Genomic DNA, 57,671 nt, shown 5'->3' on the forward strand with positions numbered 1-57,671 from the left:
TGGAATTTTAGGAATCGTATCTTAATGATTTCTAAGGTATTTGTAAGTGAATATAAAAAACGCATTAAACAACAAAATAACGTTGCTTAATGCGTTATCGTCTCACCAACCGACGTTGACAAAGAACCAAAGTTTAAAGAGGTAGCAAACAAGACAAGCCACAGAAATGTGACTTGTCTTGTTCATGATGTTAAGCTTATTCTTTTTCGTACACGATGATATCAGAGTTTTTCATAAATGCGCCAATGATGTAACCAATAATCATTGTAATGACAGCGATTGGGAACCACTCTAATGAATGTTCGTGTAATGGCAATTGATTGATAAAACCAATTTTCGCCCAACCATTTGCATTGATGACACTAAGAATGGATTCAATCGTTACAACTGCAACAGTCATTTGTTGCGTAATCGGACGTGTCGGTACAAGGCGTGCGATTAAAATTAACATTACTGTTGTAATAGCGATTGGATAAACGATCAATAATACTGGAATTGAAAGTTTAATCACTGCGTTTAAACCTAAGTTCGATAAAATAAAGCTAATGATTGTAAAGATAAAGACATAAACTTTATATGAAATTTTCGGTAAGATGCTGTTGAAATATTCACTTACTGACACGATCAAACCACACGCTGTCGTTAAACAAGCTAGTGCTACGATAATACCGAGTAAATATTTACCAAATGAACCAAAGCCTGTATCTGCCATCGTAATGAGCAAGTAAGCACCAATGTTTTGGTCATTTTCAACTAATTTTTTCATTGTTTCTTCAGGGATGATTATGTGGTTACCAATGAAGCCCAAAGAAATGTAAATGACTGCTAAAGCGATGGCAGCAATGATACCTGCCATTGCAGTTTGTTTGAAAATATCATTTGCGTGTTTAATGCCTGTCGCTTTAATTGCATTTACAACAATCATTGAAAACGCAATTGCCGCAATCGCATCCATCGTTAAATAGCCTTCAGTGAAACCTTTAGAAAAGCCACCTAACGCAGAAGTGTATACTTCAGGGTTTGCAGTGTTTTGTGTGCTACCTCCAAAATCTACAAAACCTTTAATAATCATCGCAATAATCGTGATTAAAAGCAGTGGTGTTAAAATGGCACCGATACGGTCAACGATTTTGCCAGGGTTCAAACATAAGTACAACACGATTAAGAAATAGATCACTGAGAAGACAAATAACCAAACGGGACTACTCGAATGAATGATCGGTGTCACTGTCATCTCGAAAGACGTTGATGCTGTACGTGGAATGGCAAATAAGGGTCCAATCGTTAAATAAATCGAAACTAAAAATACAACTGAGAAAACGGGATGTATTTTGTTGATCGAACCAATGTAACCTTGTTTATCTAAAGCACCTACCATCACGCCCATTAATGGTAAACCAATACCCGTAATGACAAAAGCTAAAATTGACGGCCAAAAGAATTGTCCACTTTCTAGTCCTAAATTTGGTGGGAAAATCAAGTTCCCTGCGCCAAAGAAGATGGCAAATAACATAAACCCAATAAATAAAGTGTTTTTATTCATAATGCTACTCCTTAAAATTCCTAAATAAATATGATTCATTCTATCACAAGAACCCGTAGCCGTCTATAAAATTTCTGAAAATTTGAAAATTGTTGTTACATAATAGGCAAAAAAAAGACTAAAATGACTTCAATAATAACTTTTTCAGTAATGGTGAAAGTAAGCTTGGCAAATGTTCGACACCTTCAACAAAGATGGCATATTGTCCATAAATGTTATGGATCGTTTGTTCGATTGATTCAGTAATGGATTCTTGGCTTAAAAAGACATTGAACACTTCGATGCCGAGTTTACGTGAGTTTTCAACAGCCTCATACGTATCTAAAATGCCGTCTTGACTATAGTTAAACGCAGAAGGTTCACCATCCGAAAAGACAATAAGAAAACGCTGTTGTTCTGAACGAGACAATAAACGATCACTTGCCACCCGAATTGCGACCCCATCACGATTATCGTCTTGAGGTGTGAGTGACATAATTCTCGGTGCTTCGGTATTGAAAGTTGACTGATGGTAATTAATAATCTCGTCAATGATATTCGGTTGATATTGTGCATCTGCATCAAAAGCATCTTCATTAAAAGCAAGTATTTCATGCTTTACATTGAGTGCTTTCAATGTTTCATGAAACAATACAACGCCTTTAATGGTTTCATCCATTTTGTCGTGCATACTCGCTGATGCGTCGATTAATAACGTAAAAGTAGCGTCAAAAGTTCGGCTTTGGTCAGCTTTTTTATAAAATAATTTATACTGATCATCTATAAACCAATTGACCAAATTACGCTGCAAACGCCCTTTCGTTAAATTCGCACGCACGTCTTGATATTCACGATCGATTGTCTTTTTAATAATTTGAATAAGGTCTTTGATTTCAAATTGGACCGATGTTTGAACTTGATGATAACTTTCAATATATTCTGGCAAAATATCTGGTACATGCCACTTAATATCTACATATTGGTTAATCCCTTTAAGGCTCAGTAATGCGTTTGAAGGCCCTTGTTCGCCACCTTCTTGATCATCTAACGTATCATTTGAACCTTTCCCCTTTTTACTCATCATGTCTGTCATGTCGTCAGTGCTGTCACCTTCACGTGCACTATCATCACCTAGCACATCACTGTTTTCACCTTCATGAAGTTCCATTTCGAGATAAGCACCACCGGCAGATTTACTATCGATATTTTTAGATTCTATTTTTTCAGTTTCGACATCGTCCTCTTTCTCTCCGTTATGCTGATCCGTATTTGCGGTATCGACACGTTTCAAATCTTCAAGTGTAAACTGGCATAATGCTTCATAGACGTGACGCGGGATATGATAATACTCGTTTAACATATCTTCGTCTAACCAGTCATCCACTTGATACATAATCCGTTGCGTTAAATACATTGTTTCTTCGCTTGACTGTAATTGAAACGCATCCGGCAAATATTGATAAATGAATTCGAGTGTCGGCTGAAAATCAGGATGAATATGCGGGATGGTATAAAAATCATCTCGTAAAAATGAATATTCTAAATTTAAAAAGAACAAATCTGTAAATAATGTTTTCGTTTGATACACGTTCATTTGTGATGCACTGTATTGCTGACGTGTTTGCTTACGAAGTTGGATCAATTTTTGTGTACGTGGCCGTTCGCGTTCAATTAAATTTAAAATACGCATCTCTTCCATCATCTTAAAAAGTTGACGATAGAGTTTCGGATGATTGAATCCCTCCTCATTCGACACGACTTTATTGACAATTTGTGGATCCATATGAAAATAGCTATAAGTCGCCAGTAAAACGTCTGTCTTCAGTCCGGTATGTTCAACATATTCAGGTCGATGGGCCCAAAAAGAACTACAAATAACCTCATCATTGATGGCATCATAATATGGAAATTTATGGACTTTGACTTGTGTATTCGGATTTTTCAACAATAGGCGTGCTAAATCTTGTAACATCATCATTTTCATGGCATCGAGTTGTTCGTCGTTAAACATGATAAAGCGATCGCTCATAATATCACCTTCTAAAAGTTAAGTTCTACCGCATTCATTATCGCTTGTTGTTCGCGTTCATCTTCTAATTTATCAATGATACTACGTTGAATCGCGCGTTCAATCGGCATCACAGTCGCTAAATCGCTCATATCGATTAATGCACGAATACTTGCTGCTTCTTCAGACAATTGACCTTGTTGTGTCATCGTACGTAAATCAGCATTAAATTTAATAATTTGATCAATTAGTGAATCGTCTTGCAATAAACTTTGTGCTTTGATGACATCATGTAAAGTTTGGCCATCAATATAATTTACATTAATCACGACGAAACGGTTTTTTAACGCCTCATTCATCGGTAGCGTCCCGACATAGCCTTCATTAATGGCTGCTATGACTTTAAAACCAGGCGCCGCTTTGATAACTTCACCCGTAAATGGGTTGGTCAATTGACGACGATAGTCCAACACACCATTTAAAATTGGTAACGTTTCCGGTTTCGCCATATTGATTTCGTCGATGTATAAAATATGACCTTCACGCATCGCACGAATCACTGGACCATCGATAAAAACAATCTCTTGATGGCCTTCATCTGATGTTTTAATCGTTTTAAAGCCGAGTAAACTTTCTGCATCTAAATCAACAGAACAGTTAATTTGATGCATCGGTAATTCAGTCATTTCGCTTAACGTTTCAGCTAATCTCGTTTTCCCTGACCCAGTTGGCCCTTTTAGTAAAATATTTTTATTCAATTCGAATAACTTGATTGCATCTCCTAGAACAGTCTCATCGGAGTTGATATAACCAGTAAATTCCTTAACCATTGTCATTTTCCTTTCTATTTAAGTGCATGAAAAAAGACGTGAGTACCGAGATACCCCCGCTTTTTTAAATTCTAAATCGCTATAACGCAAGAAATACTTATACTTCTTCAAAATAAGTTTTGTAATAACCGCCAACGTGACCTGAGTTATCAATAATTTGATAGTATTCTTCAGTTTCGTTAACGACATCATATGTTTCACCAACAGTTAACATATCGCTGACAGTAAATTTCTTTGCATCTGTATGAACGACTTTCACCTTTTTTAGTGGTGTACGCGTTTTCCAAGTTTCATGTAACATAGTTTAACTTCCTTTCGTTGCATGCGCTAATGTTAAAATCAATGCCAAACCACTCATATCATTGACGCGAATCGAACGCGTCTCATGTTGATCATTTTTAAGTTGTTGAAAAGGGATATCGTGATGTGTCAGTTGATTCAACGCATTATTAAATTCGGCTTCGTGTTGTGCTGTGAATTCGAGTTGGTCAACGATGCCATAAGGTGGAATTTGTATAGTGTCTGATTGATAAATATGAACTTCAGCACCTAATCCACCGCCTTCACCTTCCATAACTACGACAGATTGATTTGCTTGAGGTGAAGTGTATTCAGCAATAGGTTTAAAGCCAAACAAATTACTTAATAACGTCATCGTCACAGCAGGTTCTTGTGTACGCAACATCACTGGACCGAGTCCTTGTACTTGATGTAGCGGACTCACAGAACTCTCTTCACTAGGCCTTCCCAATCCAACACCGACATTCGCTTCGTCTGAAAAAATGTTGAAATGTTGGTCATTGGCATCAGAAAATTGTAGCCTTTGATGACCATTCAACTGTGCAGGTCCTTCAAAAGCATATTGGTGTTCTTGTAAAATGGCCATATATTCGTCAATACCATGGTTACTCGGTGTACGCAATGCCACACTTTCAAAATGTTGATGCTTCGGTTTAATCGATTCTGCTATTTCAACAAATTGAAGGCGCGTACCAGGGCTAAGTTGTGCATCTCCAAATTGAACACGATTGCCCTTTCTATCGTAGGCCATACCTAACATATTATGGAATAAATCAATCGTTTTGTCTATACTTTTAGTGCCCAATGTCACACTGCGAAATTGCGCCATTTCATCTCACTCCTCTTCACATTCATTATAACTTAAATGAACTATCGAATCAGAGTTTATGCCTTTATAATTTTATTAGCACTCCCGAAGTGATCAATGCTAAACCCAAAATCAAATATATCGATTTAGAGTGATTGAACTTCAAATGATCTATCGCAAATAGCACTAATAAAGAGGTACCAAGCAACTGAAAAATCGGATAATAATGCATAAAACCAAACAGACTTGCGATAATGAAACCGAATTGCGCGATGATGTTCGCAATACCAATCACAATTAAAATATATATGAGCGCATGATTCATCCGTAACACTCCTTTCGATGGGTTAATATTTTGTTATATATTAATATAAATGCTCCCAAATGGCATGAGGTGTTATAAAATTTAGATGATTTCTACATTTTTAGTTCACTCAAAAAGCATAGCCCAATTTAATCAATTGACTAGAGATTATAAAAAAGAGAGAAACCTATTACAGATTTCTCTCTAAACCCGAAACGATTAAGACTCTAATAATAAATCTTCAGGGTTTTCAATTAACTCTTTAATCATCTTCAAGAAACTTACTGCTTCTTTTCCGTCGATAATTCTATGGTCATAACTTAATGCGATGTACATCATTGGGCGGTTTTCAATCGTATCTTGATCAATCGCAACCGGTCTCGTAATAATAGAGTGCATACCTAAAATTGCAGCTTGACTACCATTGATAATCGGTGTTGACATCATTGAACCGAAAATACCACCATTTGTAATTGTGAATGAGCCGTTCATCATGTCATCCAGTGTCAATTTGTTATCACGTGCTTTTGACGCTAAGTTGGCAATTTCTTGCTCAATTTCAGCAAAGTTCTTCTTATCGCAATCTCTAACGTTTGGTACGAGTAAACCGCCTGGTGTAGACACGGCAATACCGATATCGTAGTATTGTTTTGTAACCATGTAGTCGCCATCGATTTCAGCGTTCACTTCAGGGTAACGCTTCAATGCGGCAACCGCTGCTTTTGTGAAGAATGACATGAAGCCAAGTTTCGTGCCGTCATGATCTTCCATGAATTTGTCTTTTTTACGTTTTCGGAGCGCCATCACGTTCGTCATGTCTACTTCATTGAATGTCGTTAACATTGCAGTGTTATTGCTTACTTCTAATAATTTTTTAGCTGCAGTTTGTTTTCTACGACTCATTTTTTCACGAATTACTGGTTTTGATGGTGTTTTAGGTGCTTGTGGTGTAGCAGCTTCTTTTTCTTTAGATTGAGCAGCACCTGTTGATTTTTGTTGTGAGCCACGTTCAACATCTTCTTTACGAACGACATCATTTGCTTTGCCACTCACTTCGCTTAAGCTAATGCCTTTTTCACGTGCCGCGCGACGTGCTGAAGGTGTTGCATTAATGCGTTCGTTTGAAGGACTGCTTTGGCTTTCTTTGTCAGAAGATGATTTTTCTTCTTTCTGCTCTTGTTTGTCTGACGCTTTTTGTTCTGATTTATTTGACGCGTTTTTTGAGTCAGTTTTTGAATCATCACTTGAAGATGTAGCAGCGCCACCTTCACCCACTATTGCAATGGCTTGGCCGACTTCTACTGTGTCGCCTTCTTCAGCAAGTAACTCTTGAATTGTACCTTCTTCTTCAGAAACGACTTCGACATTCACTTTGTCTGTTTCTAATTCAAGGATGGCTTCACCTTTTTCAACAGTGTCACCTACTTGTTTTAACCATTCTGCAATGGTACCTTCTGTAATCGATTCTGCTAATTCTGGAACTTTTACCTCTGCCATTTTTCCTATGCCCCCTAAATATTTAAGCTATTTTCAATGATATTATTTTGAACAAGTTTATGAATTTCACCATCACCCTCGGCAGGTGCAGCTCTATGTTTTCTACCGTGATAAGTCAATTCGTATTGATCACCAATGATGTCTCTCAACATTGGATAAGCATAATGCCATGCCCCTTGGTTTTGCGGCTCTTCTTGAACCCATGCGACTGTTTTAAGGTTTGGAAGTGTTTCAAGAACTGATCGAATTTCTTCTTCTGGGAAAGGATAGAGTCGTTCAACAGCTATAAGTAAAATCGCTTCGTTTGGTGAATTGGCTAATTTTTCTTTCAAGTCGATAAACATTTTGCCTGATGCGAGAATGACTTTTTTAATCTTTTTAGCGTCGTGTGCTACTGGGAGTATTGGTTCAAAACCACCAGATGTAAATGCACTGATCGGTTGTGCGACTGTTTTATTACGTAATAAACCTTTTGGAGACATGACAACTAATGGTCTCATTGCGTCAGTTCCTAGGCTTGCCGCTTGGGCACGCAATAAGTGGAAGTAGTTGGCTGAGCTTGATAAGTTACAAATAGTCATGTTGTTTTCAGCTGCCAATTGTAAGAAACGCTCTAAACGTGCTGATGAATGTTCAGGTCCTTGTCCTTCAAATGAATGTGGCAATAAAAACGTTAAACCTGATGATTCGCCCCATTTTGCATTACCAGAGAAAATGAAGTTGTCAAAATACATTTGCGCCATATTCGCAAAGTCACCAAACTGTGCTTCCCAAATGTTAAATGATGACGGATTTTGAACATTATAACCATATTCAAAGCCTACAACTGCAGCTTCTGATAATGGAGAGTTATGAATGTCGAACGTCGCTTTTTGATCGGGTACATGTTGTAATGGCGTAAATGTGTCGCCATTTTCTTGGTCATGTAACACTGCATGACGATGGCTAAATGTACCACGTTCAGAATCTTGACCTGTCATACGAATTGGCGTCCCTTCTTGCATGACTGTCGCAAATGCTAGCTGTTCGGCATGTGCCCAATCCACTAAACCTTCTTCACTTTCAAATGGTTGCTTACGTTGTTCAAGAATACGATTTAATTTTTTGAAAACATTGAAACCTTCTGGATAGTTAAACATTGCATCGTTAATTTCTTTTAAGCGATCATATGACAGTTCAGACTCATTACTTTTTAAAGGTTGTGCGATACTATCAGGAATGCTCATATCCGTATTGTCATTTTTATCGTTTTTATCGATTTTGTCATGCGCTGATCGCATTTCTTTTTGAACGTTTTCCATCACTTCGTCCATTTCATCTTGGCTCATAATGCCTTCGTCTATAAGTTGTTTACCATAAATCACTTCAGACGTATCATGTTTTTGAATTTGTTTATATGGTAATGGGTTGGTTAATGTAGGCTCGTCCATTTCATTATGACCGAAACGACGGTAACCAACTAAGTCAATCACGACATCTTTATTGAATGCTTTTCTAAATTCCATTGCAATATCAATCGCTTCAATAGTTGCTTCAACATTGTCAGCATTCACATGCATAATCGGTACATCATACCCTTTAGCCACATCTGTCGCATACGTTGTTGAACGTCCGTCTTCTGGATCTGTTGTGAATCCGATACGGTTATTCGTAATAATGTGCAATGTACCACCTGTTGAGAACCCATCTAAATTACCAAGGTTCATTGTTTCAAAGTTCACACCTTGACCAGGGTATGCAGCATCACCATGAACGATAATCGGCATTGCATTTGAAAAATCAGTTTGCACTTTACCCGAATAGTCCGTTTGGTCTTGTGCCGCTCTCGTACGGCCTGTCACTACTGGCGCAACGACTTCAAGATGACTTGGGTTATTTGCTAACGTGATTTTTTGTTCAATACCATGGTTATTGATCGTTTTAACGCCACCTAAGTGATATTTAACGTCACCTGTCCAACCTGAAGTGATAGATAAGCTACCATCTTCTGGTAAAAATTTCATTGGATCTGTATGCATAAATTCTGAAAGCATCATCTCATATGGCTTTTGTAGCACGTGCGTTAAAACATTTAAACGTCCACGGTGTGCCATACCGATTTGAATGTTTGAAATTTCTTCTTCAGCAGCACGTTTAATTGTTTGAGTGATCATAGGTACGAGGGTATTGACGCCTTGGATTGAAAATCTTTTTGCACCTACAAAGTTCTTGTGAAGGTATTTCTCAAAGCCTTCAACGTGTGCCAGAAGTTTGAAAAGATTGATTTTTTCTTCTTTATTAAGGCTTGCTTTATATGGTGTTTCAATACGACGTTTTAGCCATATACGTTCTTTATTATTATTAATATGTGTATATTCGAAAGCAATTGGCCCCTTATAACGTTCTTCCATACGTTCAATAGCTTCATAGGCATTATCGTAAATGTCTTTAAAATGATCAGAGACGATTTCAGCTGAAATGTTTTCTAAAGTTGCTTGATCTAAGTTAAAGTCTTCTGGCTTTAATTTAGGAATATTTGTACGCTCTGGTGCATTCACTGGATAAATATCAGCTTCTAAATGACCGTATTGTCTAATATTATCGATTAAACGCATCACACGCTTGATCGTACTATCTCCTGAGCTTGATTCGGTTGTTGATGATGTTGTCGCTTCACCATCTTTAATTGTACTAAAGAGAACTTGTAAATCTTCAGTCACTGAACTAGGATCTTCTAAAAATTGATCATATAATTCTAAAATGAGTCCTAAATTTGTGCCGAAGTTTACAGGTGCCTCTGTCACCTGTTTATCGTTCTTCATAATCCACCCTCCACAGAAAAAAATAAAAACGCTTACAGGTCAATAATAGCATTAAAATGTGAACATTTAAAGGCAAAAAGCCAGATAATTGTACTCATCCGCACGAATCAAAACTGATAGTAAATGTTGTAAAATACCCGACTTCGCTCTCGACTGAAATTCGGCCATGATATAACGTCACCATTTTATGGGCAATAGAGAGTCCTAAACCGTTTCCGCCTTGCTGACGGGAGCGTGATTTGTCTACACGATAGAAGCGGTCAAAGATGTGTTCTTGATCTGCTTGAGGGATACCTAAGCCACGGTCTGTAATTTTAATCACGACTTGATTGCTGATGAGTTTCGTTTCAATAGAAATATGCTTATTTTGTGTATCATATTTAATCGCGTTATCAAGAAAAATAAGCAAAATTTGTTCTAAGTGAAATGAGTTAATCTCTAAGTATATAAAGTCTTGACTCGTATGAAAGTCGAGTTGATAATCTGGATGAATTTGTTGTAGTGCATGAAGACGACTTCTAATTTCATTATTCACATCGACTTTTTCAGTTTGATTTTCAGTTGACCTTGTATCATCTTTAGTGAGTAGCAGTAATTCTTCAACGAGTTTCGTAATCCGATTCATTTCCTCGATGGAGATATTCAGAGACTCTTCTAAAATGTCAGGATCCTTTTTACCCCAGCGCTGAATTAAATTTAAGTGTCCTTGGATAATTTGAAGTGGTGTACGTAATTCGTGTGAAGCATCTTCTACAAATTGACGTTGTTGGTTAAATGAACTCTCCAGTTTCATCATCATACTGTTAAAAGTATCGATAAGGGCATCTGTTTCTTCATAATTGGTTGGGACTTCAAGTTTTTCTTGGAAACCATTACGCCGAATTTGTGTCATCTTTTCAGTAATAATATTAATCGGTTGAGTAATTTGAGATGAAAAGAAATAACTGAGTGATGCGGTTACAAATAATGCAATGAGTCCAAATGTTAGGGCGAGATACGTTATGAAGTTTAATAAATCATCGTACTCTTTTAATGAATGGACAATGGTTGCGTGTCCTTTAAAATAAGGCGTATTAATCGGTGTCGATACGATGATGAATGAGCCTTTATCTGTGCGCAAAATTTTAATATTACGTGTATCATAAGCTTGAAACGGTGGTGTGAATTTCACATTCGTTGTACTGACATTTTCAAATATTTTTTTGCCGCTCTTATTGTATAAAATTACTTTTTGATAGTTATCAAGTACGGAGCTGAATTCTAATGCAGTAATATTCTTCATCGGTTTCGTTTCAAGTAAATTGTATAGATCATCAGCGCTTCTTTCTGCTTTATCAAATTCATTTTGCTTTAATAAGCTGCTGATGGCATAAATGATGAGCAAACAAAAGATGAAAATAATAAGAAATGTAATGAGTGTCGTTACAAAAGTCCACTTTGTCTTGAGCGTTGATTGTTTCATTGACGAATCACATAGCCGACACCACGCACAGTTTCAATTAATTTTTGTTTATCAATGCGCTTTAACTTATTTCGTAAATAACGGATATACACATCAACCACATTCGTTTCGACTTCAGATTCATATCCCCAGACGTGATCTAAAATTTGTTCACGGTGAAGGACGCGATTTTTATTTTCAGCGAGGAGTAATAATAAATCAAATTCCGTTTTCGTTAATTCCAGTTTTTCGCTTTGATAAGTGACATGAAAAGCACTCTTATCAATTTTAATACCATCAATTTCCACAACATTTGTATCGGACACGTTTTCGTCTGAATAACGACGAATGAGTGCGCGACTTCTAGCTAATAGTTCTTCAATTTCAAATGGTTTAACGATGTAATCATCTGCACCGATATCTAATCCAGTGACTTTATCGTATATTTCACCTTTCGCAGTAATCATAATAATCGGTGTATCTTTTTGTGTTCTTAATCTTTTACAGACTTCTAAGCCGTCCATTTCTGGTAACATCAAATCTAAGAGTATTAAATCAAAGTCATGCTGTAATGCGCGGTTCAAACCAGATACACCGTCATATTTCACTTCTACTTCATAATTTTCATGCTTAAATTCAAGTTCAATGAAACGTGCTAAATTTTGCTCGTCTTCAATAATAAGTACTTTTTTCATATTAGCCACCTCTCCCCCTAATCATATGCTAAAAATGAGGAACGCGAAAGTTTTTTAAAAAAATTTGCGTTTTTAATTGACAATGATTCTCAATGAGTTATAATGTAATTGAAAATGATTATCAATCCCAACGACCCCCCACTACAATTCGTTCTTATGATTGAGTCATTTTCAATAATATCCCCTTTTATATGCCCGTATAAAATTCGTTGATATTAAACGTTAAATAAAAGCCGTCGCAGTAAATGCGGCGGCTTTTATTGTGCATGTTTTTGAGTGAGAAAGAAGAGAAAAAGCTTGATGTCACGTCCTCTCTTTTGTACACATGGGTATCTGTGTTTTAAAAAAGATAATGCTTGAAGACAGTCATATTTTTCACAGTAATCTCATGCTATTGCTTGAAAAGATGGAACTTAGTGAAAGAAATTAGATGCTATGATAACCATCGCATATAAAAAGAACTGTCTCTCCTCATGAAAGACAGTTCTTTATTGATTAGATTTTAGTTTGGGCTAATGGGTGGCGTAGGATGAGTTGTGTCAGCACGATACAGAAGAGCCCTCCGACAATACCAGCCATGATATCTGTTGGGTAATGTACGCCAAGATAGACGCGTGAGCTCGAAATGAGAACGATCATTAACACACTTAATGTCATCGCCACGCTTTTTGCTTTTCCTTTTAAAATACGGTGTGCGACATAAATCACACTACCGAAAAAGGCAGTTGATCCCATCGCATGACCACTTGGAAAGCTGAACCCTGAAATATCAATTAAGCGTAATAAAGTTGGACGTTCTCTGTCAAAAATATTTTTCAAAATAGGGTTCGATACCCCTGATAACAGCATCGTTAATGCGAAAAAGAGCGCCTCAATTTTATAGCGATAGAGCATCAACAATGCAACCATGACGAGTGATAATGCAATCATAGCCCATACCTCACCAATTTGCGTGGCACCGAAAAAGATTGCTGTTGAAATAAAGCTTTCTGACGCATAAATCAAATTATATACTTCATTATCAATCCATTTACCGAGACGTGATTCATGAAACATCGCAATCATTGAAAATATTAATGTGAAGACTATTAACAAAGAAATCTTTTTCCAATATGTCATGCACCAACCTCCAATTGAAGTGCGTCTTGAATGATTTTTTCGAGTAAATCATGACGCGTATAGCTTTCTGTAAAACTTTCCATATTTTGAATGTACTGATGTCGATTTTTTTCAAGTTCGGTTAATGCAAGTAATAACGTGTCACTCGATAATTCCGATTCATCTAACATCGTCGCGTATCCTTGTTTTTCAAAGTATTTCGCGTTATCGATTTGGTCACCACGTGATTGATCGAGACCAAGTGGGATAAGTAACATAGGAAGACGTAATGTTAAAAACTCATATATCGCATTTGCACCCGCTCTTGACACGACGGTATCTGTAATCGCTAATAAGTCGGTTAATTCTTCTTTAACGAACTCATATTGCACGTAGCCATCTTGATTAATATTTGAAGCGACAAGACCTTTCCCAGTCAGATGAATAATTTGATACGTTTGCAGTAATTCATCTAAATGACGACGAATGGCTTCATTAATTTTCAAACTTCCCATACTGCCACCCATCACGAGTAATATCTTTTTATTAGGTGTGAAGCCTGTCAATGCATAGCCATTTTGTTGATGACCGTGTTTTAAATCTTCACGAATCGTTGCCCCTACGAAATCTGATTTTTCGTGTGGCACGTATTTTAGCGTATCTTCAAAAGTGGTATAGAGTCGTTTCGCAAACTTAATTGCAATCTTGTTAGCAAGCCCTGGTGTTAAATCTGATTCATGTACAATGGTCGGAATGTTCAGTGACTTCGCTGCGAGTATGACAGGAACAGATACGAAGCCGCCTTTTGAAAATACGATATCAGGTCGTTCGCGCTTTAGCACTTTACGTGCATCTCCAATGCCTTTAACGACTTTAAAGACATCTTTCAAATTTTCAACAGATAAGTAACGACGTAATTTCCCACTAGAAATCGGATAATAAGTTGTTTCAGGGAGTTGAGATGTAATCATTTCTCGCTCGATGCCTTGTTTTGAACCAATATAAAAAGCTTCATGCCCCTTTTCGAGTGCAGTCGGTATCAAACTTAAATTCACGGACACATGCCCAACTGTACCGCCGCCTGTAAATGCAATTTTTACCATAATAACCCTCTATTCTGTTAATTTTTTATAGTATGCGTAAAATGGCTTGCCTTTATCAAAAGGAAATTCTGTGCTGGTCATTTCACCGATTTTAATGAATCCATATTTATCAAATAAACGTTGTGCACGTTGATTTTGTGAAAAAGTATCCGTTAATAAAATATCAATGTTGTGCTCTTTCGCTAATGCAATCGCAAAAGTCATCAACGCTTGAGCTGTTCCACGATATTGTGGCGAGGCTACAAGGCGATGAATCACGTATGCTTGTGATTTGTCAACTGGCCATTCGAGTGTATCGTACCAATCTGGTGCTTGTTGATCAATCACGATAAAACCTTGAATCACGTCATCTTCATCATAGACAAAGAGGCTACCTGATTCAATATCCGTATTAAAATGTGTCTTTAAAGGATAGCGATGGTCCCATTGTGGGTTGTCATCTTTAATCATGAGTGCTTTTGCTTCTTCAGTCAATTGTTCAATCGTATCGAGATCTTGCAATGTTGCTTTTCTTAACAAGCCCATCACTCCTCTACTTTTTTCAATGTTTGTTCTAGCATCAGATCTTCAGACGATGCTTTCTCGACAAGTCTTTCTGTAAATACACCATTTGTTTCTTTGTTAAACATCCCATTTGCCGTTAAATCATTTTTTTGTTGAAATTGTTTTACTGCGGTAGTCAATTGGGCGTTATAATGTTCATCAATAGTACCCACATCATAACCAAGTGCTTTAAGACCGATTTTTATTGATTTAACATGTTTGTCTTCTTGTCCTTGGTGATATGTTGTTTTGGTAGGAATCACAGAAATATTCTCATAATCCGCACCTTTAACAGGGATATCAGGTTGAATCCCTTTACCATGAATGTAATGGCCATTAGGTGTGAGCCACTTCATTTCAGTAAATTTTAATAACGAACCGTCTTCAAACTCACGTGTCGTCTGTACAATCCCTTTACCGAACGATTTTTCACCATAAATTTTGGCTACTTTATGATCATGTAATGCACCAGCAAAGACTTCGGAAGCACTTGCTGAACCTTCATTGAGTAAAATCGATACTTTTAAATCTTTCACACCTTCTAACGGCGCATTTGGTGTTTTGATAGATTCTTTTTGATCGCCTTTTTCTAATTGAACGACCGTTTCGTCTTGATCAAGGAAAATATTTGCCATTTTTACAGCTTCATCAAGGAGTCCACCTGGGTTGTTACGTAAATCAAGGACGATATTTTTAATACCTGATTTTTGCGCTTGCTGTATGGCAGATTTTAACTCTCCCGCCGTCCCTTCTTGGAATTTATTAATTTTAAACACACCTACATTGCCATGTTTTTCATATTTTACACTTTTAACATGGATAGTATCTCTTGTCACAGTGAGTTCCTTTTCTTCCCCGTTACGTTTAATTGTCAATTTCACTTCAGTTCCTTTTTTACCACGGATTTTAGGAATAATTGCATCAAGCGTTTTTCCTTTGATTGACTTGCCATCGATTGCAATCAGTTCATCACGTGGTTTCAAACCAGCTTTTTCAGCAGGTGAATCTTGCATTGGACTCGTAATGATGATTTGCTTTCCTTTTTGTTGCAATTCCGCACCAATACCGACGAAATCACCAGAAACATCTTCATGAAAAGAAGCTGTTTTTTCTTTTGATAAATATTCGGTATAAGGGTCTTTCAAACTTTTGGTCATCCCATGAATGGCTTCGTCTAGCAACTGTTCTTTATCTTGCTTTTGATAAAAATCTGACGCCAATATTTCATAAACTTCACTTAACTTCTGAGCATTCTCACTAATTTTCTCATCTTTACTGTATTGTTGGAAAAAGTAATTGAAACCAAAAATAATGATTCCTGTCAATAATACTGTGAGGATAATACTTAACATAAATGTTTTTAATGAGACATATCTAGGTGTCTTTCTTTGATTTGGTGAATCTTTCAATCTGTTTTCCGCCCTTCTCGTTAAATCCATGTTTGCATTATAATGATCCGCATAGACGCGTGCAGATTTAATGGTGTGACATAAAGAAAAAGGGTGAGACATCTTCTGCCATCACCCTCAAAATTTATGCGTGTCAAAACTTCAGCAATCACTTAAAATTGAAGCCATTCTTGATATTCTTCATACAAGTCATCAAAAACAGACATCGGTAATGTGAAATTGCCTTCTGTCTCAATGTATTCAGATAACGCATCGAAATTTTTATCGTATTTTGGAAAGGATAAATCTTGGAAAATTTGTTCTGCGAGTTGTCCAGCATCATCCTTACGACCACGAACAGTTAATGCAAATTGATAAAATGAGACATCTTTCATTATTTCATTGTCACTTCAATCACTGATGTCTCGCCTTTGTTCAATTGCGCTACTTGTTGAATATCAATGGCTACTGTTTGATCTGTATTTGTAATGATCACAGGTGATACGATAGATTTTGCGTGTTGGTCAATATAATCAACGTCAAATGTAACGAGTGGGTCGCCTACTTTTACCGTATCTCCGCTATTGACTAATGTTTCAAAACCTTCACCATTTAATTGAACAGTGTCTAAACCGATATGAACAAGGACTTCTAAACCATTGTCTGCTTTTAAACCAATCGCATGTTTGGTTGGGAAAACGTTGTCGACTACACCAGTAATTGGAGACACGACTTTTCCTTCAGTTGGACGTATGCCAAAACCGTCACCCATCATTTTTTGAGCAAAAACAGGGTCTGGAATGTCTTCAATTTTGACATATTCTCCAGTCATCGGTGCATAGACTTGAATTTCCTTATTTGCTTCTTCACTTTTTCCGAATAATTTCTTAAACATAAAACTCGCTCCTTTATTTGTCGAAAAGTTTGACTAAATCACCATAGCCCAACGATTCGAGCTTTTCATACGGTATGAATTGGATTGCAGCAGAATTGATGCAATAGCGCAAGCCACCACGGTCTTTTGGACCGTCGTTGAACACATGTCCTAAATGACTGTTGCTACCTTCAGAGCGGACTTCCGTTCTTAACATGCCAAACGATTTGTCTACCAGTTCAATAATTTCTTGGTCGTCGATGGCTTTTGAAAAACTAGGCCAGCCACAGTCAGATTCAAATTTATCATTTGATGTGAATAACGGTTTGCCAGAAAGTTTATCCACATAGACTCCCTTTTCAAAGTGGTTCCAATATTCATTTTGAAATGGTGGTTCTGTGCCATCTTGTTGTGTGACGAGGTACTCCAAGTCTGTTAAATCTTTTTTATCTTTTTTAATCATGCTTGATCCCCCCAATGTTTTTCAATAAACGCTTTACGTCCTGATCCACGTTGATATTGTGCGTAGTGAAGCGGATGTTTTTTATAATAATCTTGATGTGCTTCTTCTGCTGGATAAAAATTGCGATATGCTTCAACAGGCGTCACAACAGGATCACTAAAAATTCGGGATTGATTTAACGCATCAATTTTATTCAAAGCGGCTTGTTGTTGCGCTTCATTGTGATAAAAAATGACAGGTCGATAACTGTCGCCTCTATCAAAAAATTGACCGTTTTTATCTGTCGGATCAAACGTTTTGAAATATATATCTAAAATATCATCATAACTGATCACATTGTCATCGTATTCAATTTGTACAGCCTCTACATGGCCTGTTGTATTTGTACAAACCTGTTCATAGGTTGGATTTTCTACTGTCCCACCGCTATAACCTGATGTGACACGTTCAACACCGTCAAATGTATCAAAAGGTTTAACGAGACACCAAAAACATCCTCCTGCTAAAGTTGCTAAAGCCATGCTTGACACCTCCATCATTATGAATCAGATGAATCTTTAAGGACAACTAAACCAATCGCACCCGCACCGGTATGTGTTGAAATGACAGGTGTTGTATGTCCGAAATCAAAGTTTTGAACTGTAAAAGTTTCATCTAATTTTTCTTTAAATTTATCCATGAAATCTTTTGCTTTTGCATGTGAAATACCAATCGATTTAATGGATGCATCACCGACAAACGGTTTTAAATCTTTGAGTACGTATTTAATACTAGCGTTTTGTGTACGCGCATTATGAATCATTTCTAGCTTGCCATCAATCACTGAACCAATTGGCTTGATTTTCATAAGATTACCGATTAAACCTTTTGTTTTGCTAATACGTCCACCTTTGATGAGTTGATCTAATTGACCGATAATCACGTAAAGCTTAATGTTTTTTTGCAAGTTTTGAAGTTTTGAGATAATTTCCTCTGTTGGAATGCCTTCCTCAACCCAGCGAATCGCATTTTGAAGTTGATAGCCTAAGCCGAAAGAAATTGATTTAGAATCAATGACTGTCACTTTAGCGTCAACCATTTCACTCGCTTGAACAGCGGTTTGATACGTGCCACTTAACCCCGATGAAAGATGAATACTAATAATTTCAGCACCGTTTTGACCTAGTTTTTCATAGGTTTCTACAAATCTTCCAATTGGAGGTTGGCTCGTTTTAAAATCATAGCTACTGTCTCCTAAATATTGTGAAAAAGACTCAGATGAAATGTCCTTTTGATCCTCATAAGATTCTCCGTTAATTGTAACACTCAACGGAACAATATGGACATTGTGTTGCTTCAGAAAAGCGTGATCTAAGTCAGATGTAGAATCTGTAACAATAATACGTTGTTGCATAATGCTAACCTCCAATAATTACTTTCGAGTGAGATGTAAAAAAGTGTGCGGATATTTATTCTTTTCATCCACGGTGCCTTCTACAGCAGATGTCACTTCCCAATCTTCAAATGTGTATGGTGGGAAAAATGTATCTGCTTGGAATTTGTCGTCGATAACAGTGATATACATATCGTCAACACGGTCAATAAAAGTTTCGAATAACGTTTGACCGCCAAAAATAAAGATGTGGTCATCGCCAATCGCATCAATTTCTTCAATGCTATGAATGACCTCCACGCCGTCTGGTTTGAAATCAGGATTACTCGTAATAACAACATTTCTACGATAAGGTAACGGTTTACCAATGGATTCGTATGTCGCGCGTCCCATTACAAGTGTATGTCCAGTTGTCAGTTTTTTAACATGCTTTAAGTCATTGGGTAAGTACCATGGTAACTGTCCTTCAAAGCCAATGCCACGTTGTTGGTCATGTGCGACTAAAATAGATAATGTCATATGATTACTCCTTTTTGTTTATACCGCGATAGGTGCTTTAATCGCTGGATGAGATTCATAATTTACAATCTCTAAATCTTCATATTCAATGTCGAAAATAGAACGATCTGTATTGATTTTTAATTCTGGCGGCGCAAAACTTGAACGTGCTAATTGCGTTTTCACAGCGTCTAAATGGTTGCTGTAAATATGTGCATCACCAAATGTGTGGACAAATTCGCCTACTTCAAGGCCACATTCTTTCGCAATTAAATGTGTTAATAAGCTATAGCTCGCTATATTAAACGGGACACCTAAAAAAATGTCGGCGCTCCGTTGATAGAGTTGACAGCTTAGCTTATTATCTTGTACATAAAATTGAAAGAGTGTATGACAAGGAGGTAACGCCATTGTCTCAATTTCAGTAGGATTCCAAGCACTAATGATATGACGACGTGAGTTAGGATTCGTTTTAATTTGTTCAATTAGTGCCTTCAATTGATCGTATTGTTGACCGTCTGCACTAACCCAGTTACGCCATTGCTTACCATAAACATTGCCTAAATCCCCGTGCTTTTTCATAAAATCATCATCAGTTAAAATCTGTTGTTTAAACTTTGTCATTTCTTCGCGATAAGTTTCAGCAAATGCCGCGTCACTTTGTGCTCTATGACCAAAGTCAGTCATATCTGGCCCTGTGTAATCTTCGCTTTGTACATATTTTTCAAAAGCCCATTCGTTCCAAATATTGTTATTATATTGTAATAAATATCTTAAATTCGTATCACCACGAATAAACCAAATCAATTCAGTTGCAACAAGTTTAAAAGAAACTTTTTTTGTTGTTAACAATGGGAAGCCTTTTGAAAGGTCAAAACGCAACTGATGTCCAAATTTTGAAATTGTTCCCGTAGCTGTTCGGTCATCACGTTGATTGCCAATTTCTAATATTTCTTTACATAAATCGTGATAAGCTGCATCAAACGGATTCATGACATTCACCTCTTTCTCTTAGTATCTATAATAGACGATTTTACGCCATTTTCAAAGCGATATCAACGTATGCGCAGGTATAAGTGTATAGCTACAGAATCCGAATATATTCAGTATCTCTACCTTGTAAATGTTAAAATGATGTGAATAGACACCTTTTGTCGAAAACACTATCTATTGATTTAGAAGTGTAAAAAAAGGATTGGGACATCAACAATTATGATGCTATTGATGCAATATTTTAGTTAAACTTGTCCTCACTATGATTTGTAATTTTTGATTGCTTTCATGGATCCACTTACCTAAGGGCTAACCCTTCAACTTAGTTCAGCTTGATTGAAGTGTTCATTTGATGGAAGCCGAATTGGATTTTAGGAGCAGTACAGAAATCTCATGTGAAATAAAGATTTTGTTGTACTGCCCCAGTATGGCTGTTGAGACTTCTCAAAAGCGATAGCATTGAGAAGTCAGACAACTACTGCGATAAACAACATTCGCTATTATAGTAAAGAAGTGACAGTTAGAAGTATCCACCACGCATTCACTCGTGAGTTTCGGCCTTCTCGGCAATCTTATATCAAATACAGTGAAAATGAGGTCAAGTTTATGAAAATAAAAAAACAACAGCATCAATTTTTTTCTATCTCATTCAGTCTCATTTTCCGACTGCTTTAAAGTTATTAATGAATCATCAATCTATGAATGGATTGAGGTTTAATTTTTTTTATGTCTCATCCTAACCCCTTGGCATAAATAACAAAATATAGTAAAGGAGCTGAGGAAACTTAATGCCCCAGCTCCTTGTTCATTATGCGCGACAATGTGTGTCGAATGCGTCCTTAATGTCCATCGCGATGTCATTAATATCACGGCCTTCGATATGTTCACGTGGAATAAAGTGAACGAGCTCCGACCCTTTGAATAATGCAAATGAAGGACTTGAAGGCACTTGTTGAATGTATTCACGCATTTTTGCAGTCGCCTCTTTATCTTGACCTGCAAAAACAGTGACTTTATTCGTTGGTTTATATTCATTTTGTTCTGCTACAGCCACAGCTGCAGGACGTGCTAAACCAGCTGCACAGCCACAAGTTGAATTAATCACAACAAATGTTGTATCTTCATCTTTGACATTGTTCATATATTGTGAAACGGAATCTTCACTTTCTAAACTTTCAAAACCATTTTGTGTCAATTCGCCTCTCATTTGAGCAGCGAGTTCTTTCATATAAGCATCATATGCGTTCATTTTATAGTGCTCCCTTGTATTGATTTATTGATTACGATTTGCGATCTGTTTCCACACTGATCCAAGTGCTGCTTCCCCGTTTTCGATACGTGTAATGGCCATTTCAATTTGCAACTTCACTTCATAAGCTGGATCGTTTTGATGCGCTTTGAGTGTTACCAGCTGTTCTGGTCCACCTTCATCAAAAAGAAACATCGCTGCACGCCATCGCACAATTTTTTGTGGATCATCCAAAGCTTTTTCCATTTCAGGTAAAGCCTCTTTAAAGCCTAAATCACTTAAACTATCACCAGCTGTTCGTCTCACTGCAGGACTTTTGTCGTGCAGCCCTTTATATAAGTATGGCAAAGTTTCTCGATCTTCAATCATGCTAAGCAATACGACTGCTTCACGGCGTAATGGCACTTTATCCTCATTTAAGGCATAATCAAGTAATGGATAGTCATCACTTGTAGGTGTTGGGAAAGACTTCAACATACGTAATCGTGCTTTCCAATCAATTTCTTGTTGATATGTTTCTAATGTCACGTGTTCATATTGTTTCTGTGGCACTGTAACATCAGTATTTTTCGCCTCTTGCACGAGTAGATTCAAAACATGTTCAGGATAAAGCGCATTGATTTCTTCTACAACACTTTGCATGACGTCATCTAAATCGCCATAACGGACACCTAATGTTTCCCATTTACGTAAAAAGACAACATTATCATGCGGTTGTTGTGCTTCGAGCATCGCATTGACGAATATGTCGCTCAATTGTTGACGCTTTTCCTCTTTAGGTGTTGTCAGTTTCACTTGATAAGGAATGTTTTTAAACTTAAGTACTTCCGCTTTAACCTCACCAAAATGAGTATCCGGTTCAGGTTGCGTTGTGTCGCTTTGTTGTTGGTCTTGGTTGAGTGTCGCCGTAACGAGAGGTAACACAGTCTCCCAGTCTGCCTTAGGTGCTTTATCAACGGCAATAAAATCTAATACATGAAAGACAGATTTCACACCTTTAACTTGTAATATGGCGTTGATAAAGTGTGGCTGACTATCTGAGACTTCCGTATAAGTTTTTGAATGATTATCTTGCCTTTTTTCGGATAAAATAATTTTCATCGTATTCGGACTAGGCGTAGGTTCGACCTTAATAATTTCCATGTTAAACCTCCTCGTCAATGTACTACAGCCCTCATTGTAGCGCATTGCCTAATTGTTGAATTTGTTTGCCGATTGAACACGCATTGATACAGAAGTGATGTGCTTGTGTTTTCCCTTTTGTCTTTCGAAGGTGCGCTTTAACCAAGCAATGTTCACAATATTGTTGAGATAAATGATCGATTGAAGCAATGGCCTTCTTCTCAGAGTCTGTTAGCACGTAAGTCACCTCTTTTAAATATAGTGTGTACAATATGCACTATCGTAACATGATTTGTATGGACATTGAAGCGTTTAATCTTCAGCGACATCAAGAAACATGACATGCCTATAAATAAAAACGGAAGGCTATTGAAAAATATAAAGCTGTTGATTATAATGGAAAAGTTATCGTGAAGGGCGGTTTCTAAACACCCGCTGTAACAAAATTTAGGAGGTCATTAAATTGTATAATGAATGGTTAGGTTTAGGGTCGTTTATCGTCACATTCGTACTCATGGTAGTGATGTTTCGACTTTTTGGTAAATCAGGTTTGTATGCTTGGGTTGCGATAGGCACGATTATTGCCAACATCCAAGTGCTTAAAACAGTGGATATATTTACGATTTCTGCAACGTTAGGAAATGTGATGTTCGCATCCATTTATCTTGCAACAGATATTTTAAATGATATTTATGGTCGTAAAGTCGCGAAAAAAGCGGTTTGGCTTGGCTTTTCGTCTACTTTTATTATGATTATCGTGATGCAAGTTTCGCTCGCGTTTCAACCGAGTGAAGTTGACATGGCGCAAGATGCTATGAAAGCAATTTTCGATGTCGTTCCACGTATCGCTTTCGCATCCATAACCGCTTACATTATTGGTCAACATATCGATGTACTTGTCTTTAATATGATTAAAAAAGTATTTCGTTCAGATCGTACCTTTTTCATTCGTGCCTATGGGAGTACAACGTTGAGTTCGATTGTGGATACAGCGCTTTTCGTAATGATTGCTTTTTATGGTAGTTTACCCAACGGTGTCGTACTAGAAATTTTCATCACGACGTATTTATTAAAATTATTAACAACTGTTCTGAACGTCCCATTCGGTTATTGGGCAAAGTCACTTTATCGTCGCAACAAAATTAAAGACGATACGCTATGATACATGATATGGTAAGCTTAAATACGAAAATACATTTAAGTGTGGTGTCGTGAAGTTGGCTAAAATATATTTTGATGCAGCAACGAAAGGCAATCCGGGATTAAGTGCATGTGGCGTCGTTATCGTTACAGAAAATGAACGCTATACATTTACAAAAGTGCTCGATGCGTTAGACAATCATAGTGCTGAATGGGAAGCGTTACTGTTTGCATTAGAGCAAGCACAAACATTGGCAGTTTTGAATGCATTAGTTTTTACGGATTCACAGCTAATTGAAGATGCAGTGAATCGTGAGTTTGTGAAAAATGGACGTTTTAAACCTTATTTGGAGCGCTATTTACAAATGACACATGATTTTGAATTGGCATTTGTCAAATGGATTCCACGCGCACAAAATAAAGCTGCGAATCAGTTAGCTCAAGATGCATTGTATCAAGCGTTAGGTCGTTCATAATGTTATAAAAAATGTCGAAGTGTTATGCACATGTTCACACATGTCACACGCTTCGACATTTTTTTATAAGGAAATCAATGTTAGCGAGTATCGTCTAAACTCTTTTCCTTGCTTTGTTTAATTTTAAGATTACAAATTTTGAACAAATCGTTTTGAAACAAACAACTCATGCTCATCTAATACTGCGAGTACGTGATTTAACTCGACATGATGTGCCATTTGCTCGAATAACGTGTCGATGGATAATGGGACATTCAATTCAATCGTTGCCAGTTGTTTTGACAAACGTAGATTTTCCATATTTTGTGCTATCTTTTTCTGTTGTCCAGGCGTAAGCTGTGACACATTCGCAATCACTTCCTCAACAGAGCCATATTGCTGAACCAGTTTAATCGCTGTTTTCTCACCGATGCCTTTTACACCTGGATAACCATCTGCTGTGTCTCCCATAAACGCTTTGACTTCAATGAGTTGTGGCGGTTGTAATTGATATTCTAATTCGAATCGCGCTCTGTCATACTTACTATATTCAGTAAATCCTTTTTTGATGAGCCATACATAAACGTTGTCTCTCACACATTGTAATAAATCGCGATCCCCAGTAATGATATAAACTTCGTGGTCAGGTGATTGTGCATATGCATGTGTTAACGTCCCAATGACATCATCAGCTTCGTAGTTTTCAACGCCAATATTTAAAAAGCCTAGCGACTCAGAAATATGTTGGACATGGTCGAATTGTGGGATAAGCTCTTCGGGCGGAGCAGGACGATTTTGTTTATAACCATCAAACATGTCATTACGGAAGGTCGCTTTCCCCATATCCCAACATATTGCAACGTGCGTCGGTTCAACATCGCGAATCGCACTGTAAACATGTCTCACAAAACCTTGCGTGCCGTTTGTCGGTGTGCCGTTCGTATTGCGCATAAAATTTTTGTGTACACTCGTTGCATAAAAATGACGAAATAATAACGCCATGCCATCAATTAATAAAAGTTTGTGTGCCATGTTTTCAGTCCTTTGAATTCAGTATTGTCAGTAATTTTGGTGTTTCTACTTGTAGTTGAGCAATCAGTGCATCATCCACTTCGACAGCTAACACAGTATCGATTTCACGTTGTGCTTGTGACTCAATCTGTTCTAGTGCTTGCTGTGCCTGTGTTGTGAGAGTATCGAGCATACTTTCAAGCGCTTGTCGTAAATCAGCTAATCGTGGTTGGAGTAACGTCACTGTTTCATCTTTAATGTCAGCTTGTATTTGTTTTTGCACTTGTGGCTGCATAATGTTTTTCTTTGTCAATTGTTTCGGAAGTGCGTTGACCATGTCATCAAAAGAAATCGTTAAAAATGATTGGTCTACAGGCGCAACTTCAATCGTTTCAATATCTGGTAAAAGTATGTGATATTGTTGGAATGATCTAATTTTCGTTGCCATTTCTTGTTGAAATGCTAGGTTAAAGAAAAATTTAATACGCTCAATCATCAATGTTTGTTCTAAATATAACTTTTGATGGATTTGATTCAAATACGCTTTTGTCGATTGTCGTTTCTCCTCATTGAAACTTGTTGTATTCGTCATTTGTGTATTATAAATGGCCTTTACATTATCTAATAATTGAATTTTTAAACGCTCATTCAAGTGATACATTTGATCTTCTATTTCGTTAATCAGTTTTTGACGAATTGCAGTTAAACTTTCCGAATTAAAAATCGTTGTTTGACGCATCTTTTGTAATTGTTGTTTAACATGTTGCATTTTTTCAGCGTTTGCAGTATGGTCTTCAATCATTTGTGTGTAAGACTGCCCGATAGAACGTAACTGGTCATACATTTTGGCTTCTAAAATATGTTTGGATTCAACCTCTGAAAACCGTGAAATGCTCGCTTTCAATTGTTGCACACCGGCGTCCCCTTTAGTTAAAGCAGCACGACTTGATACAGAAAAAATTTCAGGTTGCATTTGTACTTGCATTAACGCATCTGCTACATAGTCACGCACAGCACGTTTATCAACTTCATTTTCAGCTAAATCGGTTGCATTGATGACCATTTTGAAAGCCTGTTGTTCTTTTAACTGATTTATACTTTTCATATGTTCGATAAACGCTTTATCATTGTCAGTAAAAGCGTGATTAAAATAACTCACATATAAAATTAAATCAGAGGTTGTCAGTATTTTCTCTGTTTCATTCGTATGTCGTTGGTTATTCGAATGTAACCCTAATGAGTCCACAATCACTTTGTCTTTCAACCAATCTAGTGGCAATCTTAAATGCACCGTTTGGACGAAAGTCGCATATTCATCTTCAGCACTCCATTTTTGTACGTCAGTAGCTTGAATTTCATGTTTTAAACCTTCAGCGATATACGATTGATACAGGGCATAATTCTTTTCAATCGCATGAATAAATGCAAGACGGCTTTTGTCTATGCGTCCTTTTAATTTTTCTATGTTCGCTTCTAAAAAGGCTTCGATACTGTCAAATTGTTGCCCTTCAAGTTCAAACACATCATTAATTTGTTGGAGCAACATGTCTGGTGTTTTAAACGTAACGTGATACGTATCGCCATAGCCAATCTCAGTAGTTGCCGCTGTTGTCGGGTTAGGTGAACTCGTCAAATAATTGTCCCCTAATAATGCATTAATCAAACTACTTTTACCAGCGCTGAATGTACCAAAAACACCTATTTTAACGGTTTGATGTTGCATTCTTTCCTGTGTTTCCTCAATGTTTTTTACACTTGATTTAAACAATGGGATATTTTTGACAATATCTAATGCTTGGGTCATTTGTGCGTCGTTAATCGGGTTTTTCTCAGCTGTGACAACATCCTCTTGTTGTTGCACATCTTTTTTATTATCTTCATTTGATTTCACTTGATATTGAATTTCTGTGCGATCGATCAAACGGTCCAGCGAATCTTCCATATGAATATAATAATGACGATAATTTTCTGTCTTTAACGACTGAGACAAGTTACGCAATTCAATATAACGTGTATACGCCGAACTATCATTTGATTCATCGACGAGGTGCTCTTCTGCGTGGACATTGTCAATAATGGTATCATCAAGTGGTTCGAGTTCTTTTAAAATATAGTGCTTGATAGCTTTCATGACATCATTTGAGAAAGTTAACACATATTGATTCGTTATTTGAATTTGTGTTTGATACAAATCGGTTATAATGGATGTCGGTAATGTCAATTTTTGGTTTAAAATACGCTGATTCAAATCGGTATCATTAATAAAACGTGTGAGAAACGATAAATCTTCTTGCATCGGTTTAATGATTTGGTGATCAACTTTACTTTGAAGAGCTATCATTAATTCATTAAGGCGTGTTTGACGTTCTTCTTCTGTTTTTTTCTTTTTATTAAACAGTCCAGCGGCTTTAAAATCCTTCGTCATACTTTCCAAACAATAACGAATCGTTTCACGCATGTCGTGTGTCATAATATACGCATTATCAATTATGGAGCGGCGTTTATCTTTTAAATAATGTTTCAACGCTACCGCATCATTCAACAATTGTGCTTCCTCGCTGATCATTTCATTTTGTTGATGTGATTGATACGCTTGATCGAATTGTGTCGCTTCGATGTTGAGTCGTTCTAAAATTTCATCCATTTCATGTTGTAAATAGTTCAATTGATGTTGATGAATAAATTGTTTCATACGTGCAACATAGTCTTTCACAGCTTCACGGTGCTGATCTTGTTCCATAATAAAGGCGCGTAACGCATCGAATTGATTTTGTGGATGTTCAAACTTTGTAATATAAAATGTTTCGAGTAAATCAATATCCCACTCACTCACGGATTGTTCCACACGATTTTGAAATGTTTGAAATGTGAGTTCGTTTTCGTCATGTTTATCAATTTGGTTAATAACGAAAACGACTGGAATGCCTGCACGATTCAGACGTTTCATAAATTGAAAGTTCAGCGCGGATTGTACATGGTTATAATCAACCGTATAGAAAACGATATTACTCGTATACAGAAATTGCTCCGTTTGCATATTGTGTGATTGTACATTGGAATCGACACCTGGTGTATCTTGAAATGTAAAACCTTTATGAAACGCATCACTTTGAATACGAATGTCAATGGACTCAACGTGAAAATTTTCGCGGTTCATTTGTTTGACATCATCATAAGAATTCAATTGTGTATACTTTTGACCTTCGATGTTCGCAGTAATACCAGGCGCCTCTGCAATTGTTACTAATGCAGTATTACTCGTTGTCGGAACGGGTGAGCTTGGTAAAATGTCTTGGCCGATAAGACGATTAATGATTGTCGATTTACCTGCTGAAAAATGGCCGACAAAGGTCATAGTGTAGTGGTTTAGATACACCTTTTTAATCATTTGGTTAATCGTATGTATAAAAGCGGAATGATCAGATTTTTCCACTTCTTTTTTTAGTTTATATAAAATATCCAGTTGTTCTTGATTCTGCATAGATATTGGATTCCCCTTGTTTTAAACGTCTTTATTTAAGTATTATATGAGTTTATGGCGATAAATGCCATTGCCGTGATTAAAAATAATGGCATTTTAATATGAGATTGAAGGCAAAAAATAACATCGCACAGTCAATGTACGATGTTAGCTTATATTTTGGTTAATTTTGATATTGGAATGGTTGTGGACGCTTTTTAATTTTGAGGATTTGAGAAATGACATAAATCACGATACCGACCCAAATAAAGCAAAATGTAATAAATTGGTCGACATTAAATGGTTCTTTAAATACAAAAATACCAAGTATAAAGATGAGCGTCGGCCCTACGTATTGAATAAAGCCCATTAATGATAACGGAATACGAATCGCCCCTTCTGAAAATGAGAGTAACGGTAATGCCGTCACAGCGCCTGAAAAGAGCAACCAAAACGTCGACATATTCCATCCGATACTTAAATCAGCTGTTTGCCCAACGATAATTAAATAAATGATCGCCATGGGTGCCGTCGCCAGTGACTCAATAGTAATGCTACTCAATGCTGACATAGGAACGAGTTTTTTCAGTAAACCATAAATGCCAAATGAAAAAGCTAAAATTAACGAAATATATGGAAATTCGCCTACTTTAAAAGTCATATAAACGACGCCAAGTACAGCAAAGAGGATCGCCATCCATTCGAGACGGTTGAAACGTTCTTTAAAAAATATCATGGATAATAAAATGCTGACGAGCGGATTGATATAATACCCTAAACTTGTTTGTAATACAAAACCAGCATCAATCGCATAAATAAACGTGCCCCAGTTCACCGTCACGATATAGCCTGCTAAAATGATAATCAATAGTTTGAACGGTTTCGCTTTTAGTTGCGCCATATCTTGAGCAAATCGCTGCCATTGCCCGATGATGGGTAAAAGGAGCAGCATAAAAATGAGTGATAAAACGATACGATACATGAGTGTTTCAATCGGATCGACGTCGTGAATGAGTGCCCAATATAATGGCAAAGTGCCCCAAATGACATAAGCCAATAAAGCGAAAAGAATGCCTTTTTTAAATTCTTTATCTTGATACAAAGTACTCCCTCTTTTCGTAAAAATTAAAATGGCTTAAGATTTTTTATTTGCCCAATATTGATAATAAGTTGTTTCAATATAGCCGTTAAACAACTTACGACGCTTTGTAGCTTTACGGTTTGCGAGATATTCAAATTCTTTGTTACTTGTCATAATGTAAAGTGACAAATTCGGGTGGTTTTGCATGAGAATGCCGAGATTACGGTACATTTCTTCAACTTCTGCACGGTCACCAATACGTTCACCATACGGCGGGTTACCGATTAGACCAATTGGACCGTCGTGATTAATGGTAAGGGTGTTCACATCTTTGACTTCGAAGCGGATAATATCACCGACACCGACCTCATCTGCATTGCGTTGTGCAATTTCAACCATTTCAGGATCGATATCAGAAGCGTAAATTTCGATTTCTTTATCATAATCGGCGAGTTCATCAGCTTCTGCACGTTTTTGATCATACAGCCCTTTTGGAATGATATCCCATTGTTCTGAAATAAATGAACGATTAAACCCAGGTGCGATATTTTGCGCAATTAAACAAGCTTCAATCGCAATTGTTCCAGAACCACAAAATGGATCTATAAGCGGTGTATCACCTGTCCAATTGGCTAACTTAACTAAACTTGCAGCGAGGGTCTCCTTAATCGGCGCCTCACCTTGCGCCAGACGGTAACCGCGCTTATTCAAACCGGAGCCAGATGTATCAATTGTTAACAAGACTTTATCTTTTAAAATAGCGACTTCTACAGGGTATTTTGCGCCTGATTCATCCAACCAACCTGACACTTGATGTGCATTTTTCAATCGTTCGACAATTGCTTTTTTAGTAATCGCCTGTACATCAGGAACACTAAATAACTTTGATTTTAAACTACGTCCTTGTACTGGAAATTGACCATCTGTTGGGATGAATTGTTCCCATGGTAGATTTTTTGTTTGTTCGAATAATGAATCAAAGGTTACAGCTTCAAATTGTCCAACGATAAGTTTGACACGGTCTGCAGTGCGTAACCATAAATTGGCTTTAACGATTGCAGATGCGTCTCCTTCAAAATAAATACGTCCATTTTCTACGCGTGTGTCGTAGCCTAAATCCTGGACTTCTCTCGCGACGATTGATTCAAGCCCCATTGGACAAACTGCTAATAGTTGATACACGAAAATTCCTCCTTTTGAATATTGGTTTATGTACTAAATTTTCATCATTGTTTTTATGTTTATTTAATTTATTATGTTATCGATATTCGGTTTTATTGTTTGCGCGCTTGGGTTCTCATTCTTTATTCAGTTCAACAGTCCGCTACGCAAAAGATTTCTATGTGTCTATAGTAAAGATAAGTCCTCTCTATTGATACTGATTCTTATTTCATGAGTTGTCAAGACAAACTGAAGGGCTGGAACGTCTTGTTCCAGCCCTAAGGTGACTAGTCTGAGATATTTCTATAAGCCATGTTCTGTACTGATGTACTCATTACGTGCACTAGTTACACTGGTACTTCAGTTGTAATCATCTGTCTGAAAAGTATGCTGTACTTTTCCTCGTCTATACGTTGAATTCCGTTAGACAAGTGCTCCTACCAAATTTGGATTGCTCACTCGAGGGGTTTACCGCGTTCCACCTTCATTATTTCTAATAAAGCTACGTCACTGTGGCACTTTCAAACTAATGTAACCGTATCAAAAGACTTAGGTTAGGTCGTTGCCGTCAATATCGAATATTGCCTTGACTTATTGTTTCATCAAGCACGAACACTACAGTCATCTCAGACTGTGTGAGCATGGACTTTCCTCTATATGTCGTAACATATAGCGATTACACGAAATATCCTCAAAAAATTATAGCATTTTTCAATTAAAAAACAATCCCTATTTTCCAAAGACTGCTTTTTCAAGGTTAGAAATTCGTTTTAAAATATCTACGTTATTATTTTGGTTTGAACTTTGATTTGCGAAACTCTTATTATCTTGAGGTCGACTAGAGGCAACACGAATACGTAAATCTTCAATCTCTTTTTTTAGTTTGTGATTTTCTTCTGATAATTTGATGACTTCATTATTTAAGTCTGACATTTTTTGATAATCCGCAATAATATCGTCTAAAAAAGCATCCACTTCTTGGGGACGATAGCCACGAACCATTGTCTTTTCAAAGTCTTTTTCGTAAATATCTTTTGCTGATAATTTTAACGAAACATCTGACATTTGTTCCACCTCATTTGATTTAAATTTCTTCGGACCATTGTAAATCATTGATAAAGTTCGTCATTTCGTCAAACGTCACAATATCACAAGTATAGTTTGTTTTTTCAACAAAATCAACTAACTTCTTTTTGAAAAATTGTGGGCTTGCGGGTTGTTCTTCATCATAAATTAGTACAGTGATATCCGTATGGTCCAACATAAATTGATCCGCTTGTTCAAACTGAAACGGTCCTTCGTATGTATGCTGATGCACACTGTTGACATAATCACTCTTTTCGATTATCTGTTGATATTTGAGCTGATTTTGCTCATTCCATTTAGATGTGTGTTCTAAAAATGGTGTAATGACGCCTAATTTTAGCTCGGGATAATCTTCTTTCAACGCAATGACACACTCGGCACTCCATAATTCAATACCCAATTGCCCTTGGATTAACACCCATTCTAAACCTTGATCTATATATTGAATTAATTTTTGCGTAATAAATTTTTTTAAATAGGTCACTTCAGGTGCATGTTCATTGAATATTTGCAGTTCGTAAGACTTGTAACCTGTGAAATACATTGTCTTAAACATGTCCGTCACGCTCCATTTGTGATAAGTAGTTCAGATCGTGTTGTACGGCTTTAAATTGATCTAAAAATAATTTTTTGCTCGTTGTGGATTGATGGCATGCGACTGCGATCTCTGACATTAAAGATGACATACGTTGCAATTTTTGTGCATTGAAATATTTTTGTTTTGAAATGGTGTCTTGATAGTGCTGTAATGATTGCAAGTGAGCATCAACTTGTTGGACGAACGGTTGAACTTCTTTATAAAAATCATATTGTCTTCCTGCTCGAGCTGCTTTAAAACGTTGTGAAATAGTTGCTAAATCTTGAATCAACTGTTGTATGACAATTTGCATAAATCTAAACACCTTTCATTAAACTAAATTAATTTTATCATAATGTGTTGAAATATTTTAACAGGAATTGATTTTAGGTCACGTTAAACGACTATGTATGTTACAATAATGTCAGTTTATGAATCCTTTCGATTTATAAAACGCCTATCCTATCATGTTTATAGGGCAAAAAAACATGGATTGTAGGTGAGACAAATGAATTATCCAAACGGTAAGCCATTTAAGCAGAGTCAGACTCAAGACGGAAGTACGAGGACAAACAAATCGAGTAAAATTAAATACGGTGGGCGCGGTATGACATTGGAAAATGATATTGAAAGCTCCAACCAATATTATTTGAAGACAGAACGCGCTGTGATTCATAAGAAACCAACACCTGTGCAAATTGTCCATGTGGATTATCCAAAACGCAGTCAAGCTGTAATTAAAGAGGCTTATTTTCGAACGCCTTCAACTACTGATTATAATGGTGTTTATAAGGGCTATTACATTGATTTTGAGGCAAAGGAAACGAAAAACAAAACATCTTTTCCGTTACAAAATATCCATGCGCATCAAGTTGAACATATGAAGCAAGCAGTGGCCCATGGAGGGATTGTCTTTTTGCTACTCCGCTTTAAAGGAATCAATGAAGTTTATCTCTTGCCGTTTAAGCGATTTTTTCCGTTTTGGGAGCGCTACTTAAAAAATGGAAAAAAATCAATTAAGGTTGAAGAAATTCAAGAAAATGGTTACTATATTCCTTATCAGTATCAACCCAGATTAGATTACCTCAATGCAGTTGATAAGTTGATATTAGATGAAAGTGAGGACCGCTTATGACGGAAAAGAAAGGGACTTCCAAGCAAACGAAAAAGAAGTCCGGTCAAAAAAAGAATAAGAACATCAAGCGTACGATCATTAAAGTGTTGAGCTTTTTAGTATTAGCATTTGTCATCTTAGCACTCTTATCTGTATTGCTTTTCGCATATTATGCCTGGAAAGCACCTGCATTTAACGAGTCTAAACTCCAGGATCCAAGTCCAGCAAAAATTTATGATAAAGATGATGAATTAGTGAAGACGCTTGATAATGGTGCAAGACGAGAGCATGTGGATTTAAAAGATGTTCCCGATACGATGAAAAATGCAGTGCTTGCAACTGAAGACAACCGTTTTTATGATCACGGTGCACTCGATTACAAACGTTTGTTCGGTGCCGTATTGAAAAATATTACGGGCGGCTTTGGTTCACAAGGTGCTTCGACGTTAACACAACAAGTGGTTAAACGTACGTTTTTAACAGACCAAAAGTCGATTGAACGTAAAGCGCAAGAAGCCTACCTATCTTATCGTTTAGAACAGGAATATTCTAAAGATGAAATTTTCCAAATGTATCTCAACAAAATTTACTACTCTGATGGTGTGTATGGGGTTAAGGCTGCAGCAAGATACTACTTTGATAAAGATTTAAAAGATCTGAACTTAGCTGAATCGGCGTATCTCGCAGGTCTGCCGCAAGTTCCTAATACTTATAACATTTATGACCATCCAGAAGAAGCTGAAAAACGTAAAGACACAGTATTGTACTTGATGGCATATCATCACCGCATTTCTGAAAAAGAGAAAAAAGAAGCGCAAGATACGCCAATTACTGAAAATCTCGTGCAACGTTCAGCTGAAGATAGACAAATTAAACCAGACGATGATTCAGAACAATACAATTCTTATGTGAACTTTGTGAAGCAAGAGCTTATGAACAATCCTGAATTTAAAGGACAGAATTTATCTGACATTCTTAACAGTGGTATTAAAATTTACACTTACATGGATAAAGATGCTCAAAACAGCTTACAAAACCGTATTGATAATGGTGGTTATTATAAAAATGAAGATCAGATGGTGGGTTCAACAATCGTAGACAGCCAAACTGGTGCTTTAGTTGCCATTTCAGGTGGTCGTAACTATAAAGATGTCGTTGAGCGTAACCAAGCGACTGACGCACATCCAACTGGTTCGACATTGAAGCCATTCTTAGCGTATGGTCCAGCAATTGACAATATGCAATGGGCAACCAACCACTCTATTCAAGACGAATCAGCTTACAATATTGATGGTGCCACATTTAGAAACTATGACCAACAAAGTCACGGTACGGTATCCATTTATGATGCATTACGTCAAAGTTTTAACATTCCAGCATTGAAAACATGGCAACAAGTCAAATCCCAAGCTGGTAACAATGCACCGACTGATTTTGCGAAAAAAGTTGGTTTAGAGTATGAAAATACAGATATTGGTCCTTCAGAAGTATTAGGTGGTTCATCTTCTGAATTCTCACCTACGCAACTTGCTTCAGCCTATGCATCATTTGCAAATGGTGGTACGTACAACAAAGCACATTCAATCAAAAAAGTTGTAGAAGCAAATGGTAATACAATTGAATTTGATTTTACGAGCCATAAAGCAATGAATGACTACACAGCATACATGATTACTGAGATTTTAAAAGGTACATTTGAAGCATACGGTTCTGCTTATGGTAACAAAGTCGATGGTGTGAACATGGCAGCTAAAACAGGTACAGGTACGTATGGTGCAGAAACATATCAACAGTATAATTTACCTGATTCAGCAGCTAAAGACGTATGGATTTCGGGGTTCACACCGAAATATACAATGTCTGTATGGATGGGCTTTAGTGAAGTGAAACAATACGGTCAAAACTCATTCGTTGGCAGTAGTGAACAAAAATATCCACAATTACTCTTTAGAGATGTAATGAGCGATATTAGTCCACGTGATGGTTCAGACTTTACACGTCCTGACTCTGTTGCAGGTAGTGGAAAGAGCTTATATGTTGCAAAATCACCTGATGGCAATACAACAAGCAACTTTACAGAATCAAGTAATGGGACAAACAGTGGTTCAAGTTCTAACAACAGCAGAAATGGTAACAACGGTCAGAATTTGAGCAATGGCAATAACAATTCACAACAAAGTAACAACAATAATAGCAATAATAACGGTAATGGTATTTTCGGTAACTTATTTGGTCGTTAAAATGCCATACAAAAAGGAGCAGGGACAGCATGAGCGCCCCGCTCCTTTTTGTATTCGTCTTTTCACTTATATAAAACAAAAAGTAAAGGTGAAGAACATAAAAGCTTTTGATGAGATTGATGCAATATTTTGATTAAATTTGCCCTCTGCCTATGATTCTATGATTTGTGGTTCTTGATTGCCTGCATGGCTTCGCTTTTCGATGGGAGTCCTCCTACAGCTAATTAACACTTGATTAAACTATTACATTTGTTGCAGCGTTAATAGATTTTCGGAAGCAGTACAGAAATCTCATGTGTCACAAAGATTTCTGTACTGCACTCGTGATCAAAAGCGTGCGCATTGAGGAGTCAGACAGCTACTGCGATAAACAGTAACCACTATTAAAGTAAAAAAGGAATTGTAAGCAATATGCACACATTCCCACAGGAGTCTCAGCCTTCTGAGCAATCTTATTTCAAATACAGGGGACTGATGGCAAGATTATAAAACCAAGAAACTCAATCACATCCATTTTTGTATCCCGCTCCTCGTTCGTTTTCAAACTGTTTTATAGTCATTAATGAATCATATGTTTAAAAATCGTAGGAATGGGACTGGGAAAACTCATTGCCCCATTCCTTTGATAAATTTCAAAGGAATATCATGTATGAAATAGATGCATCCATGGTTGCCATCACATTTACAATAAGCGATGGCGTGCACGATATGCTGCATACATCTTCACTAATTCAGATTTCAGTGTCTTCATTTGTTGATATCCCATATAATGATGCTTACGTGTTTCGATATATGCAAAACGTTCATCAATATTGAACGGCACAATACGTAAACTTTCCTGAGTCACTAGCCGATAATTTTCCACTTCATTAATCACGTTAAAGTAACGAATTAACAAATTATAATATTCATCCAACAACGTAACCGATGCATCATGACCAATTTTACGCTGTTTCGCGTATTCGTCTAATGCTCCTTCTAATTTTGACATATTTGCAATGATTTCTTGATGATTCATGATGATGCACCTGCCGCTTTTTTCAATGATGCACGATAACGTTTTTGTCCTTCACGACAATCCTCAAACAATGGACAGACACCACACTTTGGTTTTTTCGCTAAACAGTGATAACGACCGAAAAAGATCAATTGATGATGACTTTTCGTCCAACGTTCTCGTGGTATGATCGATGTGAGTCGACGTTCTACTTCTGTCACACTATCTTTCCAGCGACAAATGCCTAAACGTTTCGACACACGTTCGACATGTGTATCAACAGCGAGTGCAGGTTCCCCAAATGCTACACTCATGACGACATTCGCCGTTTTTCGCCCTACACCAGCTAACCCTTCTAGTTGTTCATGGGTATGTGGCACGATTCCATCATATTGATCGAGTAAAGATTGCGATAGTTTTTGAATATTTTTTGCTTTATTACGGTAGAGCCCAATTGAACGAATATCTTGTTGTAACTCTTCTAAATCCACAGCTAAATAGTCTTCTGGCGTGTGATACTTCTGAAATAAGTTCTTAGTCACACGGTTCACCGTATTGTCGGTACATTGTGCTGAGAGTAAAACAGCTATCGTTAATTCGAATGGGTTTTCATGTACAAGTTCGCATTGTGCATCTGGAAACATTTGATCAATGACATCAATCATTTCAAGTGCTTTCTTTTTACTTATCAAAAGGATTCTCTCCTTTCAGCCAATTAAATTTCGGAATGTGTTCTGTTTTTTGAGTAGGTTGTTGAGGTTGCTTTTTAAATTTTGCCCGTATCGGTTGTGCGTCTTTAACTGTTAAGACATTATTTTTTTGCCAATTGAGTAAAATACGATCAATATATTTGAGTGACGTTTTTTGGTGTGCCAACGCTTCATCAATTGCCGCATCAATTAATTCAATGGCATAATGATCGACGTCAATCCATTGGTTAAGATGTTCAATTTCTAGTGGTGATAATGCCCGCCCAAATGCAGTTTCGATTTTTTTAAACACCATTTTAAATGCTTCTTCTTCAGACGTCGTTTCTTTAGATGTTTCGATTTGTTTAAAAATAGAAGCCAATTGTTCGTAAAAGCCATCAAGATTAATATATTCAGTGAATTTACCTTCATTATTTTTTTCAACGCGCATCGCCAATAAACCGAGTTGAATCAATTTTTGTATAATCGCGGTCACTTCTGATGATTGCATCGTTGTCCCCTTTTTTAACACATCAATAGAAGGCTGCTCATTAGAAGATTCATAAGCATATAAAATTTTTATTAAAATCACTAAATCATTTTCGTTAAGGCCCAATTCTTGATAATGCTCAAGTAATTCAAAGCGAATCACAACAGGCCGTATTTGCAATTCTCGTTGGTTCATTAGTTACCCTCCTATATCGCCGTCATGTGACAACAATGTATTCTTGACGCACCGCTATAGTTAGAATAAAAAGAGAGTGAGTGTGAAATCCCTATTGTCAAAGAATTTCATCTTCTCACCCCCGTAAAAGATGTGGCGATGGTATGCCCATCAACATCATTACATTGGCATCTCTTATGGATACAAACGATTTAACAAGCGTGGGAATGGTGATGTTTCACGCACATGTTCCACACCGGCAATCCATGCGACAGTACGTTCTAAGCCTAAACCGAAACCACTGTGCGGTACACTACCATATTTACGTAAATCTAAGTAATATTGATAGCTTTCTGTATCAAGCTGATGTTCATCGATACGTTGTTCTAACAACTCGAGGTCGTTAATACGCTCAGAGCCACCGATAATTTCGCCATAGCCTTCAGGTGCAATTAAATCCGCACAAAGCACTGTGTCTTCATTTTCTGGATTTGGTTGCATGTAGAATGGTTTAATTTTTGTTGGATAATTCACAATGAATACAGGCAAGTCGTAATGGTTGGCAATCGCTGTTTCGTGTGGTGCACCGAAGTCATCGCCCCATTTAATATCATCAAACCCTGCTTCATGTAAAAACTTAATCGCATCATCATAAGAAATACGTGGAAATGGCGCTTGAACTTTTTCTAATTTTGATGTGTCGCGTTCTAATAATTTAAGTTCGATTTGACAATTTTTAAGCACGGATTGTACGACATATGAAACATACGCCTCTTGTACTTCTAAACTCTCTTCATGTGTTGTAAAGGCCATTTCAGGTTCAATCATCCAGAATTCAATTAAATGGCGACGTGTTTTAGATTTTTCGGCACGGAATGTCGGACCGAATGAAAATACTTTTCCGTAAGCCATTGCCGCAGCTTCCATGTAAAGTTGTCCACTTTGTGATAAAAAGGCATCTTCATCAAAGTATTTTGTATGGAACAATTCACTTGTGCCTTCAGGTGCACTTGCTGTTAAAATCGGTGGATCAATTTTCGTGAAGCCATTTTCATTAAAGAACTCATATGTTGCACGGATGATTTCGTTACGAATTTTCATCACAGCGTGTTGTTTTTTAGAACGTAACCATAAATGGCGGTGATCCATTAAAAATTCAGTACCATGATTTTTAGGTGTAATCGGATAGTCGTGTGCTTCGTGAATCACTTCAATATTTTTGACTTGCATCTCATAACCTAAGTCTGAGCGGTTGTCTTCAGTAATTTCACCAGTCACATACAATGATGTTTCTTGTGTTAATGATTTCGCACGTTGAAAGATGTCCTCGTCAACATCTGCTTTAACGACCACACCTTGCATAAACCCTGTACCGTCACGCAATTGTAAGAATGCGATTTTACCACTTGAACGTTTATTCGCTAGCCAAGCACCAATCGTGACTTCTTGGCCAATTTTATTCTTTGCTTCTTTAATCGTTGTTTTCATAACCATTCTCCTATTTGTTTTAATACTGTTATTATTTTAACAAAACTATTGCCGAACTTCTACCACATCATGATTGATCGAGTTGAGATTGCATTTGATGGAGCAATTGTCCAAACTGTTTGATGTTGCCTTCATGTTGTTGAAAATGTGTAAACGTATTTTGGAAAAAGTGACGATATTGACTGTGGATTAAACGATTATCAAAAGAAACGACAATCCCTTGATCATTTTCATTTCTCAAAAGGCGACCTAAACCTTGTCTGAATCGCAACACAGCTTCAGGTAAGACATAATCTTTAAAAACATTGTCAAACTCATTGGCAAGTAACATCGGTTTGACGGCATGATGATTCATAAATGGTAATTTCGCAATCATGACACATTTAATACCGTGCGCCTGATAATCAAATCCTTCAAAAAATGTACTCGTCCCTAGTAATATTGCTTTATCAAAATGATTGAACTGTTGCACGATTTTATAATTTTGACTTTGTTGCTGTGACAATATCACATAATCGTCAAATTCAGCCATTTGATTTAAATAATCCATCACATTGTATAACATTTTATAGCTCGTGAAGAGAACGAGACACTTACTGTCCACAGTCGTGACGTAACGGGCAATATATTCCACAATCGTTTGGATATATTCTTCTTGATTTTGATAATTGTAACGTTTAATATCATTCGGCACAAAGATGTGTGCATTGGCGTTATGTTGATATTCTGACGTAATCTTGTACGTTTGGAAATGCACATCTTCTTCAAACCACTTTTGATAATTTTTAAAGGAGCCATTAAACGTCAGTGTGCCTGAAACGAACGAAATCGATTCGAACTGTTTTAAAATTTTCTCCGTTAACAGATGTTTGATCGATGCGTCTTTAAGATGAATTTTAATCGTCGACTTTTGTTGGACATTTTTTAACGTAATATAAAACAAATGCCCTGCTTTCAACCCCGTTTCGATTTCTCGTAATTGATCCACAATATAAAGCAAATGTTTACGCAGCGTTTTGACCACTTTATGTTTCATATTATTGAAATGCTCAAGTGTGACATTAATTTTGGAAATGTATTGATGTAACAACGGAATCAATTGATCGCGTTCCATATCATAGGCATAATGTAATTTCGATGTTTCATCATCATATAACTGACCTTCATGCACTTTATTGAAAATATGGTCAAAAAAGTGTTCGTTCATATCGTGAATTTCATTAATGTCTTGCTTAATGCTAAAAACATCAATCGGTGGAATATCTAACTTTTGTAAAATACGTTTTTGCTCGAGTTGATCGATTTGTTTTAGCAGTTTTTCATTTTCTGTTTTACCGATTAGCCCTAATTGGTACTTAATATCGGCATAACCGAACGCATGAATGGCACAATCAATCGCATAGTCGGGCAATCGATGTGCTTCATCAATAATGCAATGTTTGAACATTTGATAGAGTGTATGTTCAGGTGATGAATATAACAAATGCGCATGGTTTGTAATGCCGATTTGAATTTTGGATGCATTCGTTCGAATATGGTTGTAATAATGAAAATCTTTACGTACAGGGACATACGTTTCGATTTTTTGTTCAAAATACATTTTTTGGCCACCGCGTAAGTTCAGTTCTTGAATATCACCTGTCCGTGTTTCTAATATCCAGATGAGCAATTGCATTTTTAATAAATTAACATCATAATTGGTCGTTTCATCTTTTAATACTTGGCTGATGAGACCTAGCGAGATATAGTCTTGTTTACTTTTGATTAACGTCGCATTGATCGATACATTAAGTGCTTCGTTAATTTTCGGAATATCTTGTAATAACAATTGATTTTGTAACATTTTTGTATTCGTTGAAATCATGACGTGTTCGCCTGTCTCAATATAATACATTAAAGATGCGACTAAATAAGCTAATGATTTTCCACTACCAGTATCGGCTTCAATAAGTGCTTTTTCGTTATGCATTAACTGGTCAAACACAATTTGCGCCATATAAAGCTGTTCTTCACGATATTGGTAATGACAGACGTCGACAATTGTTTGATATAAAGCGGTCAAATTACCGTCAAACTGAATGTGACTGACTTCAAAATCAGGTGGGGCAAGATAATAAATTTGTTCAAACTGATTTAATCCAGTCATTTCTTTTGTCGCATCATGTAAACGGACTTGTTCGAAAAAATAGTCGTCCAATTGATATTTTAATTGTTTGCTTAAATAATAGAGCTGTTTCTTCGTGTTAATCGGTAAAACCTCGAACTTCTCAAACGCCAAAATCATGATACGCGCTGTTGTATACGCGTCTTCATCTGCGCGGTGTGCTTGTGTAAGCGGAATACCTAATGATTCGGCTAACTCTGTCAGTTGATAGCTTTTCTCTGTTGGAAACGCAATTTTAAAGAGTTCCAATGTATCAATGACTTTTTTCGGTTGGTAATGAATATGACATTTTTTGAATGAACGTTTTAAAAAATTAAGATCGAAATTTACATTATGTGCGACGAAAATACAATCTTTAATTTTTGAATAAATTTTATGTGCGACTTCTTTAAAATAAGGTGCTTGATTTAACATTTCTTCTTCGATGGAAGTCAATGCTTGTATAAAAGTCGGAATTGTTAAATCGGTTTTGATCATTGAGTGATAGTGGTCAATAATTTGGTTGTTACGAACAAAAGTAATACCTATTTGAATAATCTCATCATAATCTGCTTGGTTGCCTGTCGTTTCAAGATCGACAACAGCATAACAGGGTTGATGCGCCATATGCCCCCTCCTTTCTCTCTTTATAGATTAAAATTCAATATCTGCACTCATTAAACGGTGGAAATCACCATCTCGATCAACGACAAGTAAAAAGCCTTGGTCATCAATTTCCATTACGTTACCATAAAATTGTTGTTTGCCTTCTGTAAAACGTAATTGTTTATTCCAAATATTTGAGCGCTGAATATATTCATCTTTAATGGTTGTAAAAGGCTCAGTCAAAAATTGTTGATAACGTACTTCAATACGTTGCATCAATTGTTCTAAAAAGTCATAGCGGTTAATAATTTTTCCGTAATGCAATTTAACACTCGTTGCAGTTTGTTGTAATGCTTCGTCAAAATCTTCAACGTCGTGATTTAAATTAATGCCAATACCACAAATGACAGCCTCAATCCCATCTGCATTTGCTACCATTTCCGTCAGAAACCCGCATACTTTTTGACCTTCTATGTAAATGTCATTTGGCCATTTAATTTCAACTTTTGCTGGACTATATGACTGAATCGCTTCACTGATTGCTAATGACATAAATAAATTAAACGTCGTCAGCATTGAAAAAGGAATGTCTGGTCTTAAAACGAGTGACATCCATAAACCTTTGCCTTTTGATGATTGCCAAACACGTTTGAAACGCCCTTTTCCTGCTGTTTGTTCATCGCTTAAAATGAGCATAGTACGATCATCGTTTAAAATTGCCTTTTTAGCGACTTGTTGTGTAGAGTCTACAGATGGATATGTTTGAAATTGATTGATAAATGATTGATGTTTAAAAATTGAGGTCAATACCCCTTTATGCCATGCTTGCGGCAAAGCTTTTAGCTGATGCCCTTTATTGTGAATCGAATCAATTGAAAACCCCTCTGCTTTAAGTTGGTCCACTGTTTTTTTGACCGTCATCCGTGAAACATTGAGTTGTTCTGCAATCGTCTGCCCAGAAATATAGTCAGGTCTTGCATCTGTTAATAGTTCTAATATTTGATCAAGATATTTTGACATGTGTTCTCACCCATTCAATGATAGCTTCTGTTTGATTGTTAACTTGACGTTGAATCACAGCACATTCGACTTGTCGTAAAACGTCTTTGATCCACGGTCCACCTTTTAATTGGAACGCTTGCATTAACCATTTACCATCTATGGCTAAATCTTCTCGTGATTGAATTGGTAAATCTTCCCATACGGCTTGGAGACTTGCACTGCTAAAGATAATCGGTGATGGTAAATCAATTTGGTTATCTTCTAATATCGGTCGCAGTTCATTAATTTTTAGCGCAACCTCAAGACCAAAATCGTACGTAAATTGTTGGAGCTGGACTTTAGTATCTATTGTTTGTGCAACTTGAATGGCCGATATTAACGTTTGAATTGTGCGAACTTGTGCATTACTCAGTTTTAAAGACTTAAACGCTTGATAGTTTGTGCGATAGCTGAGAATGGCTAAAAATGCCTCCATATCAATCGGTGCATTTATTTTTATCGCTGCGACATCGACATCTTTGAAATACGGGATGTAACGCCACAATTGCAAAGCTTCAAGTATGGGGAAGGTTTTCGCAACAAAGGTCCCTTTAATTAATAATGTTAGTTCGTTCATAATGCGTTCAATGGATAAATATTCCAAATCCGACATTTGGTGTGCCATCGCTTCAAACGTTGCCTCTTCAATCGTAAATCCGAGCTGTGACTTAAAACGTAAACCGCGCAATATTCTTAATGCATCTTCGTCAAAGCGTGTTTTTGCATCACCTACCGTACGAATGATACGCTGTTCAATATCACGTTCGCCTTCAAAATGGTCAATACGTTCATAGTTGATATTCATCGCTATGGCGTTCATCGTGAAATCTCGACGTTCCACATCTTGGTATAAATCCCTGACAAAATATACTTCTGTCGGGCGACGATGATCCACATATTCAGCTTCGGCACGGAAAGTCGTCACTTCATAATTTTCGTGTGACCATACGACATTGATGGTACCATGTTCTTTACCAATGGGAATTGTATGTTCAAAGAGTGACTCGATTTCATCAGGTGTCGCATTTGTCGTAATATCTACATCGTGGATAGGACGATTCATAATAAAATCTCGCACTGATCCACCGACAAAATAAGCTTCATATCCATTTTGAATTAAACGTTCTAAAATAGGTTTGGCTAATTCAAATTGAGATTGATTCATGAATTACAATTCCCCTATCATTTTTTTATAATAATGTTCATACTGATCGGCGATAATTTGTGAATCGAACCGTTTTGCAATATCGTGTAACATATTTTCACGTAACGATTGATATAATGCACTATCTGTCAGTAATTTTAGCGCGTAGTCAGCTGCGGTTTGACTGTCCCCGATATCCACTAAAAAGCCTGTTTCACGATGTTGAATGACTTCTTGAATGCCACCTGCACGTGTACCAATAGGAACGACGCCTGTTTTCATCGCTTCTAACAGGGTAAGGCCAAAGCTTTCCTTTTCACTCATTAATAACACAATGTCTGACATTTGGTAAAAATTACTCATACAATCTTGTTTACCTAAAAAGAGTACATCATCAGAAAGACCCATTTCACGGACTTTTATTCGCATATCATGTAATTCAGGACCGTCGCCAATCAGCAACAATTTGGATTGAATGTGTTCGCGAATGAGAGCAAATGTATCAATAATCGTATCAATTCGTTTAACTTTACGGAAATTTGACACATGAATCAATACTTTTTCATCTTGAGTAATGCCATAACTCTCTTTTAAATCTGTATTGTAACCCGTCGGAAATTCGGATTCCCTTACGAAATTATAAATCGGTACAATCTCTTTTTGAGGTGCAATAATCTCATTCGTTTCGTCTTTTAATGATTCGCTCACACTCGTAACAATGTCACTTTGTTCGATGCCGAATTTAATTGCATTTCTTAACGAGTGATCATAGCCGAGAACTGTAATATCTGTGCCGTGCAAAGTCGTCATAATTTTAATATCTTTACCGGACATTTGTCTCGCTAAAATCCCACAAATCGCATGTGGAATTGCGTAATGCATATGAAGCACATCTAAGTCATACTCATTTATAACATTTGCGATTTTTGTACTTAACGAAATATCATAAGGTGGATATTGGAATACAGCATATTGATTTACGTCAACTTGATGGAAAGTAATGTTAGGTACCGGTTTATTTAAGCGAAATGGCATGTTTGAAGTAATAAAATGCACTTCATGCCCACGTTCGGCCATTAAAATACCGAGTTCTGTTGCAATGATCCCTGAACCACCTACTGAGGGATAACAAGTAATGCCAATCTTCATATAGCTCGTACTCCTTTATGTCTTTCTTTCAAAACGATTTTTATCGCGTTTGTTGAATTTTTTCATTGTTTGGTTAAAGCTTTTTGTCATATCGATATTAAGCGAGTTTGCGAGACAAAGGAGAACAAAAAGGTTGTCACCTAGTTCAGCTTCGATTGTATTTTCAGCCTCACTCGCTTTCTTCTTTTTCTCTCCATGATAGTGGTTGATTTCACGTGCCAATTCACCAACTTCTTCTGTTAAGCGGGCAAGATTTGCAAGCGGAGAAAAATAACCTGTTTTAAACTGTGAAATGTATGTATCGACTTCTTTTTGCATATCAGAGAGTGATCGATTCATGATATGACATCCTTTCTGTTTTCATTCTTCTTTATCTTACATGAAATGTGTGGCGTTGAGCAATCTATGCACCTTTTTGATAGATGAAACACTATTTTTTATAGTAGTACTTTATCAATATAATTCACCAAAACTAAAAAAAGAGCTGGGCGTCTGTCCCCCAACTCTTTTTTGCTTACTATTGATCTGCTGAACGTGCGATTAAAATTAAACGAACGAGTTCAGCAACTGCAACGGCTGTCGCTGCAACATAAGTCATCGCTGCTGCTCTTAATACGCGACCGGCATGTTTATATTCTTTTTCATTCACGATATGCATTTTTTGTATTTGATTCATTGCTCGTTTACTTGCGTCAAATTCGACTGGCAACGTCACAATGGAGAACAATACAGCAAATGCCATTAAGAAAATACCTATCCATAACGCTGTTGAACCAATCGCCATGTGTAATGATGTCATGATAATCCCAGCCATAATGAAAATATATGACATCGAACTACCGATGTTCGCTACAGGTACTAATGCACTACGGAAACGTAAAAAGAAATAACCTTCGTAGTGCTGAATTGCATGCCCTACTTCGTGAGCGGCAATTGCAGTTCCGGCAACACTTGGTTTGTTATAGTTTGAAGGTGACAATACGACGACTTTGTTTTTCGGATCGTAATGGTCTGTTAAAAATCCTTGACCTTCTTTGACTTCGACATCATAAATGCCATTTGCGTGTAAAATTTCTAATGCTACTTCTCGTCCCGTCTTGCCACTTGTTGATCTAACTTGAGCATATTTTTCATAGTTAGATTTAACTTGGTGTTGTGCATACATTGGGAGGATCATAAGTATAATAAAATAAATAATTAAAGACATGATAGACATTATGCTCACTCCTTTATAATATTATTGTACTGGCTTCATCAAACTTGGTCAATCTTTTTACCCCTGTTGAGTCGATAAATTACGAACAAAATTGGCACCACTGATAACCAAAATGCGAGGTAACCAATTTGTGCTTCATAATGTCCGAGTCCGCCGTATACTGGATATTGATGAAAAACGTAATCGATCACATCATTATGGAAAACCCAAAAAATCGTAATGGCTATACTCGTTAACGTAAATTTGAATTGCGGTAAAAATAATACAGCTTGAATCGCCATAATACCGTGAGAAATAATTAACAGGACACCCATCATATAAATAGTATCGTCCTCTATAAATAACAGAAAATTCATCATGACTGCCCAAACGCCATATTTCAATAATGTGACAAAAGCAAGCGTATCAATGATGGCACTTTGTTTTTTACATAATAGTAAGATTAAGCTGACGACTAAAAATAACGTCGCAGTGGGACTATCTGGAATAAATGGCCAAAAATACCACGCTGATCTATAAAGTTGTGGTGTATACCAAATATAACCATAAAGCGTCCCCAAAATATTACTCATGATAATCAATATGAGTATTGGACGTTGATAGAACAACATATTTTGTAGAGCTGTCCACATGATTGAGATCCCTTTCGTCAGTCATTGTTTAAGTTTTGTCAGTAATGTGCCTCAATTTAATGAGATTTAATATTTTTGTATAGTGCTTAAATAATTGAATATCTTTCAAATTTAAACTTAAGTCAATATGCGATTTTAATAAGTGAATGATTTGCTGCTCTGTACTATTAGAGAACTCGATATGATACATATCCATATGATAAGCATCTCCATTTTGCGTTGTGAGCAGTTGTTGCAATAATAAATGATCGAGACGTAAATCACGATCAGCTTCCTGGTTAAAATGAATTTTAACGTCGAGTTGCTGTGAATGACGAATCACTTGGTGAAATATTTCATCGGTGTTCATCAACAATGTCTCACCTTCATGATATTGAATCGCTATGACAGGCGCATCCGACACAGCCATTTCTAAAGTAGGATGATCTGCTACAATTTGGTCGACAAAATGAATTTTTTCAATCAGTGCATGGTTCGTTTTAATGAAATTCAGTAACCAAACACTGATACGAGATTTAAACTGATAGTGAAAGAGTAAATACTCGATAAAGTCACGTTTTTCAAAATTTAAACGTGTATCTAGCATAAATAATCACCCTAAAGTAATCGTCCTTGTTCTGCATCCCACTCAGGGTTACCACTATCTTTTTGCAACAGTAATTGAAGAATGGATTTAGCTGGTTCGATTTGACCGATTTCAATGAGATAATAGTAGTAATCTTTTAAGAAATCAATGTTGTCACGCATCGATGCAAACGCTAAACCGTAAAAATGTTGTGCTTCTTTATCACGTTCTTCTTGTCCTAATGCATATGCGAGTTGCCACATGAATTGAGGATCCATATCTTCTTCATCGACATACTGAACTAATTCAATTAATGCTTCATAATCCTCTTTATTACGTAAAAAGTCAGCTAACATCAGTAAAGGTTCTTGATAGCCCGGATCCACTTCAAGTGCTTGTTTTAATAATGTCACACCTTCATTTTGATCGCCATGTTCAATTTGCAATGCACCCGTACTGTACATCAATTCTTTATAAAACTGGTTGAGACGTAAGCCTTCTTGACCGATTTCAATCGCATCTCCAAAAGTTTTCTCGTTTTCATAAAGCTGTTGTAAATAGTAATAGCCTTGAATGAAGTCTGGATCTTTTTGAAGTAATGTTTTCACCAACTTAATCGCTTCATGCGTCATGTCATTCTTTTCATACGCAATCGCTTTTTTAAGATAATCATCTGATGTCAGTTCATTGTCATTAATTTCATCAAACCAACGTAGGGCATCGGTATAGTTTCCGCTTTGAAGACTGCTGTCTGCTATACGTGAGAATAAGTTGACGCCATTGATTTCATACTCTCCACTCTCTAGTACAGTGTCATACTCTCTTGATGCGCGCAAATATTGACCATCATAGTAAAGTAATTCTGCTAATGCAAAATGGACAATCGGATCAGCAGGTTGTATCTCGATTGCTTGTTCAATTTTTTCAATCGCAATATCTATCATATTAATTTGTTGATATAAATCAGCTTCTAACATTAAACGTTCAGGTGTCAGTGGCACTTCATTTAAAAACTCTAATGCTTCATCTGTTTGATTTTCTGAAATAAGCCCATCAATAAAATAGATTAAAATTTCATCTTCATCTGGATATTTCATGTAAAGCGTACGAAAAACTTCAAGGCCTTGTGGTGTCAGTCCGAATTGATATAATGTCTCACCCAGTACAAACAATGCATCATCATTATCTGATTGCAACGCTTCCTGAACGCGAGAATCAAGTTGATCTAATTTTTGTAAGTTGATATCGTCAATTAATTTGTAGATATCTTGCATACTATCCCTCATTTTCTAATTGTTTAAGTAGTGGCAAAAAACCTGGGAATGACACATTGACACTCTCGAATTGTGCAATCTCAATCGGTTCTGGTGTCATAAGTGAAGCAACTGCTAACATCATACCGACACGATGGTCGTTATGACTGTCAACAGGTTGAATTTGACTGATTGTTGACGGCTTAATGATGAGTCCGTCGTCAGTCGGTTCAAGTTTTAGACCTAGCTTACCGAGTTCGTTTGCTGTTGTATCAATACGGTTGGTTTCTTTCACTTTTAATTCTTCAGCATCTTTTATGATACTTGAACCATGCGCTTGTGTACAGAGTAACGCAATCGTCGGCAGCTCATCAATGCATCTTGGAATGAGACTGCCACCAATTTCTATACCTTTTAAGTCATCCGTATATTGAACACGGATCGTCGCAGTTGGCTCTGGACCATTTGTTTGATTTGAAAGTGAAATTTTGCCGCCCATGCGCTCAACAATTTCGATAATTCCATCACGTGTTGGGTTTATTCCGACATTATGAAGCGTAATGTCGCTACCTGGTGTAATTAATGCCGCCACGATGAGAAAGACTGCCGATGAAATATCTCCAGGCACATCGAAATCACGCGGTTGAATATGATGAATCCCTTCCCCTGGTAGGGTCACTGTTAAATCTTGTGTTTGCACAGGGATACCATAATGGGCAAACATCGTCTCAGTATGGTTACGTGACAAATCTATTTCGCGAATAGTCGTAGTATTTTGAGCAAATAAGCTTGCAAACAAAATGGCACTTTTAACTTGTGCGCTTGCAACTGGCATTTCATAATGTATCCCTTTGACTTCACTTGAGCCAATGATTAGCGGCGTGTAGTTATCCTCTACACCTGAAATGTTGACATTCATTTGTCGAAGTGGTTGGAGCACGCGGTCCATAGGTCTTTTGCCGATAGACGCGTCTCCAGATAGCACACTTTGAATGCCTAATCCACCAAGTAATCCGGCCATCAATCGTGTTGTTGTTCCTGAATTACCTGTATATAACGTTTGGTGTGGCGTTTGAAAATGAGCGTAACCAGGAGAATCAATTGTAATGGCTTCATCTGTAATGTCCATTTTAACGCCTAACTTTTCAAATATTTTTGCTGTACGTAAACAATCTTCACCGAGTAAAGGTTGATGTATAACAGAGTGTCCTTGTGCTAAAGAAGCAAGCATAATCGCCCGGTGCGTCATAGATTTGTCCCCAGGTACTGATGCTTCACCTATCAGCGGCCCGTTAATCATAATTTTTTTCATCTATATCACCTCAAGATATTGTTGTTTGAATGTCTCAAGTGCTTTTTCTAATATAGGTATCTCAACATGTTTAACGATTGGGTCGCCAATTGCTTGTAACAGAACCATCCGCACACCCTTTGCGTCATTTTTCTTGTCATTGCGCATAAGTTTTAATAAGGGTTCGAATTCAAATTGGCGAATGATATCTAGCGGATAACCTAAATGATTTAAATATTTCAAGTAATGTGGAACATCAAAATGCGTGCCCAATAATAGATTTGAAACGATAAATTGATAGACAATCCCTATCATAACAGCGTGACCATGTGCAAGTTGATATTGATACTCGATCGCATGACCAAATGTATGACCTAAGTTTAAAAATTGACGTTGACCCCGTTCTTTTTCATCATTCAAAACAATTTGCAGCTTCGTTTGAATCCCGTTAATTAAATACTGTTCAATCGCTTGTAGTGTTTTTAAATGCATGCTATCAGGATAAGCATTTTCAAGTATCTGTACTGATTGCGCATTATTCAACAATGCATGTTTATACACTTCACCATAGCCGCTTAAAATTTCCGAATAAGGTAATGAAGTGAGGAACTCTAAATCATAAATGACCGCTTTTGGACGATGAAAGGCACCGACAAGATTTTTACCATGTGTCGTATTGATACCCACTTTACCGCCAATACTCGAATCATGAGCAAGAATCGTTGTAGGTACTTGAATAAAATCAACGCCACGTAATAATGTTGCTGCTAAAAAGCCAACGAAATCACCAGTTGCACCGCCACCAATTGCGATTAAGCACGTATTACGTGTAGGTTGATGTGCAAGTAGCGCTTCAATATAACGTTCATACTGCGCCATATACTTCACTTGTTCTCCTGAAGGGATTTGAAACGTGGTATATGAATGATGGTGAACGAACCTAGAAATTTTTTGTTCCCAAGCTGTATAGACGTTTTGATCGACAAACACAAACACATGTTGGTAGTCAGAAACTAACGCATCTAATTGGTTGAATGCGGCATGTTCAATAATAATCGGATAATTGTGGTCCGGATATGTCGTTGTTAATTGCATGATTTATCACCTGTCATTAAAATGTTTGGTTCAGCGCGCGTCTTTCAGCGACTTGTTGTGCGAGACGTGAAAAGTCCTGGGAACCGAACTCCTCTAAAACACTTCTCGCAATTTCATATGAAACAGCATGTTCACAAACAATACTTGCAGCAGGTACCGCACAGCTGTCAGAACGTTCAATTGTTGCTTTAAATGGTTCTTTAGAGTCAATATCTACTGAAGCAAGTGGTTTATACAACGTTGGAATAGGCTTCATCACACCATTCACGATAATTGGCATACCGTTTGACATACCACCTTCTAAACCGCCGAGATGATTAGATGCGCGGTAATAGCCTTGTTCCTCTGAATATAAAATCGGATCTTGAATTTCACTGCCTAATTTTTCTGCCGCTTTAAAACCTTCACCGAAACTTACACCTTTAAATGCGTTAATGCCAACAACACTTTGTGCAATTCTGCCATCTAGCTTTCTATCATAGTGGACATAACTACCGATTCCGACTGGCATATGGTTAACAATGACTTGGACGACACCGCCGATAGAATCTCCCTCTTTTTTGGCACTATCAATTTTATCGCGAATCGCTTGTGCAATACTGTCGTCAATGACACGGACATCATTTTTATCAATATTTTCAATAATGGTATCAATGTTATAAATGCCCTCGTCTTTTATGCCGCCGATTTCAATGACACGGCTATAAACGTCGATGCCTAACTGTTTCAACAATTGCTTACAAAGCGCACCAACAGCAACACGTGCGGCTGTCTCACGTGCAGAAGAGCGTTCAAGTACATTACGCAAATCACGGTGGTTATATTTCATGCCACCAACCAAATCTGCATGACCCGGTCTTGGTTTCGTAATGACGCGTTTCATATTTTCTTTCTCTTCTTCTGAAATAGGTGCCGCGCCCATAATATTACGCCAATGTGTGAAATCATCATTCTTAATGACGATCGTGACAGGGCTGCCTAATGTATAACCATGGCGCACACCTGAAACGATTTCTACCGTATCCTTTTCAATTTGCATACGACGGCCTCTTCCATAACCACCTTGACGCTTAAACATTTCTTCGTTAATTTGATCAATATCAATAGTCATATTTGCTGGTAGCCCTTCAATAATGACAGTTAATTGTGGACCGTGTGATTCTCCAGACGTTAAAAATCTCAACATGATGAGCACTCCCCCTACCGTTTAGTTCATATGTTTCATATCATAGCACAAAATAGAAAATAAATTAATAGAAAACACTTTTTCTATTCACCGCTTTTAATTGTTAAAGTAAGTTCGATAATTTCTATTTATAAACTTGGTGTTGTCGACCATTGTTTGAATCAATGTAAGTATACAATCCAGACTTACAAAATGATGATGACGAAATGATGTGTAGAAACAAATTGAGGGCCCAGACAACTAAATGTCCAGGCCCCATTAAATAAGTTTAAATATTACGCTTCATATAACCATGTTTCATCTGGTGTATGGTAAGAACTGATTTCTTCGTCTTTAAACCAAAGTCCAATTTCACGTTCAGCAGATTCCACTGAGTCTGAACCGTGAATGACATTACGCCCAACCGTTAAACCTAAATCGCCACGAATGGAACCAGGTGTCGCTTCAGAAGGATTCGTACTGCCGATAATATGACGTGCAACGGCCACAGCGTTTTCACCTTCAACAACCATCGCAAAAACGGGTGCTGATGTAATAAAAGAAATAAGTGAATCGTAAAATGGTTTTCCTTTATGTTCACCGTAATGTGTCTCAGCTAAAGATTGCGGAACTGTCATTAATTTAGCTCCTACAAGCTTTAATCCCTTTTGTTCGATGCGTTGAACAATTTCACCAATTAATTTACGTTGTACCGCGTCCGGTTTAATCATTACAAAACTTTTTTCCATGATGCGTAATGCCCCCTGTGTTTTTATGTATTACAAGATTATCCTATCATTTGTATGAAGCACTTTCAACAGGAAAGATGTTTAATTCATTCTGCTTTGCAATCTTTTTATTAATTTTCTGAAATGTGGTTTAATTTCATTTTTAGGCAATGTTTCCAATAACGTCGAAGCTTTGTCGAGATATTTTTGGCTTACATTTAAAGATTGAGAAATCGCTTCTGATTGGCGTATTTGTTCAATGCACCAGTCAAAGTCTTCAGTTGGTGAACCTGGCGTTAATGTTGCGACTTTTTCTTTTAATTGTGGGTTCTGCTTCATCGCTAATAATACAGGAAGTGTCATGTGACCATTACGCAAGTCACTTCCGACAGGTTTACCGAGTTTCTTTTCAGTACTCGTAAAATCTAAAACATCATCAACAATTTGGAAACTCATGCCGATATGATGACCAATATCACGCATTTTTCGAATCGTTGGATCGTCTGTGTGTGAACTCATCGCACCCACTTCAGTAGCGAGCTGCATTAATAGCGCCGTTTTACGATTGATACGACGCAAATAGTTCGTAATCGATTGTTCTGCTCTAAATTGGTCTTGAAATTGGAAAAGTTCTCCGCGACACACTTCTATAATCGCATGTGACAGTGTTTGATGAATACGACTGTCCTGAATATAAGATAAATGTTCTAACGCACGAGCAAGTAAAAAATTACCGGTTAAAATCGCAGTCGGTTGATCCCACTTCTTCTCGATTGTTAACTTACCACGTCTTTTATCACTGAAATCAATCACATCATCATGGACAAGCGTTGCCATATGAATCAGCTCTAACGCTGTAGCAACACGATATGCCGCATCATTAGCAGGATTTTCACCGACGTAACTGCTCAATATCACGAATAACGGACGAACGCGCTTACCTCCTGATGATAAAAGGTGATCTGCAGCACTTTGGAGTGTTGAATCCTCAGATTGAATCAACTGTTTCAAAGTATTTTCAATTTTTTTAATTTCCTGATTCAAGTTTAATTTCGACATGCATAATCACCTTTTAATTAGTTCGTTTTGGGTTTATAAGCTAAGTGCATTGCAGCTACGCCACCTGTAAAGCTACGGACTTTGACATTTTCAAAGTTGACACCTTCAAACATTTTCTTTAAAGTTTCGCGATCTGGAAAATCGAATGCAGACTGTTGAAGCCATTCATATTCTTGTTTTGATTTCGCAAAAATTTTGCCAAAGATAGGCATCACAAATTTAAAATACAAACGATATCCTTGCTTGAAGACAGGCATTGTCGGTTGGCTTGTTTCTAAACACACAACCATACCACCTGGTTTCAGGACGCGATACATCTCTGACAATGCTTTTGAATAATCTGGAATATTACGTAATCCAAATCCGATCGTTACATAGTCAAATGTATTGTCATCAAACGGCAATGCCATCGCATCACCTTGAACAAGTCTAATGTTGTCCATATGCGCCGTTTTTTCTTCGCCCACTTTAAGCATATTTTCACTGAAATCTAATCCAGTGACTTCACCTTCCGGCCCTACTGCTTGGCTTAAAGCAATGGTCCAATCAGCAGTCCCACAACAGACGTCCAAAGCAATTGTCCCTGCTTGGACATTCATTTCTTTCATTACTTTTTTACGCCACACTTTATGTTGTTCGAAGCTAATAATATTGTTTAAACGGTCATATTTGCCAGAAATATTTTGAAACACTTCATGGACTTGTGCTTTATTTGCCTTGTTTTTAGTCATTTTGAAACCTCATTTACTTTTTGTATAGTTTTGTAATGCGATGATTATGTCATTGATCTCATCCGTCTGCCAATCAATTAAATAACTCAGTTGTTGCACGTCGAGTTGTTGAATCAGTTGATGGCGTATATCATCAAAGGACTGTTGGATACGGTAATGTTTCATCAATACTTGAATTAACAATGTTTCAATCGTAATCATCATATCTTTTAAATTTACATCAGTGCGTATATCCTTTTGATGTTGAATATAAGATTTTAATTCATTTATTTTTACAATCGCTTGGCTCATTTGAAGTTGTAGTTCAACATCTTTCAAATCAGCAAGTAACTGATAATAGTGTGCACTCAGCAAATCACCTATGAGTATGGCATCACGTTCATAATGATAGTAACTGATACGATCAAGATGTTTCATTGATGTATCAATAGAGAGACACGCAAGTTTTGCATTTAAAGGCACATCAAGTTGATCTAACAATTGACTTAAAGTTCGATTGATATGTATATTTTGGGGGCGATTGAGTTGGTTCAATCGTTTATCAAGTTGTTGTTGTAAACATTCAAAAGTATTCTCCATTTGACACACCTCTAATTTTAATCACTCTCTATCTTAACACTATCAACCTAAAAATTAAATCTGATTTGCTTTTTTTGTCATAAAAGCCATGAATGAAGTTTGATGTCGCTTGATTTAATGTTGCTGAAAAAATTCGTATCAAACAAAGTGACGAGGTTTTCTTCGTCTGAAGTGAATATATTTTGTTTAAAAAGTATGGAACAAAAATGTATATACAAATCAATGGAGATAGATGTATCGCCTTGATAGGACATCACAAATGAAATGATATAAAAAGAATGAAGGATTACTTTCTTAAAGAAGTTTATAAATCGAGATGAAGTGGATAAACTTTTGAATGATAAAAAACAAAAGAAGTCTATGTTTGAATTCAAATCGTTTGAACAGTCTTAAAATGACGAAGTTATGAGTGGCATTAGTCATAGGAAAGGCTGGAAAACACCATTGTGTCCCAGCCCCTTTCCTAATAATTGAATTATTTCACAGCATCTTTTAATGCTTTACCTGCTTTGAAAGCTGGAACTTTGCTTGCAGGGATGTCAATTTCTTTACCTGTTTGAGGGTTGCGACCTTTACGTGCGGCACGCTCACGTACCTCAAAGTTACCGAAACCAATTAATTGTACTTTTTCACCTTTAGCTAATGATGTTTGAATTGCTTCAAAAACAGCATCAACAGCTAAACCAGCTTCTTTTTTAGTTAAATCAGCTTGTTCTGCAACAGCGTTAATTAAGTCAGTTTTGTTCATGTCAATTCACCTCCTCAAAGGTTATGTAATGATAATTCAATTACCATTATGGTATGACTTTAACACAAGCGAATGCAAGACTGCAACGATTTATACAAGAAAAACGTTGATTTAATCGCTTTTTGTCGATTTTTTTATAATTTTGTCATGAAAATGGTCAATTTCTATCTTTATTCCGATTTTTTTGTACGTCCCATTAACGTTTTGACTGCCTGTTCAACAGGTTGATTTTCGAATAAAACATGATACAATGCTTCAGTAATTGGCATTTCAACATTTTCTTTTTTAGAAAGATTGTACACCGATTCAGTTGTGTACACCCCTTCAGCGACCATATTCATATGATTCATGATTTCATCTAAACTTTTCCCTTTACCAAGTTGGTAACCGAGAGAGTAGTTTCTCGAATGTGTAGAAGTACACGTTACAATTAAATCACCAATGCCACCTAAAC

General features: G+C 36.9%; 57 protein-coding genes and 1 other RNA gene (1 of these 58 running past the window's edge). 4 read left to right on the forward strand and 54 right to left on the reverse strand.

Annotation, left to right across the window (positions count from 1 at the left end; all coding sequences use genetic code 11):
- Window positions 1-196: 196 nt before the first annotated feature.
- The 24 genes from brnQ3 to BJK46_RS02925 form a co-directional block, all read right to left on the reverse strand.
- Complete coding sequence (gene brnQ3 / locus BJK46_RS02810) at window positions 197-1,543, reverse strand: branched-chain amino acid-like transporter carrier protein BrnQ3 (protein ID WP_015729113.1); 1,347 nt, start codon at window positions 1,541-1,543, stop codon at window positions 197-199.
- A gap of 118 nt (window positions 1,544-1,661) precedes the next feature.
- Complete coding sequence (locus BJK46_RS02815; RefSeq protein WP_103263597.1) at window positions 1,662-3,551, reverse strand: vWA domain-containing protein; 1,890 nt, start codon at window positions 3,549-3,551, stop codon at window positions 1,662-1,664.
- Window positions 3,552-3,562: 11 nt separating this feature from the next.
- Complete coding sequence (locus tag BJK46_RS02820; RefSeq protein ID WP_014613938.1) at window positions 3,563-4,360, reverse strand: ATP-binding protein; 798 nt, start codon at window positions 4,358-4,360, stop codon at window positions 3,563-3,565.
- Window positions 4,361-4,457: 97 nt separating this feature from the next.
- Entirely contained in the window at window positions 4,458-4,661 is a 204-nt protein-coding gene (locus tag BJK46_RS02825) for a DUF6501 family protein (RefSeq protein WP_014613937.1), read from the reverse strand.
- A gap of 3 nt (window positions 4,662-4,664) precedes the next feature.
- The gene (locus tag BJK46_RS02830) at window positions 4,665-5,489 is read right to left on the reverse strand and encodes a VOC family protein (RefSeq protein ID WP_103263596.1); all 825 of its coding nucleotides are present in this window, start codon (window positions 5,487-5,489) and stop codon (window positions 4,665-4,667) included.
- A gap of 64 nt (window positions 5,490-5,553) precedes the next feature.
- Entirely contained in the window at window positions 5,554-5,793 is a 240-nt protein-coding gene (locus BJK46_RS02835; protein WP_014613935.1) for a hypothetical protein, read from the reverse strand.
- A gap of 198 nt (window positions 5,794-5,991) precedes the next feature.
- A complete protein-coding gene (gene sucB, locus BJK46_RS02840) occupies window positions 5,992-7,269 on the reverse strand; it encodes a dihydrolipoyllysine-residue succinyltransferase (RefSeq protein ID WP_014613934.1) in 1,278 nt (425 codons plus the stop codon).
- A 14-nt stretch (window positions 7,270-7,283) separates the two neighbouring features.
- Window positions 7,284-10,070 (reverse strand): 2-oxoglutarate dehydrogenase E1 component, encoded by a 2,787-nt coding sequence (locus tag BJK46_RS02845; RefSeq protein ID WP_014613933.1) that lies wholly within the window; start codon window positions 10,068-10,070, stop codon window positions 7,284-7,286.
- Window positions 10,071-10,164: 94 nt separating this feature from the next.
- Window positions 10,165-11,532: a HAMP domain-containing sensor histidine kinase gene (locus BJK46_RS02850; protein WP_015729118.1), complete on the reverse strand. Its 1,368-nt coding sequence runs from the start codon at window positions 11,530-11,532 to the stop codon at window positions 10,165-10,167.
- Window positions 11,529-12,206 (reverse strand): response regulator transcription factor, encoded by a 678-nt coding sequence (locus tag BJK46_RS02855; protein ID WP_014613931.1) that lies wholly within the window; start codon window positions 12,204-12,206, stop codon window positions 11,529-11,531. The genes BJK46_RS02850 and BJK46_RS02855 overlap by 4 nt, the downstream gene beginning before the upstream one ends.
- A gap of 495 nt (window positions 12,207-12,701) precedes the next feature.
- Entirely contained in the window at window positions 12,702-13,325 is a 624-nt protein-coding gene (locus BJK46_RS02860) for a phosphatase PAP2 family protein (protein WP_015729119.1), read from the reverse strand.
- On the reverse strand, window positions 13,322-14,407 hold the full coding sequence (locus tag BJK46_RS02865) for an undecaprenyldiphospho-muramoylpentapeptide beta-N-acetylglucosaminyltransferase (RefSeq protein ID WP_015729120.1): 1,086 nt from the start codon (window positions 14,405-14,407) through the stop codon (window positions 13,322-13,324). Before BJK46_RS02865 ends, BJK46_RS02860 begins: the two co-directional genes overlap by 4 nt.
- 9 nt (window positions 14,408-14,416) lie before the next feature.
- Window positions 14,417-14,932, reverse strand: a complete 516-nt coding sequence (locus tag BJK46_RS02870) for a GNAT family N-acetyltransferase (protein WP_020219604.1) — start codon at window positions 14,930-14,932, stop codon at window positions 14,417-14,419.
- Window positions 14,932-16,389 carry a S41 family peptidase gene (locus BJK46_RS02875; RefSeq protein ID WP_411062352.1) on the reverse strand — a complete coding sequence of 486 codons (1,458 nt, stop codon included), beginning with the start codon at window positions 16,387-16,389 and terminating at the stop codon, window positions 14,932-14,934. The genes BJK46_RS02870 and BJK46_RS02875 overlap by 1 nt, the downstream gene beginning before the upstream one ends.
- A 122-nt stretch (window positions 16,390-16,511) precedes the next feature.
- Window positions 16,512-16,733 (reverse strand): YozE family protein, encoded by a 222-nt coding sequence (locus tag BJK46_RS02880; RefSeq protein ID WP_014613926.1) that lies wholly within the window; start codon window positions 16,731-16,733, stop codon window positions 16,512-16,514.
- On the reverse strand, window positions 16,733-17,233 hold the full coding sequence (locus BJK46_RS02885) for a PTS sugar transporter subunit IIA (RefSeq protein WP_014613925.1): 501 nt from the start codon (window positions 17,231-17,233) through the stop codon (window positions 16,733-16,735). Before BJK46_RS02885 ends, BJK46_RS02880 begins: the two co-directional genes overlap by 1 nt.
- A 13-nt stretch (window positions 17,234-17,246) precedes the next feature.
- Window positions 17,247-17,675 carry a peptide-methionine (R)-S-oxide reductase MsrB gene (msrB, locus tag BJK46_RS02890; RefSeq protein ID WP_014613924.1) on the reverse strand — a complete coding sequence of 143 codons (429 nt, stop codon included), beginning with the start codon at window positions 17,673-17,675 and terminating at the stop codon, window positions 17,247-17,249.
- Window positions 17,672-18,196, reverse strand: a complete 525-nt coding sequence (gene msrA / locus BJK46_RS02895; protein WP_015729123.1) for a peptide-methionine (S)-S-oxide reductase MsrA — start codon at window positions 18,194-18,196, stop codon at window positions 17,672-17,674. The genes msrB and msrA overlap by 4 nt, the downstream gene beginning before the upstream one ends.
- Window positions 18,197-18,213: 17 nt before the next feature.
- Window positions 18,214-19,068, reverse strand: coding sequence for a DegV family protein (locus tag BJK46_RS02900; protein ID WP_014613922.1), 855 nt, complete (start codon window positions 19,066-19,068; stop codon window positions 18,214-18,216).
- Window positions 19,069-19,086: 18 nt separating this feature from the next.
- A complete protein-coding gene (locus tag BJK46_RS02905) occupies window positions 19,087-19,566 on the reverse strand; it encodes a dihydrofolate reductase (protein WP_015729124.1) in 480 nt (159 codons plus the stop codon).
- An 18-nt stretch (window positions 19,567-19,584) separates the two neighbouring features.
- Window positions 19,585-20,538: a thymidylate synthase gene (locus BJK46_RS02910; protein ID WP_014613920.1), complete on the reverse strand. Its 954-nt coding sequence runs from the start codon at window positions 20,536-20,538 to the stop codon at window positions 19,585-19,587.
- 808 nt (window positions 20,539-21,346) lie between these two features.
- Window positions 21,347-21,787, reverse strand: coding sequence for a bacilliredoxin BrxA (gene brxA, locus BJK46_RS02915; RefSeq protein ID WP_014613919.1), 441 nt, complete (start codon window positions 21,785-21,787; stop codon window positions 21,347-21,349).
- A gap of 24 nt (window positions 21,788-21,811) precedes the next feature.
- Complete coding sequence (locus BJK46_RS02920) at window positions 21,812-22,930, reverse strand: conserved virulence factor C family protein (RefSeq protein WP_103263559.1); 1,119 nt, start codon at window positions 22,928-22,930, stop codon at window positions 21,812-21,814.
- Window positions 22,931-22,961: 31 nt separating this feature from the next.
- Window positions 22,962-23,147, reverse strand: coding sequence for a zinc-finger domain-containing protein (locus BJK46_RS02925; protein ID WP_014613917.1), 186 nt, complete (start codon window positions 23,145-23,147; stop codon window positions 22,962-22,964).
- Between the two features lie 225 nt (window positions 23,148-23,372).
- Here BJK46_RS02925 and BJK46_RS02930 point away from each other — a divergent pair, with 225 nt between their 5' ends.
- Window positions 23,373-24,071 carry a queuosine precursor transporter gene (locus tag BJK46_RS02930; RefSeq protein WP_014613916.1) on the forward strand — a complete coding sequence of 233 codons (699 nt, stop codon included), beginning with the start codon at window positions 23,373-23,375 and terminating at the stop codon, window positions 24,069-24,071.
- A 55-nt stretch (window positions 24,072-24,126) separates the two neighbouring features.
- Entirely contained in the window at window positions 24,127-24,525 is a 399-nt protein-coding gene (locus tag BJK46_RS02935) for a ribonuclease HI family protein (RefSeq protein WP_020219606.1), read from the forward strand.
- 129 nt (window positions 24,526-24,654) lie between these two features.
- Here BJK46_RS02935 and BJK46_RS02940 read toward each other — a convergent pair whose 3' ends face one another.
- The 8 genes from BJK46_RS02940 to BJK46_RS02975 all read right to left on the reverse strand — a co-directional run bounded on the left by BJK46_RS02940 (window position 24,655) and on the right by BJK46_RS02975 (window position 33,193).
- Window positions 24,655-25,536, reverse strand: coding sequence for a 5'-3' exonuclease (locus BJK46_RS02940; protein WP_063284369.1), 882 nt, complete (start codon window positions 25,534-25,536; stop codon window positions 24,655-24,657).
- A gap of 4 nt (window positions 25,537-25,540) precedes the next feature.
- On the reverse strand, window positions 25,541-28,996 hold the full coding sequence (locus BJK46_RS02945) for a dynamin family protein (RefSeq protein WP_103263558.1): 3,456 nt from the start codon (window positions 28,994-28,996) through the stop codon (window positions 25,541-25,543).
- A gap of 163 nt (window positions 28,997-29,159) precedes the next feature.
- Window positions 29,160-30,077 carry an EamA family transporter RarD gene (rarD, locus tag BJK46_RS02950; RefSeq protein WP_103263557.1) on the reverse strand — a complete coding sequence of 306 codons (918 nt, stop codon included), beginning with the start codon at window positions 30,075-30,077 and terminating at the stop codon, window positions 29,160-29,162.
- 33 nt (window positions 30,078-30,110) lie between these two features.
- Window positions 30,111-31,238 (reverse strand): THUMP domain-containing class I SAM-dependent RNA methyltransferase, encoded by a 1,128-nt coding sequence (locus BJK46_RS02955; RefSeq protein WP_103263556.1) that lies wholly within the window; start codon window positions 31,236-31,238, stop codon window positions 30,111-30,113.
- Window positions 31,239-31,518: 280 nt separating this feature from the next.
- An RNA gene (rnpB, locus tag BJK46_RS02960) (RNase P RNA component class B) lies at window positions 31,519-31,905 on the reverse strand.
- Between the two features lie 41 nt (window positions 31,906-31,946).
- On the reverse strand, window positions 31,947-32,282 hold the full coding sequence (gpsB, locus tag BJK46_RS02965) for a cell division regulator GpsB (RefSeq protein ID WP_014613910.1): 336 nt from the start codon (window positions 32,280-32,282) through the stop codon (window positions 31,947-31,949).
- Window positions 32,283-32,301: 19 nt separating this feature from the next.
- The gene (locus tag BJK46_RS02970; protein WP_063278740.1) at window positions 32,302-32,859 is read right to left on the reverse strand and encodes an SLOG family protein; all 558 of its coding nucleotides are present in this window, start codon (window positions 32,857-32,859) and stop codon (window positions 32,302-32,304) included.
- Window positions 32,852-33,193 (reverse strand): DUF1798 family protein, encoded by a 342-nt coding sequence (locus tag BJK46_RS02975; protein ID WP_063278741.1) that lies wholly within the window; start codon window positions 33,191-33,193, stop codon window positions 32,852-32,854. Before BJK46_RS02975 ends, BJK46_RS02970 begins: the two co-directional genes overlap by 8 nt.
- 195 nt (window positions 33,194-33,388) lie before the next feature.
- Between BJK46_RS02975 and recU the strand changes: the two genes are divergently transcribed.
- Entirely contained in the window at window positions 33,389-34,015 is a 627-nt protein-coding gene (gene recU, locus BJK46_RS02980; protein ID WP_014613907.1) for a Holliday junction resolvase RecU, read from the forward strand.
- A complete protein-coding gene (locus tag BJK46_RS02985) occupies window positions 34,012-36,234 on the forward strand; it encodes a transglycosylase domain-containing protein (protein WP_014613906.1) in 2,223 nt (740 codons plus the stop codon). The genes recU and BJK46_RS02985 overlap by 4 nt, the downstream gene beginning before the upstream one ends.
- A gap of 682 nt (window positions 36,235-36,916) precedes the next feature.
- Here BJK46_RS02985 and BJK46_RS02990 read toward each other — a convergent pair.
- The 22 genes from BJK46_RS02990 to BJK46_RS03095 form a co-directional block, all read right to left on the reverse strand.
- Window positions 36,917-37,252 (reverse strand): YpoC family protein, encoded by a 336-nt coding sequence (locus BJK46_RS02990; protein WP_014613905.1) that lies wholly within the window; start codon window positions 37,250-37,252, stop codon window positions 36,917-36,919.
- On the reverse strand, window positions 37,249-37,923 hold the full coding sequence (gene nth / locus BJK46_RS02995) for an endonuclease III (RefSeq protein ID WP_103263555.1): 675 nt from the start codon (window positions 37,921-37,923) through the stop codon (window positions 37,249-37,251). The genes BJK46_RS02990 and nth overlap by 4 nt, the downstream gene beginning before the upstream one ends.
- Window positions 37,913-38,605, reverse strand: coding sequence for a DnaD domain-containing protein (locus tag BJK46_RS03000; protein WP_103263554.1), 693 nt, complete (start codon window positions 38,603-38,605; stop codon window positions 37,913-37,915). The genes nth and BJK46_RS03000 overlap by 11 nt, the downstream gene beginning before the upstream one ends.
- 174 nt (window positions 38,606-38,779) lie before the next feature.
- The gene (gene asnS / locus BJK46_RS03005) at window positions 38,780-40,072 is read right to left on the reverse strand and encodes an asparagine--tRNA ligase (protein ID WP_014613902.1); all 1,293 of its coding nucleotides are present in this window, start codon (window positions 40,070-40,072) and stop codon (window positions 38,780-38,782) included.
- 67 nt (window positions 40,073-40,139) lie between these two features.
- Window positions 40,140-42,842 (reverse strand): helicase C-terminal domain-containing protein, encoded by a 2,703-nt coding sequence (locus BJK46_RS03010; protein WP_103263553.1) that lies wholly within the window; start codon window positions 42,840-42,842, stop codon window positions 40,140-40,142.
- A gap of 27 nt (window positions 42,843-42,869) precedes the next feature.
- The gene (locus BJK46_RS03015) at window positions 42,870-43,841 is read right to left on the reverse strand and encodes a biotin--[acetyl-CoA-carboxylase] ligase (RefSeq protein WP_103263552.1); all 972 of its coding nucleotides are present in this window, start codon (window positions 43,839-43,841) and stop codon (window positions 42,870-42,872) included.
- Window positions 43,825-45,027, reverse strand: a complete 1,203-nt coding sequence (locus BJK46_RS03020; protein WP_037543018.1) for a CCA tRNA nucleotidyltransferase — start codon at window positions 45,025-45,027, stop codon at window positions 43,825-43,827. The genes BJK46_RS03015 and BJK46_RS03020 overlap by 17 nt, the downstream gene beginning before the upstream one ends.
- A 3-nt stretch (window positions 45,028-45,030) precedes the next feature.
- Complete coding sequence (gene bshA / locus BJK46_RS03025; RefSeq protein WP_014613898.1) at window positions 45,031-46,155, reverse strand: N-acetyl-alpha-D-glucosaminyl L-malate synthase BshA; 1,125 nt, start codon at window positions 46,153-46,155, stop codon at window positions 45,031-45,033.
- A gap of 15 nt (window positions 46,156-46,170) precedes the next feature.
- Window positions 46,171-46,494: a nucleotide pyrophosphohydrolase gene (locus BJK46_RS03030; protein WP_014613897.1), complete on the reverse strand. Its 324-nt coding sequence runs from the start codon at window positions 46,492-46,494 to the stop codon at window positions 46,171-46,173.
- 178 nt (window positions 46,495-46,672) lie between these two features.
- The gene (locus BJK46_RS03035; protein ID WP_014613896.1) at window positions 46,673-47,371 is read right to left on the reverse strand and encodes a zinc metallopeptidase; all 699 of its coding nucleotides are present in this window, start codon (window positions 47,369-47,371) and stop codon (window positions 46,673-46,675) included.
- A 38-nt stretch (window positions 47,372-47,409) separates the two neighbouring features.
- On the reverse strand, window positions 47,410-48,003 hold the full coding sequence (locus BJK46_RS03040; RefSeq protein WP_014613895.1) for a DUF1405 domain-containing protein: 594 nt from the start codon (window positions 48,001-48,003) through the stop codon (window positions 47,410-47,412).
- Between the two features lie 28 nt (window positions 48,004-48,031).
- The gene (locus tag BJK46_RS03045) at window positions 48,032-48,589 is read right to left on the reverse strand and encodes a YpiB family protein (protein ID WP_065354222.1); all 558 of its coding nucleotides are present in this window, start codon (window positions 48,587-48,589) and stop codon (window positions 48,032-48,034) included.
- Window positions 48,590-48,600: 11 nt separating this feature from the next.
- Window positions 48,601-49,842 carry a tetratricopeptide repeat protein gene (locus BJK46_RS03050; protein WP_096533734.1) on the reverse strand — a complete coding sequence of 414 codons (1,242 nt, stop codon included), beginning with the start codon at window positions 49,840-49,842 and terminating at the stop codon, window positions 48,601-48,603.
- A 1-nt stretch (window position 49,843) separates the two neighbouring features.
- The gene (gene aroA, locus BJK46_RS03055) at window positions 49,844-51,133 is read right to left on the reverse strand and encodes a 3-phosphoshikimate 1-carboxyvinyltransferase (RefSeq protein ID WP_103263551.1); all 1,290 of its coding nucleotides are present in this window, start codon (window positions 51,131-51,133) and stop codon (window positions 49,844-49,846) included.
- Window positions 51,134-52,207, reverse strand: a complete 1,074-nt coding sequence (aroB, locus tag BJK46_RS03060) for a 3-dehydroquinate synthase (protein ID WP_014613891.1) — start codon at window positions 52,205-52,207, stop codon at window positions 51,134-51,136. It lies immediately after the preceding gene.
- A 16-nt stretch (window positions 52,208-52,223) separates the two neighbouring features.
- Window positions 52,224-53,390: a chorismate synthase gene (aroC, locus tag BJK46_RS03065; protein ID WP_037544222.1), complete on the reverse strand. Its 1,167-nt coding sequence runs from the start codon at window positions 53,388-53,390 to the stop codon at window positions 52,224-52,226.
- A 278-nt stretch (window positions 53,391-53,668) separates the two neighbouring features.
- Window positions 53,669-54,121: a nucleoside-diphosphate kinase gene (ndk, locus tag BJK46_RS03070; RefSeq protein WP_014613889.1), complete on the reverse strand. Its 453-nt coding sequence runs from the start codon at window positions 54,119-54,121 to the stop codon at window positions 53,669-53,671.
- 81 nt (window positions 54,122-54,202) lie between these two features.
- Window positions 54,203-55,159: a polyprenyl synthetase family protein gene (locus BJK46_RS03075; protein ID WP_014613888.1), complete on the reverse strand. Its 957-nt coding sequence runs from the start codon at window positions 55,157-55,159 to the stop codon at window positions 54,203-54,205.
- Between the two features lie 17 nt (window positions 55,160-55,176).
- A complete protein-coding gene (locus BJK46_RS03080) occupies window positions 55,177-55,890 on the reverse strand; it encodes a demethylmenaquinone methyltransferase (protein ID WP_020219613.1) in 714 nt (237 codons plus the stop codon).
- Window positions 55,891-55,899: 9 nt separating this feature from the next.
- Window positions 55,900-56,469, reverse strand: coding sequence for a heptaprenyl diphosphate synthase component 1 (locus tag BJK46_RS03085; protein ID WP_014613886.1), 570 nt, complete (start codon window positions 56,467-56,469; stop codon window positions 55,900-55,902).
- A 475-nt stretch (window positions 56,470-56,944) separates the two neighbouring features.
- Window positions 56,945-57,217, reverse strand: coding sequence for an HU family DNA-binding protein (locus BJK46_RS03090; protein ID WP_014613885.1), 273 nt, complete (start codon window positions 57,215-57,217; stop codon window positions 56,945-56,947).
- 170 nt (window positions 57,218-57,387) lie between these two features.
- Window positions 57,388-57,671, reverse strand: the 3' portion of a protein-coding gene (locus BJK46_RS03095; RefSeq protein ID WP_014613884.1) for an NAD(P)H-dependent glycerol-3-phosphate dehydrogenase. 715 nt of this gene lie beyond the right edge of the window; 284 of the gene's 999 nt are visible here — the last part of the coding sequence; the start codon falls outside the window, past its right edge; its stop codon occupies window positions 57,388-57,390.

Source organism: Staphylococcus pseudintermedius (genome assembly GCF_001792775.2).
GTDB classification, from domain to species: domain Bacteria; phylum Bacillota; class Bacilli; order Staphylococcales; family Staphylococcaceae; genus Staphylococcus; species Staphylococcus pseudintermedius.

Excerpts from the sequence above, each read along its gene's own strand:
- gpsB (WP_014613910.1), bottom strand. The coding sequence starts at position 32,282 with ATGTCAGATGTTTCGTTAAAATTATCAGCAAAAGATATTTACGAAAAA.
- BJK46_RS03090 (WP_014613885.1), bottom strand. The coding sequence starts at position 57,217 with ATGAACAAAACTGACTTAATTAACGCTGTTGCAGAACAAGCTGATTTA.
- BJK46_RS02850 (WP_015729118.1), bottom strand. The coding sequence starts at position 11,532 with ATGAAACAATCAACGCTCAAGACAAAGTGGACTTTTGTAACGACACTC.
- msrB (WP_014613924.1), bottom strand. The coding sequence starts at position 17,675 with ATGATTAAAAAAGATAAAAAAGATTTAACAGACTTGGAGTACCTCGTC.
- BJK46_RS02830 (WP_103263596.1), bottom strand. The coding sequence starts at position 5,489 with ATGGCGCAATTTCGCAGTGTGACATTGGGCACTAAAAGTATAGACAAA.
- BJK46_RS03035 (WP_014613896.1), bottom strand. The coding sequence starts at position 47,371 with ATGTCTATCATGTCTTTAATTATTTATTTTATTATACTTATGATCCTC.
- bshA (WP_014613898.1), bottom strand. The coding sequence starts at position 46,155 with ATGAAGATTGGCATTACTTGTTATCCCTCAGTAGGTGGTTCAGGGATC.
- sucB (WP_014613934.1), bottom strand. The coding sequence starts at position 7,269 with ATGGCAGAGGTAAAAGTTCCAGAATTAGCAGAATCGATTACAGAAGGT.
- BJK46_RS02865 (WP_015729120.1), bottom strand. The coding sequence starts at position 14,407 with ATGGTAAAAATTGCATTTACAGGCGGCGGTACAGTTGGGCATGTGTCC.
- BJK46_RS03050 (WP_096533734.1), bottom strand. The coding sequence starts at position 49,842 with ATGCAAGATATCTACAAATTAATTGACGATATCAACTTACAAAAATTA.
- BJK46_RS03080 (WP_020219613.1), bottom strand. The coding sequence starts at position 55,890 with ATGACTAAAAACAAGGCAAATAAAGCACAAGTCCATGAAGTGTTTCAA.
- BJK46_RS03085 (WP_014613886.1), bottom strand. The coding sequence starts at position 56,469 with ATGGAGAATACTTTTGAATGTTTACAACAACAACTTGATAAACGATTG.
- msrA (WP_015729123.1), bottom strand. The coding sequence starts at position 18,196 with ATGGCTTTAGCAACTTTAGCAGGAGGATGTTTTTGGTGTCTCGTTAAA.
- BJK46_RS02870 (WP_020219604.1), bottom strand. The coding sequence starts at position 14,932 with ATGGGCTTGTTAAGAAAAGCAACATTGCAAGATCTCGATACGATTGAA.
- aroB (WP_014613891.1), bottom strand. The coding sequence starts at position 52,207 with ATGCAATTAACAACGACATATCCGGACCACAATTATCCGATTATTATT.
- asnS (WP_014613902.1), bottom strand. The coding sequence starts at position 40,072 with ATGAAAACAACGATTAAAGAAGCAAAGAATAAAATTGGCCAAGAAGTC.
- aroA (WP_103263551.1), bottom strand. The coding sequence starts at position 51,133 with ATGAAAAAAATTATGATTAACGGGCCGCTGATAGGTGAAGCATCAGTA.
- recU (WP_014613907.1), top strand. The coding sequence starts at position 33,389 with ATGAATTATCCAAACGGTAAGCCATTTAAGCAGAGTCAGACTCAAGAC.
- BJK46_RS02860 (WP_015729119.1), bottom strand. The coding sequence starts at position 13,325 with ATGACATATTGGAAAAAGATTTCTTTGTTAATAGTCTTCACATTAATA.
- BJK46_RS02990 (WP_014613905.1), bottom strand. The coding sequence starts at position 37,252 with ATGAATCATCAAGAAATCATTGCAAATATGTCAAAATTAGAAGGAGCA.
- BJK46_RS02885 (WP_014613925.1), bottom strand. The coding sequence starts at position 17,233 with ATGTTTAAGAAATTATTCGGAAAAAGTGAAGAAGCAAATAAGGAAATT.
- BJK46_RS03045 (WP_065354222.1), bottom strand. The coding sequence starts at position 48,589 with ATGCTAGATACACGTTTAAATTTTGAAAAACGTGACTTTATCGAGTAT.
- BJK46_RS03015 (WP_103263552.1), bottom strand. The coding sequence starts at position 43,841 with ATGTCAAAATATCTTGATCAAATATTAGAACTATTAACAGATGCAAGA.
- BJK46_RS02920 (WP_103263559.1), bottom strand. The coding sequence starts at position 22,930 with ATGGAAATTATTAAGGTCGAACCTACGCCTAGTCCGAATACGATGAAA.
- ndk (WP_014613889.1), bottom strand. The coding sequence starts at position 54,121 with ATGGAAAAAAGTTTTGTAATGATTAAACCGGACGCGGTACAACGTAAA.
- BJK46_RS02900 (WP_014613922.1), bottom strand. The coding sequence starts at position 19,068 with ATGCAACAACGTATTATTGTTACAGATTCTACATCTGACTTAGATCAC.
- BJK46_RS03030 (WP_014613897.1), bottom strand. The coding sequence starts at position 46,494 with ATGAATCGATCACTCTCTGATATGCAAAAAGAAGTCGATACATACATT.
- BJK46_RS02970 (WP_063278740.1), bottom strand. The coding sequence starts at position 32,859 with ATGTTTAAGACAATGTATTTCACAGGTTACAAGTCTTACGAACTGCAA.
- BJK46_RS02880 (WP_014613926.1), bottom strand. The coding sequence starts at position 16,733 with ATGAAAGATGTCTCATTTTATCAATTTGCATTAACTGTTCGTGGTCGT.
- BJK46_RS02945 (WP_103263558.1), bottom strand. The coding sequence starts at position 28,996 with ATGCAGAATCAAGAACAACTGGATATTTTATATAAACTAAAAAAAGAA.
- BJK46_RS02875 (WP_411062352.1), bottom strand. The coding sequence starts at position 16,389 with ATGGATTTAACGAGAAGGGCGGAAAACAGATTGAAAGATTCACCAAAT.
- BJK46_RS02975 (WP_063278741.1), bottom strand. The coding sequence starts at position 33,193 with ATGCAAATTGTCATACAACAGTTGATTCAAGATTTAGCAACTATTTCA.
- BJK46_RS03010 (WP_103263553.1), bottom strand. The coding sequence starts at position 42,842 with ATGGCGCATCAACCCTGTTATGCTGTTGTCGATCTTGAAACGACAGGC.
- BJK46_RS02820 (WP_014613938.1), bottom strand. The coding sequence starts at position 4,360 with ATGGTTAAGGAATTTACTGGTTATATCAACTCCGATGAGACTGTTCTA.
- BJK46_RS02940 (WP_063284369.1), bottom strand. The coding sequence starts at position 25,536 with ATGGCACACAAACTTTTATTAATTGATGGCATGGCGTTATTATTTCGT.
- BJK46_RS02905 (WP_015729124.1), bottom strand. The coding sequence starts at position 19,566 with ATGACATTATCTATTTTAGTCGCACATGACCAACAACGTGGCATTGGC.
- BJK46_RS02910 (WP_014613920.1), bottom strand. The coding sequence starts at position 20,538 with ATGAATCCGTTTGATGCAGCTTATCACGATTTATGTAAAGAAATATTA.
- BJK46_RS03040 (WP_014613895.1), bottom strand. The coding sequence starts at position 48,003 with ATGTGGACAGCTCTACAAAATATGTTGTTCTATCAACGTCCAATACTC.
- brnQ3 (WP_015729113.1), bottom strand. The coding sequence starts at position 1,543 with ATGAATAAAAACACTTTATTTATTGGGTTTATGTTATTTGCCATCTTC.
- BJK46_RS03020 (WP_037543018.1), bottom strand. The coding sequence starts at position 45,027 with ATGAATCAATCTCAATTTGAATTAGCCAAACCTATTTTAGAACGTTTA.
- BJK46_RS02815 (WP_103263597.1), bottom strand. The coding sequence starts at position 3,551 with ATGAGCGATCGCTTTATCATGTTTAACGACGAACAACTCGATGCCATG.
- BJK46_RS03075 (WP_014613888.1), bottom strand. The coding sequence starts at position 55,159 with ATGTCGAAATTAAACTTGAATCAGGAAATTAAAAAAATTGAAAATACT.
- brxA (WP_014613919.1), bottom strand. The coding sequence starts at position 21,787 with ATGAACGCATATGATGCTTATATGAAAGAACTCGCTGCTCAAATGAGA.
- BJK46_RS02855 (WP_014613931.1), bottom strand. The coding sequence starts at position 12,206 with ATGAAAAAAGTACTTATTATTGAAGACGAGCAAAATTTAGCACGTTTC.
- BJK46_RS02845 (WP_014613933.1), bottom strand. The coding sequence starts at position 10,070 with ATGAAGAACGATAAACAGGTGACAGAGGCACCTGTAAACTTCGGCACA.
- BJK46_RS02825 (WP_014613937.1), bottom strand. The coding sequence starts at position 4,661 with ATGTTACATGAAACTTGGAAAACGCGTACACCACTAAAAAAGGTGAAA.
- BJK46_RS02985 (WP_014613906.1), top strand. The coding sequence starts at position 34,012 with ATGACGGAAAAGAAAGGGACTTCCAAGCAAACGAAAAAGAAGTCCGGT.
- BJK46_RS02835 (WP_014613935.1), bottom strand. The coding sequence starts at position 5,793 with ATGAATCATGCGCTCATATATATTTTAATTGTGATTGGTATTGCGAAC.
- BJK46_RS03000 (WP_103263554.1), bottom strand. The coding sequence starts at position 38,605 with ATGAACCAACGAGAATTGCAAATACGGCCTGTTGTGATTCGCTTTGAA.